The 45969-nt window shown below is 68.6% G+C and carries 46 protein-coding genes and 3 tRNA genes (1 of these 49 only partly in view); 14 read left to right on the top strand and 35 right to left on the bottom strand.

The window, feature by feature from the left end:
* Positions 1-226 precede the first annotated feature (226 nt).
* Entirely contained in the window at positions 227-2590 is a 2364-nt protein-coding gene (locus RWQ91_RS09860) for a glycoside hydrolase family 2 TIM barrel-domain containing protein (RefSeq protein ID WP_314505450.1), read from the top strand.
* A 142-nt stretch (positions 2591-2732) separates the two neighbouring features.
* Here the strand turns inward: RWQ91_RS09860 and RWQ91_RS09855 are convergent, their stop codons facing one another.
* Entirely contained in the window at positions 2733-3416 is a 684-nt protein-coding gene (locus RWQ91_RS09855; RefSeq protein ID WP_314505448.1) for a TetR/AcrR family transcriptional regulator C-terminal domain-containing protein, read from the bottom strand.
* 296 nt (positions 3417-3712) lie between these two features.
* Here RWQ91_RS09855 and RWQ91_RS09850 point away from each other — a divergent pair, with 296 nt between their 5' ends.
* Positions 3713-4624 (top strand): SGNH/GDSL hydrolase family protein, encoded by a 912-nt coding sequence (locus RWQ91_RS09850; RefSeq protein WP_314505445.1) that lies wholly within the window; start codon positions 3713-3715, stop codon positions 4622-4624.
* A gap of 216 nt (positions 4625-4840) precedes the next feature.
* Here RWQ91_RS09850 and RWQ91_RS09845 read toward each other — a convergent pair whose 3' ends face one another.
* The 6 genes from RWQ91_RS09845 to RWQ91_RS09820 form a co-directional block, all read right to left on the bottom strand.
* The gene (locus RWQ91_RS09845) at positions 4841-6028 is read right to left on the bottom strand and encodes a tyrosine-type recombinase/integrase (RefSeq protein WP_314505443.1); all 1188 of its coding nucleotides are present in this window, start codon (positions 6026-6028) and stop codon (positions 4841-4843) included.
* Positions 6028-6264 carry a helix-turn-helix domain-containing protein gene (locus RWQ91_RS09840; protein ID WP_314505441.1) on the bottom strand — a complete coding sequence of 79 codons (237 nt, stop codon included), beginning with the start codon at positions 6262-6264 and terminating at the stop codon, positions 6028-6030. The genes RWQ91_RS09845 and RWQ91_RS09840 overlap by 1 nt, the downstream gene beginning before the upstream one ends.
* Positions 6265-6435: 171 nt before the next feature.
* Positions 6436-6509: transfer RNA gene (locus RWQ91_RS09835), tRNA-Met, on the bottom strand.
* Between the two features lie 34 nt (positions 6510-6543).
* Positions 6544-6615 (bottom strand) — tRNA-Thr (locus tag RWQ91_RS09830).
* 65 nt (positions 6616-6680) lie between these two features.
* Positions 6681-7847: a peptidoglycan DD-metalloendopeptidase family protein gene (locus tag RWQ91_RS09825; RefSeq protein ID WP_314505440.1), complete on the bottom strand. Its 1167-nt coding sequence runs from the start codon at positions 7845-7847 to the stop codon at positions 6681-6683.
* A gap of 342 nt (positions 7848-8189) precedes the next feature.
* Positions 8190-8990: an inositol monophosphatase family protein gene (locus tag RWQ91_RS09820; protein WP_314505437.1), complete on the bottom strand. Its 801-nt coding sequence runs from the start codon at positions 8988-8990 to the stop codon at positions 8190-8192.
* 66 nt (positions 8991-9056) lie between these two features.
* On the opposite strand from RWQ91_RS09820, the gene RWQ91_RS09815 reads away from it, so the two are divergent.
* On the top strand, positions 9057-10643 hold the full coding sequence (locus tag RWQ91_RS09815; RefSeq protein WP_314505434.1) for an NAD(P)/FAD-dependent oxidoreductase: 1587 nt from the start codon (positions 9057-9059) through the stop codon (positions 10641-10643).
* 10 nt (positions 10644-10653) lie between these two features.
* Here the strand turns inward: RWQ91_RS09815 and RWQ91_RS09810 are convergent, their stop codons facing one another.
* The 10 genes from RWQ91_RS09810 to RWQ91_RS09765 form a co-directional block, all read right to left on the bottom strand.
* Positions 10654-11553, bottom strand: a complete 900-nt coding sequence (locus tag RWQ91_RS09810) for a hypothetical protein (protein WP_314505432.1) — start codon at positions 11551-11553, stop codon at positions 10654-10656.
* A 91-nt stretch (positions 11554-11644) separates the two neighbouring features.
* Positions 11645-12202 carry a YbaK/EbsC family protein gene (locus RWQ91_RS09805; protein WP_314505428.1) on the bottom strand — a complete coding sequence of 186 codons (558 nt, stop codon included), beginning with the start codon at positions 12200-12202 and terminating at the stop codon, positions 11645-11647.
* A 74-nt stretch (positions 12203-12276) separates the two neighbouring features.
* The gene (locus RWQ91_RS09800) at positions 12277-12771 is read right to left on the bottom strand and encodes a hypothetical protein (RefSeq protein WP_314505425.1); all 495 of its coding nucleotides are present in this window, start codon (positions 12769-12771) and stop codon (positions 12277-12279) included.
* 186 nt (positions 12772-12957) lie between these two features.
* Positions 12958-13039, bottom strand: a tRNA-Tyr gene (locus tag RWQ91_RS09795).
* A gap of 111 nt (positions 13040-13150) precedes the next feature.
* Positions 13151-14068 (bottom strand): PfkB family carbohydrate kinase, encoded by a 918-nt coding sequence (locus tag RWQ91_RS09790; protein ID WP_314505422.1) that lies wholly within the window; start codon positions 14066-14068, stop codon positions 13151-13153.
* Positions 14065-14565 (bottom strand): FBP domain-containing protein, encoded by a 501-nt coding sequence (locus RWQ91_RS09785; protein ID WP_314505420.1) that lies wholly within the window; start codon positions 14563-14565, stop codon positions 14065-14067. The genes RWQ91_RS09790 and RWQ91_RS09785 overlap by 4 nt, the downstream gene beginning before the upstream one ends.
* A gap of 289 nt (positions 14566-14854) precedes the next feature.
* On the bottom strand, positions 14855-16744 hold the full coding sequence (locus tag RWQ91_RS09780) for a glycoside hydrolase family 13 protein (protein WP_314505417.1): 1890 nt from the start codon (positions 16742-16744) through the stop codon (positions 14855-14857).
* 3 nt (positions 16745-16747) lie between these two features.
* Complete coding sequence (locus RWQ91_RS09775; RefSeq protein ID WP_314505414.1) at positions 16748-17752, bottom strand: sugar ABC transporter permease; 1005 nt, start codon at positions 17750-17752, stop codon at positions 16748-16750.
* Positions 17752-19359 (bottom strand): ABC transporter permease subunit, encoded by a 1608-nt coding sequence (locus RWQ91_RS09770; RefSeq protein ID WP_314505411.1) that lies wholly within the window; start codon positions 19357-19359, stop codon positions 17752-17754. Before RWQ91_RS09770 ends, RWQ91_RS09775 begins: the two co-directional genes overlap by 1 nt.
* 92 nt (positions 19360-19451) lie before the next feature.
* Positions 19452-20708 (bottom strand): maltose ABC transporter substrate-binding protein, encoded by a 1257-nt coding sequence (locus RWQ91_RS09765; protein WP_314505409.1) that lies wholly within the window; start codon positions 20706-20708, stop codon positions 19452-19454.
* A gap of 271 nt (positions 20709-20979) precedes the next feature.
* Between RWQ91_RS09765 and RWQ91_RS09760 the strand changes: the two genes are divergently transcribed.
* The 4 genes from RWQ91_RS09760 to RWQ91_RS09745 all read left to right on the top strand — a co-directional run bounded on the left by RWQ91_RS09760 (position 20980) and on the right by RWQ91_RS09745 (position 22871).
* On the top strand, positions 20980-21468 hold the full coding sequence (locus RWQ91_RS09760) for a YajQ family cyclic di-GMP-binding protein (RefSeq protein ID WP_314505406.1): 489 nt from the start codon (positions 20980-20982) through the stop codon (positions 21466-21468).
* An 81-nt stretch (positions 21469-21549) separates the two neighbouring features.
* Entirely contained in the window at positions 21550-21795 is a 246-nt protein-coding gene (locus RWQ91_RS09755) for a hypothetical protein (protein ID WP_314505403.1), read from the top strand.
* Between the two features lie 65 nt (positions 21796-21860).
* Complete coding sequence (locus tag RWQ91_RS09750; RefSeq protein WP_314505400.1) at positions 21861-22109, top strand: DUF3072 domain-containing protein; 249 nt, start codon at positions 21861-21863, stop codon at positions 22107-22109.
* A gap of 54 nt (positions 22110-22163) precedes the next feature.
* A complete protein-coding gene (locus RWQ91_RS09745; protein ID WP_314505396.1) occupies positions 22164-22871 on the top strand; it encodes a hypothetical protein in 708 nt (235 codons plus the stop codon).
* A gap of 4 nt (positions 22872-22875) precedes the next feature.
* Here the strand turns inward: RWQ91_RS09745 and RWQ91_RS09740 are convergent, their stop codons facing one another.
* Positions 22876-23094 carry a hypothetical protein gene (locus tag RWQ91_RS09740; protein ID WP_314505394.1) on the bottom strand — a complete coding sequence of 73 codons (219 nt, stop codon included), beginning with the start codon at positions 23092-23094 and terminating at the stop codon, positions 22876-22878.
* Between the two features lie 72 nt (positions 23095-23166).
* Here RWQ91_RS09740 and RWQ91_RS09735 point away from each other — a divergent pair, with 72 nt between their 5' ends.
* Positions 23167-24828 carry an alkaline phosphatase D family protein gene (locus RWQ91_RS09735; RefSeq protein ID WP_314505392.1) on the top strand — a complete coding sequence of 554 codons (1662 nt, stop codon included), beginning with the start codon at positions 23167-23169 and terminating at the stop codon, positions 24826-24828.
* Between the two features lie 104 nt (positions 24829-24932).
* On the opposite strand, the gene RWQ91_RS09730 is transcribed toward RWQ91_RS09735, so the two are convergent.
* The 5 genes from RWQ91_RS09730 to RWQ91_RS09710 all read right to left on the bottom strand — a co-directional run bounded on the left by RWQ91_RS09730 (position 24933) and on the right by RWQ91_RS09710 (position 29816).
* Positions 24933-25796, bottom strand: a complete 864-nt coding sequence (locus RWQ91_RS09730; protein WP_314505391.1) for a DUF559 domain-containing protein — start codon at positions 25794-25796, stop codon at positions 24933-24935.
* A gap of 189 nt (positions 25797-25985) precedes the next feature.
* Positions 25986-27359, bottom strand: a complete 1374-nt coding sequence (locus tag RWQ91_RS09725; RefSeq protein WP_314505390.1) for an FAD-dependent oxidoreductase — start codon at positions 27357-27359, stop codon at positions 25986-25988.
* Positions 27360-27418: 59 nt separating this feature from the next.
* Positions 27419-28474: a polyprenyl synthetase family protein gene (locus tag RWQ91_RS09720; protein WP_314505388.1), complete on the bottom strand. Its 1056-nt coding sequence runs from the start codon at positions 28472-28474 to the stop codon at positions 27419-27421.
* Complete coding sequence (locus tag RWQ91_RS09715) at positions 28471-29229, bottom strand: demethylmenaquinone methyltransferase (RefSeq protein ID WP_314505387.1); 759 nt, start codon at positions 29227-29229, stop codon at positions 28471-28473. The genes RWQ91_RS09720 and RWQ91_RS09715 overlap by 4 nt, the downstream gene beginning before the upstream one ends.
* Complete coding sequence (locus tag RWQ91_RS09710) at positions 29226-29816, bottom strand: hypothetical protein (protein WP_314505385.1); 591 nt, start codon at positions 29814-29816, stop codon at positions 29226-29228. The genes RWQ91_RS09715 and RWQ91_RS09710 overlap by 4 nt, the downstream gene beginning before the upstream one ends.
* Positions 29817-29869: 53 nt before the next feature.
* Between RWQ91_RS09710 and RWQ91_RS09705 the strand changes: the two genes are divergently transcribed.
* Genes RWQ91_RS09705 through RWQ91_RS09690 form a run of 4 tightly spaced genes read left to right on the top strand, consistent with a single transcriptional unit; the run spans position 29870 to position 33700 of the window.
* Entirely contained in the window at positions 29870-31138 is a 1269-nt protein-coding gene (locus RWQ91_RS09705) for an isochorismate synthase (protein WP_314505383.1), read from the top strand.
* A complete protein-coding gene (locus RWQ91_RS09700) occupies positions 31135-32385 on the top strand; it encodes an amidohydrolase family protein (RefSeq protein ID WP_314505381.1) in 1251 nt (416 codons plus the stop codon). Before RWQ91_RS09705 ends, RWQ91_RS09700 begins: the two co-directional genes overlap by 4 nt.
* On the top strand, positions 32382-32705 hold the full coding sequence (locus tag RWQ91_RS09695) for a TIGR04076 family protein (RefSeq protein WP_314505378.1): 324 nt from the start codon (positions 32382-32384) through the stop codon (positions 32703-32705). The genes RWQ91_RS09700 and RWQ91_RS09695 overlap by 4 nt, the downstream gene beginning before the upstream one ends.
* On the top strand, positions 32702-33700 hold the full coding sequence (locus tag RWQ91_RS09690) for an LLM class flavin-dependent oxidoreductase (RefSeq protein ID WP_314505375.1): 999 nt from the start codon (positions 32702-32704) through the stop codon (positions 33698-33700). The genes RWQ91_RS09695 and RWQ91_RS09690 overlap by 4 nt, the downstream gene beginning before the upstream one ends.
* Before the next feature lie 3 nt (positions 33701-33703).
* On the opposite strand, the gene RWQ91_RS09685 is transcribed toward RWQ91_RS09690, so the two are convergent.
* The 8 genes from RWQ91_RS09685 to RWQ91_RS09650 all read right to left on the bottom strand — a co-directional run bounded on the left by RWQ91_RS09685 (position 33704) and on the right by RWQ91_RS09650 (position 41807).
* Positions 33704-35374 (bottom strand): DUF885 domain-containing protein, encoded by a 1671-nt coding sequence (locus tag RWQ91_RS09685; protein ID WP_314505373.1) that lies wholly within the window; start codon positions 35372-35374, stop codon positions 33704-33706.
* 21 nt (positions 35375-35395) lie between these two features.
* Entirely contained in the window at positions 35396-36205 is an 810-nt protein-coding gene (locus RWQ91_RS09680) for an ABC transporter permease (RefSeq protein ID WP_314505370.1), read from the bottom strand.
* Positions 36202-37233, bottom strand: coding sequence for an ABC transporter ATP-binding protein (locus RWQ91_RS09675; protein ID WP_314505368.1), 1032 nt, complete (start codon positions 37231-37233; stop codon positions 36202-36204). Before RWQ91_RS09675 ends, RWQ91_RS09680 begins: the two co-directional genes overlap by 4 nt.
* 71 nt (positions 37234-37304) lie before the next feature.
* Positions 37305-38201 (bottom strand): permease prefix domain 1-containing protein, encoded by an 897-nt coding sequence (locus tag RWQ91_RS09670; RefSeq protein ID WP_314505365.1) that lies wholly within the window; start codon positions 38199-38201, stop codon positions 37305-37307.
* Positions 38198-38566: a PadR family transcriptional regulator gene (locus RWQ91_RS09665; RefSeq protein WP_314505364.1), complete on the bottom strand. Its 369-nt coding sequence runs from the start codon at positions 38564-38566 to the stop codon at positions 38198-38200. The genes RWQ91_RS09670 and RWQ91_RS09665 overlap by 4 nt, the downstream gene beginning before the upstream one ends.
* A 61-nt stretch (positions 38567-38627) precedes the next feature.
* Complete coding sequence (locus RWQ91_RS09660) at positions 38628-39491, bottom strand: polyphosphate kinase 2 family protein (protein ID WP_314505362.1); 864 nt, start codon at positions 39489-39491, stop codon at positions 38628-38630.
* A 25-nt stretch (positions 39492-39516) separates the two neighbouring features.
* Positions 39517-41325 carry a 2-succinyl-5-enolpyruvyl-6-hydroxy-3-cyclohexene-1-carboxylic-acid synthase gene (menD, locus tag RWQ91_RS09655; RefSeq protein WP_314505360.1) on the bottom strand — a complete coding sequence of 603 codons (1809 nt, stop codon included), beginning with the start codon at positions 41323-41325 and terminating at the stop codon, positions 39517-39519.
* Positions 41325-41807 (bottom strand): PLD nuclease N-terminal domain-containing protein, encoded by a 483-nt coding sequence (locus RWQ91_RS09650; protein ID WP_314505359.1) that lies wholly within the window; start codon positions 41805-41807, stop codon positions 41325-41327. Before RWQ91_RS09650 ends, menD begins: the two co-directional genes overlap by 1 nt.
* Positions 41808-41885: 78 nt before the next feature.
* Here RWQ91_RS09650 and RWQ91_RS09645 point away from each other — a divergent pair, with 78 nt between their 5' ends.
* Positions 41886-42212, top strand: a complete 327-nt coding sequence (locus RWQ91_RS09645) for a DUF4229 domain-containing protein (RefSeq protein ID WP_314505356.1) — start codon at positions 41886-41888, stop codon at positions 42210-42212.
* Here the strand turns inward: RWQ91_RS09645 and RWQ91_RS09640 are convergent.
* Positions 42168-43148, bottom strand: coding sequence for a 1,4-dihydroxy-2-naphthoate polyprenyltransferase (locus RWQ91_RS09640; protein ID WP_314505354.1), 981 nt, complete (start codon positions 43146-43148; stop codon positions 42168-42170). The two genes, RWQ91_RS09645 and RWQ91_RS09640, sit on opposite strands and share 45 nt — an antisense overlap.
* A 65-nt stretch (positions 43149-43213) precedes the next feature.
* Between RWQ91_RS09640 and RWQ91_RS09635 the strand changes: the two genes are divergently transcribed.
* Complete coding sequence (locus RWQ91_RS09635) at positions 43214-43597, top strand: VOC family protein (RefSeq protein ID WP_314505352.1); 384 nt, start codon at positions 43214-43216, stop codon at positions 43595-43597.
* A gap of 18 nt (positions 43598-43615) precedes the next feature.
* On the opposite strand, the gene RWQ91_RS09630 is transcribed toward RWQ91_RS09635, so the two are convergent.
* The 3 genes from RWQ91_RS09630 to RWQ91_RS09620 all read right to left on the bottom strand — a co-directional run.
* Positions 43616-44770, bottom strand: a complete 1155-nt coding sequence (locus RWQ91_RS09630; protein WP_314505351.1) for an AMP-binding protein — start codon at positions 44768-44770, stop codon at positions 43616-43618.
* Positions 44770-45645, bottom strand: coding sequence for a 1,4-dihydroxy-2-naphthoyl-CoA synthase (locus RWQ91_RS09625; protein WP_399546227.1), 876 nt, complete (start codon positions 45643-45645; stop codon positions 44770-44772). Before RWQ91_RS09625 ends, RWQ91_RS09630 begins: the two co-directional genes overlap by 1 nt.
* 89 nt (positions 45646-45734) lie before the next feature.
* A protein-coding gene (locus RWQ91_RS09620) for an LLM class F420-dependent oxidoreductase (protein WP_314505345.1) crosses the window boundary here: on the bottom strand, positions 45735-45969 show its end. The gene runs 563 nt beyond the window's last position; 235 of the gene's 798 nt are visible here — the last part of the coding sequence; the start codon falls outside the window, past its right edge; its stop codon occupies positions 45735-45737.

The raw sequence follows: 45969 nt of genomic DNA, 5'->3' as shown, positions 1-45969 counted from the left end.
GGGGGGGGGTGTGTTTTTTTGGGGGGGGCGGGTGGGGGGACCCCGGGGGGGGGGGGGGGGCCCGCCCCCCCCCCCCCCCCGGGGGGCCGCGGGGGGGGGGGGGGGGGGGGGGCCCCCCCCCCCCCCCCCCCCCGGCGCACTAGTGAAGGCCAGACCGACCCAGCAGGAGAGACCCTTGTCCACTTCACCGTTCAATGAAGGCTGGATCTGCGGACCGCCAAGCGGCATGTTCGCAGGTCTCGGCGCCAATGGGGACGCGGCGACAGCCGTCCACCTCCCCCACGACGCCCTGCGGGATGCGACGCGCCGGCCGGACGCCCCGGGAAAGGGAGCCGGTGCGTACTACCCGAACGCGGCGTACTCCTATGTCAAGTCCTTCCACGCCCCCGGTACATGGGAAGGACGTCTGGTCCGCCTCGAGATCCAGGGCGCCTACCGGCGCGCCCAAGTGTTCATCAACGACGAGCTCGCCGGCATCCGGGCCGACGGTTACGCCCGCTTCTTCGTGGACCTCACCCCCTTCCTTCGGTTCGACGCGACAAACACTCTGCGCATCGAGGTGCGATCCGGTCAGGACTCCCGGTGGTACTCCGGGGCGGGCCTTCACCGTCCCGTTCTCCTGCACGTCAGCGAGCCTGTGCACATCGAACCAGACGGCGTCACCGTCCGAATCGTGCGAATCGAGCCCGATCAGGCGGTCGTGGAAATCGAAACCGCTGCCGCAAACGCCGGACTTGTCACCCGCAGCGTAACCGTTGAGACCACAGCAACCAGCCCCGACCGGTCGACGGCGGTCAGCGACGCCAGCCCTCTCACTCTGGCGCCTGGCGAGAGTGCCCGGGTCCGTCAACGGCTCTACATCCAGCAACCCCAGCTCTGGGGGCCGGACAACCCCGCCCTCTACACGGCACATGTGCGCCTCACCGGTCACGACGACAACGAGACCGTGACCTTCGGCATCCGTGAGATCACCGTGGATCCCCGAAAGGGCCTCCGCATCAACGGTCAACCCGTCCTGCTGCGGGGCGCATGCATCCACTCCGACAACGGGCCCCTCGGGGCTGCGGCCATCGGACGAGCAGACGAGCGACGAGTAGAACTGCTGAAAGCAGCCGGCTTCAACGCGATCCGCGCCGCCCACAACCCCGCATCACCTGCGCTGCTGGACGCCTGCGACCGCCTCGGCATGCTGGTGATGGACGAAGCATTCGACGTATGGACCCGGTTCAAGACCATCGATGACTACGCCTTCGACTTCCCGCAATGGTGGGCTTCTGACCTCGAGTCGATGGTCATCAAGAACCGCAACCACCCGAGCGTGATCATGCACTCGATCGGCAACGAGATCGCCGAAGTCGGTACGCCACATGGAGCGCGGTGGGCTCGCCGAATGGCCGAACACGTGCGAAACCTCGACCCGTCGCGGCCGGTCACGAACGGCGTCAACCCGTTCCTCGCCGTGATGGACGAATTGCCCGCCATCCTGGAGGCAGCGGGCGGACTGAACGAGGCCATGTCCGCAGAGGGTGGCTTCGACTTCGTGGGCACTGGGGAAGCCGCCACCCGACGAACCGCCGAATCCAGCGCCGCACTCGATGTTCTCGGGCTCAACTACTCCGAAGCGCGGTACGCGCTCGATCGTGACCTGTTCCCGAATCGGGTGATCGTCGGCTCCGAAACCTTCCCCGGACAGATCGGGAAGAACTGGCCGCTCGTGCAGGAGAACCCCAATGTCATTGGCGACTTCGCCTGGACCGGGTGGGACTACCTCGGTGAAGTCGGACTCGGGTCGATCACCTATGAGGGTGACGACTCGAATGGGGCGCTCGAGCGGGAGTACCCCTTCCTCACCGCCTGGTGCGGGGACATCGACATCACTGGTTGGCGACGACCCCTCTCGTACTATCGGGAGATCGTGTTCGGCCTCCGTACCGAGCCTTACATCTCCGTCCGACGCCCGGAGCGGCACGGCGCGACCGTGGTATCGGAGTCCAAATGGGCGTGGAGTGACTCCGTCGCATCATGGACCTGGCCCGGACACGAAAACCACCCGGTCGCGGTGGAGGTCTACGCAGACGCTGACGAAGTGATTCTCCAGCTGGATGGACACGACATCGCTCGCGCCCCCGTCGGCACAGACAAACCAATGCTCGCCGTCCTGGAGACCCCGTACCGACCGGGGCAGCTTGTGGCGATCGCGCTTCGAGACGGACGTGAGTCCGGCCGGACGTCACTTACCACGGCGGGAAGCGACACTCACGTCACGGCCACCGCCGACCAGGTGCAGCTCACCGCCGATGATGACTCGCTGGCATACATCGCGATCGAACTACGAGACGAAAGCGGAGTCCTCGTCACCGCCGACGACCGCGAGATCACAGTGCACGTGGAGGGAGACGCAATCCTGGCCGGGATCTGCAGCGCCAATCCCAAAACCACGGAACGCTTCGACAGCAACACCTGGAAAACCTTCGACGGCCGCGCTCTGGCTGTTGTGCGACCCACTGGAGTCGGAACCGCGGTGGCTTCCGTCACGTCCCCCGGTCTTCACACGGTCAGCATTCACTTCCGCGTCGGTGCCGCCGGCTGACCAACGCCCTAACACGATCCAGCGTTGCGCCCAAAGGCCGCTTCGCTCATACCGATCCCCGCGCCGACCTGATTGTTGCGGGGCGCCTCTATCCGAGTCGCCCTCCCCGGCGGTCGCACCCGAGCCTGCGTAGGAGTCGACGTCAGGACGCGGTTCCAGCGACTTCCAGCAGCTTCTCTACGCCCAGCGTGACGACCTCGAGCTGGAAAGAGAAGTGCTCATCCCCGCCCGGAATCGTCGACCTGTTGCCAAGTAGCCGGCGGGTGAGCGCAAACTGTCCAGCCGGGACTTTCTCCAGAGCGCGCTCGAGAAGTTCCTCCTGAGGCGCCGTGCCGCGAGCAGCGGTGTCGGAGATGGCGCGCGCGGACGCGAATGCGAGCTCTGCCAGCATCGTGATGACTCGGCCGGCATCGGCTTCCGCGAGTCCCGCATTCACCAGTGCCACCGTTGCCGCTTCGGCCGGGCGCACCGCCTCCAGGTCTTCTTCACTGTCGAATTCGACGTAGCTTGCCCAGGCACCTGCAGCCGTCACGGCGTCGCGAGTGATGTGGGCGAAAGAGTGGATCGCTGTACGCCAATCGCTTTCCTCGGTGAAGTCATGGGAAGAAACGGCGTCCCGGAAGGCGTCTGCCGCGACCATACGCATCAGAGACGTGCGGTTCTCGACGTGATAGTGAAGCGTCTTACGGTCCACGCCAATGTCTTCCGCAAGGGCCTGCATGGTGAGCGTGGCGGGGTCGCGGAGCCGGGCAGCCCGAATGATCTTCTCCCGGTCCACAAGCCTGGGACGCCCGCGGCGTGGCTTCACGCCGTCCGTATCTGTCATCGCTGGTGCCCGCCTTTTCGGTCGCTCGGGTGAGTTCGTCATACACCCGCAGTATGCGGAATACTCCCCGTCTGGGAATTATAGAACAGCGCTGTGGCGTTCGTGTGGGCGACTCGGTATTGATCGGATCGGAGATCACCGCTATCTTTTATCCCGGACCGGGGAAAACCTACCCGAGCCCTCTCTTCTCGCCTCAGAGCGGGCCGTCCTCCGACGACCGACACGCTCCCCCGCCACAACTGCGGCGCAGGTCCAAGACAACCCTTCACGAATCGCCGAACTCAAAGGAGAGCTCCATGACCGTCCACCCCCTGCGCTGGCTTGTCGCCGTCGCCGCGATGACAACGACCACGATGATCGCCGGTCCCGCATTCGCCGCCCCCGCGCTAGCGCCCGGCGACACTTACGTTGCTCTTGGAAGCTCCTATGCGGCGGGCGGAGGCCTCGGTCCGGCCGACCCTGCCGGCCTGCAAGGGTGCGGTCGCACGACGATCGCCTATCCCTATCTCGTCGCAGAAGCGCTTGACCTGCAATTGACCAACGCCGCCTGTGGCGGCGCATCGATCGACAACGTCGCGGGCACTCCTCAGCAGATCTGGGGTTGGGATGGCACGAATCGTCTTGGGCCGTTGCAGCTGGACGCAGTACACGCCGACACGGATGTCGTCACCATCACGATCGGTGGAAATGACGTGAACTACGTCGGCAATCTGACGGCTGAAGCCTGCCTCGGAGACCTCGCCGCAAATCCGGCGAGCGTCATCAGCAACCAGCTCAAATCGTACGGTCTGTGCAGCCCACGGCCCGACTCACTGGTGCGCCAGCAGCTCGACACACTCCAGGACAGCCTGGTCCGCATGGTGCAGGACGTCCGCGGGCGAGCACCTCAGGCACGCATCGTTCTCGTTGACTACATCAGTGTGCTCCCGGAGAACGGCAAGCCCTGCGCGGCGCTGCCCATCCCCCAGGATCGACAGAAGTTCCTGCTCGAGGTCGCGCGCAAGGTCTCGCTCGCCACAAAGCTGGCTGCGCATGAGACGGGCGTGGAGCTGGTCGCAGCTTCAAAACTCAGTCGCGGACACGACGCCTGCTCGACCGAGCCGTGGGTCATCGGGTACGACTTCTCCCAAGGCTTCGTGATGATGCACCCCAACGCGACCGGCCATGCCGCTGTGGCCGACGCGGTGGTGCGCCAACTGAACTCCTGACCGCCGCTGCAGCTAACATCACCGAGGCGACCTACTGACAAGTTTCGGCAAGGCCGATCTGGCCGAGCATGAAGTCTGGGCCTGCGGCAGCCACGGACTACTTGGTGGCGGGCCGTGCGCGACTCGGCGGCCCTGGGGAAGCGGCAACGCCCCGGCGCCGAGGCGACGGTCGGTGCGTCCTGGCGACCCATGCCGGCTCCCGCTGATTCGCTTATGTCAGTCGTCGGGGGCGAACCGCTCGAGCACGGCTGCCGGAATGGGATTTACCGTCCGGTCAGGCTCCGCGTAGTGCTCCTTCGTGGTCTTCGTCGAGGTGTGCCCCAGGACGTCGGCCGCGGTCTCGATGCCCAGTTCGTTCGTGAGCAGTGTGGCCCCAGTGCGTCGGAACGCGTGGGGTGTGATCTCGAGCCCTTCCAACCCGGCAATCTTGAGCATCTCCCGGAAGGTCCGTCGCACATTGTGAGGCGCGAGCGGGGTGCCCTTGCGGGTGAAGAAGAGCAAATGCTCGGATCCCTCCCCCGCGATCAACGCGAGCCGCCGCCGGACGACCGCGGCAGCGAATGGCGGAATCGCGACAACACGGTTGGATTCAGCTGTCTTCGGCTGGGGCTGCCGCAGCACACCAACGCCCTTGCGGACGACGATGGTCCCGCAGACATGCACAGTAGGCGGACTAGCGGTCATGTCGACATCGCATTTCCGGAAGGCCAGGGCCTCCCCGATGCGAGTGAGCGAGCCGAGCATCAGCTCAATGATGTCTCGCACCTGGCCGTCTGGGTGGGGGCCGAGCACCCCGGGCTGGGTTCGCCACTCTCGCGCGGCGGTTCGGATCGCGAGGATCTGTTCCGTCGTCAGCGCCTTCGGCACGCGCTTCGGCTTCCTCAGTCGAGAGGTGTCTTTGACAGGGTTTCGATTGATGATCTCGCGGCGGACACCGAACCCGAGCACAAAGTTCAAGATCGTCCGTGAATGCTTGGCACGGGGGTAGGACTTCGCAAGCTGGGTGTTGAGGAAGCGCTCGACACGGCCCACCGTGATCTCACGCAGGGTGAAGTGCTGGAAGGTCGGTAGTACGAGCGAGTAGTACTCGCGCTCGTACACCTCCTTCGAGCCATCCGAAAGGGTCGGGTCGGTCTTCATCGCTTCCAGCCAGGCCGTCCCGAGCTCCACGAATCGCGAGTCCGCAGTAATCGCCGTACTGTCACCACCGATCCGCATCCGGTCCGCAAGCTGGGTCTTCAGCTCCGTTTTCGCCGCACCCGCGGACTTCCCGGTCGCCGTCACCTGACGGGTGTGCCCGTCCCAGTCCCGGAACCGCGCGGACGCACGGAATCTGCCGGACTCGAGCTTGCGCGTGGTGATCTCACCGAACGTTCCGACAGGCAGCCGCGGACGACCAGCCATCAGAAATCGCCGCCCTTCGGTGCAGCGACAGGCTCGGGTTCGTGTCGCTCATGCAGCCACCTGCGAATGTCCGATGGAGCGAACCGCAGCTCTCGACCCACCGGAATGCCGCGCGGGCCGCGCCCCTCGGCGCGCAGGTCATATATGGCCTGCACACGCAGGCCCAGGTAGTCGGCCAATTCGCTGGTGGTCAGCAGTCGCTCGAGGCCGAGCTCTGCGAGCTGTTCGCTGTTCATATCCAGTAGGTGACCGAGGCCTCCCCAGTTCAACCGAACCGGAGCGAGCACCCTACTCCTGACGGACGGCTCAAGACCGCCGTGCATGCGAAAGCGTTGGATAAGTGATGAACTCATCGAGTTCTTGTCCCTTCGTAGGGACAAGAAACCCTGGTCATCCGAGGTTTTCTGTAGCAGGAGCGGGGCTTGAACCCGCGACCTCACGATTATGAGTCGTGCGCTCTCACCAACTGAGCTACCCTGCCGCGTCACGCCGGTGAACGAACACCGGATGCTGCGAGCCCCGAGTCAGGATTGAACTGACGACCCCTTCCTTACCATGGAAGTGCTCTGCCACTGAGCTATCGGGGCGCGCCCAGGCATGCCTGGGCAACTAGAAGAGAATACCAGAGCACCGGCATCCCCTTGAATCGAGGTCAACCGCCGGCGTGCTCCCGCAGCCACGGAATCGGGTCGATCGGGGTGGTGCCGTTCGCGAGGATCTCGAAGTGGGTGTGAGCGCCGTACGAGCGGCCGGTGTTGCCCGTGTGCCCGACGATCGTGCCGACGGTGACCTGATCGCCGACCTCGACCTGGCGCGAGCCGTAGAGCATGTGCGAATAGCTGCTCGAAACCAGCACGCCGTCGATGACGTGGTCGATCACGATGTGCACGCCGAATGCGCCGCCCGAGTCGGTGGACTCGCGCACGACTCCGTCGGCGATCGCCTGGATCGGTGAGCCCTCGCCCGGGGTGAAATCGACACCTTCGTGCATCGTGCCGTCGCGCATGCCGAAGCCGTAGCTGATGGGCACGCCGACGGCGAACGGCCACTGGATGGGCGAGTTCGGGTCGTTGACGAAGAAGTTCGAGAAGTTCGAGATGCCCGAATCGGCCGCGAGCTGGGCCATCGTGAGCGTCGAGTAGTTCTCAGCGCGCTGGATGGGCGCACTCTGCATGTCGGACGGCGTGACGTAGGCCTGGATCTCTTCATCGCGAGGTTCCACGTCGCCGCCGGCCGCCACCGCGAGGGTGGTGCCGATGTCAGAGGTGCGTGGCGCGGCGACCGCGTCGGCGGGAGTGGTCAATCCGACGGTCAGCAGCCCCACGATGCCCATCACGCCCACCGAGAACGATGCCGCACTCACACGCTTGAATGAGGCACCCCGATTTCGGCGGGCCCCGATGTGGGCCGGGGCGCTTGTCGGAGCATCAGCATCCGCGCGTGTCGCCGCGTACTGGATCGGAGTCTCGCCGGTGAACGAGAACAGGCGTGCCGCGGCTTCGAACTCGTCGATCTCCGGAGCGGAGGATGCCGCCGTGCCGGCGTCGCTGGACGCGACCGATTCCGACGCATCGGGCTCATCGCCGAAGATCAGCGCAGGGGCGTCGTCGACGGCGGGTTCGAGCAGTTCGAAGTCCTCGAGCGGAACCACGACGGGCTCGTCGGCCGGCGGGGCGGGCTCGGAGGCGGATTCGGCGGGAGCGACGACGTGCACAGCACCGCCGACCGACGCCGCCGGGCGGCGGCTGCGGCGGGTGGGCAGGACCACCGGCGCGAGAGCCTCGACCGGCGCGGCGGGCTCGACCGGCGAGGCCACCACCGTCGGAGGGAGGGTGAGGACGGGCCCCTGCGAGAGGATCCGGCGCCTCAGTTCTGCGCGCGATGCCCCGGGAGTCTCCACGGTCGCCGCAGTCGGCGTGGCGGATGACCGGCTGGAACGCCGCGTGGGCGCAGACTCAGCCTGAGGGGCGTCGAAAGGCAAAGCGCAGGGGGGCTCTCGGGTCGTGTCGCTCGGGAGGCGAAGTTTCGGGCATCGGGGCAGCAGATCACTTCCGCCGATTCGGGCCGACGAAAGTAACGATCGGGTAAAGACTATCGGGGTTGACCTGAGAATGCGATGTGTGCAGTCCCTCGGCGCGCCGGTTCATCCGCCTTCATGATTTCACGGACTCGCCGTCGCTGCCAAAAGCTCGTCGAACACTCCGGGCCCCGCCGCCACGAACAGGGGACGATCGGGGTTGTCGGCGAGGTCGACGCGCACGAAGCGTCCTCCCGCTTCGATGACCAGCAGCGCGCCGGCGGCATGGTCCCAGGGCTGCAGGCCGCGCTCGAAATAGCCGTCGAACCTGCCCGCAGCGACGAACGCGAGGTCGAGGGATGCTGCTCCGATGCGCCGCAGATCGCGGGCCATCGGCATGACGCGGCCCACGCGCGCGAGGTCGCCGGCGTGGGTCGCCGGGTTGTAGCCGAACCCCGTGGCCAGGAGCGCTCCGGCGGCTGAGGGGTGGGCGTTCACCTCGAGTCGGCGCCCGCTCAGCCACGCACCGGCGCCCTGTGCCGCATGGAACATCTCGCCCGTCGGCGGACTGAAGACGGCGCCGGCCAGCGCTTCCCACTGCTCGGGTGCGGGCTCGCCGCGCACGGCGGCGATGCTGACGGCATAGGCCGGGATGCCGTAGGCGTAGTTGACCGTGCCGTCGATCGGGTCGACCACCCACGTGATGCCGCTCTCGCCGCGGTCGCCGCCCGATTCCTCGCCGAGGAAGCCATCGTCCGGTCGCGCCGCGGCCAGCCGAGACCGGATGAGCGTCTCCACCTCTCGGTCGGCCTCGGTGACGATGTCCGCGATCGAGGACTTGGTGGCGGCGATCGCCACCCCCTCCTCGCGGCGAAGGCGGGCCAGCCCGCCGGCCTCCCGTGCGACCTCGATCGCGAGTTCTGCGAGCTCATCCACCAGTGCCATGCCTCCACGCTATCGCCGCGGCGTCCACCCGCCGCATGGGCCGCGAGCGGGCATTAGCGTGGAGCAATGCCCCAGTACTCTCACGATGTCGTGATCGTCGGAGGCGGACACAACGCCCTGGTCGCCGCCGCGTACCTGGCCCGCGCAGGCCGAAGCGTCGTCGTGCTCGAGCGGCTGTCGCATGTCGGAGGCGCGGCGGTCTCGCAGAGCCCGTGGGCCGGTGTCGAGGCCCGCCTCTCGCGGTATTCGTATCTCGTGAGCCTGCTCCCCCGCACGATCATCGACGATCTCGGGCTGCGCATCGACCTGCGTCGTCGCCGGTACTCGTCGTACACACCGGATCCGGCGGATCCCACGCGCGGAGTGCTCGTGGACACCGGGGATGCCGCCGCCACAGCGGCATCGTTCGTCCAGACCACCGGCGACACCGGTGAGGCGGAGCGGTATGCGCAATTCACCGACCGCTTGGCCCCGCTGGCCCGCCACCTGTTTCCGACGGTGACCTCTCCGCTGCGAACGCGGTCCGCCGTCCGTTCGGGTTTCGAGGACCGCGCACTGTGGGATGCGGTCGTCGAACGCCCGCTGGGCGGCCTGCTGCGCTCATCGCTCGGTAGCGACATCGTCCGCGGCATCGCCCTGACCGACGGACTCATCGGCACCTTCGCCGCCGCCGATGACATCAGCCTGCGGCAGAACCGCTGCTTCCTGTACCACGTCATCGGCGGCGGCACCGGCGACTGGGACGTCCCGGTCGGCGGCATGGGGCAGGTGAGCGCAGAGCTCGAGCGCGCCGCCCGCGCGGCCGGCGCGCAACTGCGTACGGACGCCGAGGTGGTCGCGATCGGCTCGGACGGCGACGTCGAGATCGGCGCAGCTCGGCCGCAGACCCTGCGGGGCCGCCTGGTGCTCAGCGGGGTGGGGCCGGCCGTGCTCGCCCGACTGCTGGCGAACGGAGGCGCACGCTCAGAGCCCGAGCCCTCGGAGCCCCCGGAGGGCGCCCAGGTCAAGGTGAACATGCTGCTGCACCGCCTCCCGAAGCTGCGGGATGATCGGGTCGCTCCCCGGGCCGCGTTCGCCGGCACGTTCCACATCAACGAGACGATGTCGCAGCTCGACGAGGCTCATGACGCGGCTCAGGGTGGCAGCATCCCGAATCCGCTGCCGGCGGAGATCTACTGCCATTCGCTCACCGACCCGTCGATCCTCGGTGCACCGCTGCGCGCGCAGGGGGCGCAGACCCTGACCCTGTTCGGACTGCAGGTGCCGCACCGTCTGGTGGCGAACCTGGAGCGGGATGCCGCGCGCTCGGCGCTGCTGGAGGCAGCCACGCGTTCGCTGGACTCGGTGCTCGCCGAGCCCATCGCCGACTGCATCTACGAAGCACCCGACGGCTCCGCGTGCATCGAGGCCCGCACGACCGCGGACCTGGAGGATTCGCTCGGGATGGTCGGGGGCGACATCTTCCACGGTCCGCTGTCGTGGCCGTGGGCAGAGGATGACGAGCCCCTCGACTCCGCCGCCGCCCGCTGGGGCGTGGCGACCGCGCATCCGCGTGTCCTGCTGTGCGGTTCGGGTGCTCGGCGTGGAGGAGCGGTCAGCGGCATCGGCGGCCACAACGCGGCGATGGCCGCGCTCGAGCTGCTGAGCGCGTGAGCCGCGGCCGTCAGGGGCGCGGCGGCAGAGGCGGCGGCGGCGGAAATCCTTCGTAGCCTCGCGGCGCGGGGGGCTGCGGCACGGCGGAGGGCGGCGCGAACGGTGCGACGGGCGCGATGGCCTGCGAGAGCTGGGACGGATAACCGGTGTAGTAGGCGTTCCAGTCCGGTGAGCCGTCGGGCATCATCGGCAGCGGCGTCACTCCGTCGGCGTAGGTGGGCCACGGCGGCAGCGCTGCGTGCGGGAAGGGGGCGGCTTCCCGCTGATCGGGTCGCGGGCTCTTCGGGGCGAAGAGCGCGTTGATGAGCGGCACGAGGGCTGTGCCGACGGCCGCCAGGATCGTGATCGCCACCACGAATCGCCAGTACAGCTCGGAGAAGTCGACCCACTCCCCCAGCATGAGAGGCAGCACGAGCATGACCGCGAGACCGATCACGAGCGTGATCGTCACGATCGCGACGATCTGCGTGAAGGTCGTGACGTGCCGGAAGAACGCCTTCGTGTAGAGCCGGATGTGCAGAAGGGCCAGCTGCAGGATCAGCACGATCAGCAGGAACTGGATGAAGCGGGTGAAGCCGCTCCACGAGTAGCGCTCCGGCATCCAGATCATCACCGCGCCGATCAGGAGCGTGACCACCCAGGTGACCATGCTGGCCAGGGCGAACCATGCGGGCCGCCGGGGAGCGAGCCGGGCGTCGATGATCGCGACGCCTGCGAAGGCGGCCAGCAGGAGGATGGTGAGAAAGGCGCGTCCGATGATTCCGTTCTGGGTTCCGACGAGCACCCAGATCACGCAGACGATGGCTGCGGCGATCAACGCACCGATCGCGACCCAGATCGCGGTGCGCACGAGCGACGAACCCGGGTTGTCGCTACGGGTGTGATCCGGGTAGGGGTCGCGCGCGCTCATCTCAGTCCTCTCGTCAGCGGGTCGCCCCGCACACGCTCATCCTGACACGCGGCCGGCGCCCACCGGGAGAGCATCTACCGGCGGCGAACCCTCACTCGAGCGGGCGCGCCAGAGCGTCGATGACTTCCGCGTTGGGCAGTGCGGCGAGTACGGAGCCGGGAAGGAACAGCTTGCTCGCGCGGAGGCCGCTGCCGATGACGACCTCGTCGGTCCGCGCGACCGCGGCATCCACGAGGATCGGCCACCCGTGCGGCAGTCCGAGGGGCGTGATGCCGCCGTACTCCATGCCGGTGAGGACGACGGCTTCATCGACGGGCGCGAACGAGGCGCTGCGTGCGTCCAGCCTGCGGCGGACCACGCCGTTCACATCGGCGCGAGTGGTCGCGAGGACCATGCACGCGGCGTAGCGGATCTCACCGCCCCGCTTGCCCTTGATCACCACGCAGTTGGCAGACGCGGCCGGGCTCACGCCGTACCGTTCGCAGAAGGCGGCGGTGTCCGCCAGAGCCGGGTCGATTGCTGCAGCACCGATTCTGGCGGCGAGCTGCGGATCGAGACCGTCGAGCGCCCGGGCGACGGGCGGCGCGAGCAGACCGGACTGCTCCAGAGCGGGTCGGGCTGTCAGCGATCCGGTCTCGTGCCAGGTCATGTCGAGGATCCTAGCGGCGTGCTCGCCGGCGTGCATCGATCCGGCGGGGTGCGGCCCGCCGGATCGATGGGTCGTCAGCGCCGGATGTTCCGCGCGATCGCCGCGGCGAGCACGGCGATGCCGGCACCGGCGGCGATGACGAGACCCGGACGCTCGCGGTAGGCCTGCTTGAGCTTCTCTGTCCACTCGCCGGCCACAGTGCGGGTCTGCGCCACGATCTGGTCGAAGTCGACGTCGTCGGCCACACCCTTGAGCTTCGCGGTGGCGGCCTTCGCCGCGTCGGCGGCGGCGTCGGCGGCCTTGCTGACGGAGACCGCAGCGTCGGATGCCGCGCTCTTGGCACCGTCGACGACATCGGCCACCTTGGTCGTCGCCTTGTCAGCAGCATCGCCCACGGCGTCGCTCTTCGCGCTCGCTCTGGTCGTCGAGTCGGCCTTGAGGTCTTCCGCGATCTGCTCGGCGGTCGCGCCCAGTGCATCGGCACCGTTGGCTGCGGCATCCCGCACGTTGTCCGCGGCGTCCCGCGCCGCCTGTGTCGCGGCGTCGATGTTGCCCTGTGAATCGGTCATCGTCGTGCTCCCTTCGTCCGTACGATCGGCCAATCGTACGCTCGCGGCACGGGAGCGACCGGCGAAGCGCGTGGGCTTGCCACCGCTGCGGGCGAGTGGTAGGCCGGGGCCTCTGGGCATCGACCGCCGCCGCGCTGGCGCAGAACTCAGAAAGCGCCCCGCGAACGGGGCGCTTTCGACGAAGTGTGGCGAGTGAGGGATTCGAACCCCCGAAGGCTACGCCGGCTGATTTACAGTCAGATCCCTTTGGCCGCTTGGGTAACTCGCCAGACGCGCACCCGACCGGCTTTTTCAGTCGAGCGGAGGCGCGATCACCCATCTTACGCGTGGGACGGGCGCCACGAAAATCCATCCGGCCTCGTGCGCGAACGTGCTGCCGTCAGGTGCCGATGCGGTCCATGTCGATGCCCTGGAGCGATTCGGGCAGGCGCAGCAGCGCGCCCTCGAAACGGCAGGTCGCGGCGGCGACGTCCATGGCGCGGGAGAGCGCAGTCCGCCAGCCGTCCTCGTCGGCCGGCCATCCTTCGGCGAGCGCCGCCACCGTCGCGGCGAAGGCGGCGTCACCGGCACCCATCGTGTCGACGATGCGACCGGGCAGGTCGGAGATCGGTCGCGTCACGACGATCTCGCCGGCTTCGATTGTCGCTCCCGCCGATCCCTGCGTCGCGAGCACCGCGTCCACACCGAGATCGACCAGTCGGGCACGCAGCGCGTCCAGCGGCTCGCCGTACAGGAGGACGGCATCATCCTCCCCGACCTTCACCAATTCGGCGTCTGCGGCGAGCGCCTCGAAGCCGCGCACGAATTCGGCGGAGTCGGACATCATCCCCGACCGGGGGTTCGGGTCGATCACGAGCATGCCGGAAGACTCGTGAAGCGCTTCGGCCAGCAACCGCGTCTGCTCGACGTTGTCGAAGGGGTAGCAGCTGACGGCCACGATGTGCGCCGACGCGATCGCCGCGCGGACGTGGTCGTCGTAACGGATGCCGCGCGCCTGAGCTGCGGCGTTGAACTCGTAGACCGGTTCCCCCGACGCGCTGCGAGTGCTCACCGCGCGGGAGCTGCCCAGCTCGGAGGGCGATGCGATCAGGTCGACGCCGTAGTCGGCGAGATACGCGCGGATATGGTCGGCGGCCTCGTCTTCCCCGAGCATCGCGATGAGCGTCGTGGGCACTCCCAGACGCGTGAGGCCGACCGCCACGTTCAGAGCCGCGCCGCCGACGAACTCCCGGACGCCGGTGTCGTCGCGCAACTCGTCGATGAGCGCGTCCCCGATGACCACTACCCGATCGCTCATGCCCCAGTCCTCGCTGCTTCCACTACTCGTTCGATGAAGGCTTCGGCCCGCTGCCGCGTTCCGTCGATCCGCGCGTCCACGCTCGTGCGCACTTCACTGGGCGCGAGCGGAGCCGCAAGACGAACGTTCTCGTGGCAGGACAGATCCGTGCACAGGTAGGTTCCCACAGAGTCGCCCCGAGCGCCCGCCGCTCCCGCCTTGCGCGCTGAGAACAGCGACACCTGGTCGGCGGGCTGCATCGTGCGGCACACGTTGCAGAACGCGGCGCCGGCTCGGGAACTGCCCTCGGCGGCCCGCATGACGACGCCCACCGGGCGCCCGTCGATCTCGCCGACGAGATATCCGCGACCTCTGTTGCGCGGATCGCGCCACGCCAGGAAGTCCAGATGATCCCAGTCCGTCAGCACGAAATCCAAGGGTGATGCGAACACCCGCAGCTCATCATCCGTCGCATTCGCGATCGCGTCGCGCAGCTCTTCTTCGGTCAATTGGCGCATTCGACCTCCTCGCGGCCTCCGATCAGTCTATGAAGAACACCCGGCCGCGGCGCCAGCGCCGAGGGCGTGACGGTCTCACCCATCGTGGTTCCGGCGCCCAGAGGCGTGTCGGGGCGAGGACAGATGCCGAACTCAGGCTGAACCGGCGAGAGTCCGGCTCGAAGGTGCGGAAATCTGCGGTGGCCGTGACCGACGAGAATCGGCCAGCCTGAATTCGGCATCGCGCGGGGGACAGAGGCATGCGTCGGCCGGGCTAGCGCGGGAGCGGCTCAGCCGTCGAAGTGCGCGCTCACGGCACGACTACCCCGGGAAGGGCCCACGCGGCGAACACGGGACCCTCGGCGAAGACCAGCACCGCGCCGTCGGAGGCCGTCGCGAGACTGGCGCTGCCGGACAGCTCGACCGCCGAAGCCGCACCGGGCACCGAGGCCGCGACCAACTCGACGTCGACACGACCCGTCGAAGCGAGCACGAGCACGGACTCCTCCTGCGACTCGCGGACGAAGATCACGGTCTCATCGTCCACGTGCAGCCATCTGAGGCCGCCGGTCGCCAGCGCGGGATGCGCGCGGCGGAGCGCGATGAGGTCTCGGTAGAGGGCGAGCCGCGCGGCGACGTCCGGCTCGCTCTCGGTCCCCCACGGCATCGGCGTGCGGCTCGACTCGCCGTCGACCCCGACTGCTCCGTACTCGTCGCCCGCGAACACGACAGGCAGTCCGGGCAGCGTCATCGACAGGCCCAGCGCCAGCGGGATGACCCCCGGAGCGGCGTGGGTGGCGAATCGCGCGGTGTCGTGGGTGTCGAGCGGCTGCATGTTGCCCAGACGCACGCGCCACGGGATGCCGGCGGTGAAGCGGGTCACCGCGGCGACGAACTGGCCCGCGGTGTAGCGCGGGATGCCGCCGATCGGCTGACCGAAGAACCACGGCTCCGTCACGTGACGGCCCTCTGCGTCGATGTACCGCTGGCGCGTCGGCTCGCTGAGCCATCCCCACACCGGACGGGTGAAGGAGGGGTAGGTCATGGCGCCGTGCCAGCCGTCGCCCTGCAGGTCGCTGGTCGCGTCGTTCGTGGATTCGCCCAGCAGCACCGTTTCGGGATTGATGTCGATCATGGTCCGTCGCAGCAGCTGCCGCACCTCGGCGTTCAGATCGACTTCGCCCAGCCGCCCGGTCATGTTCGCGACGTCGATGCGCCACCCGTCGGCATTGAACGGCGGCTTGAGCCACTTCGCCACCACGGAGTCCGGCCCGTCGATGAAGCGCTCGCGCAGCTTCTCGGAGGCCCAATTGAACTTCGGAAGCGTCGGGTATCCCAGCCAGGAGACGTACTGCGTGTTGCCCTCGTCGGTGAAGTAGTAGAACTCCTCCGCGGGAGCGGCGGGCGTCCCCAGCGCGGATAGGAACCACTCGTGGCGGTCACCGGAGTGATTGCTCGTCAGGTCGCCGATCACCCGGATGCCGCGCTCGTGCGCCGCCTCGATCAGGCGGATGTACGCCTCATCGCCGCCGAGCAGCGGGTCGACGGAGAGAAAGCTGGATGCGTCGTAGCGGTGATTGGATGCCGCCGGGAAGACCGGCGTGAGGTACAGCAGATTGACGCCGAGCTCGACCAGGTGATCCAGCTTGGACGTCACCCCGTCCAGGTCGCCGCCGTAGAACTGCTGCGAGCGCCCGGGAGCGAGGGCATCCACCGGCTCGTCCCACGTGGCAGGGATGGCCCAGTCGGGCGTCGGGTGGGTGTCGGCCTGGGCTGAGCGCGCGAATCGATCGGGGAACACCTGGTACAGCACCGCGTCGTACATCCACGCGGGCGGTGCCGGGTAGGCGACGAGCGCGAAGTCCTCGGCATCCAGCGTCTCGATCTCGTGCAGACCGGACTGATTCAGCCATTGCACGCGGCCGTTGTCGTGCTGCAGTATCCAGCGGTACCCGTGGCGCGGATTCGCGACGACGACCTCCGCTTCCCACCAGTCCCATCCATCGGCGGTGCCGATGAGTGCGGCATCCGTCCACGCCGGCTCGTGGTCCGGATTGGAGCGCGTCCGCACCGCCGCCAGCGGCCCGAAGCCGCCGGGAACCCTCAGGCGCACCCGGACGGACTCACCCAGCGTCGGCTCCGCGTTGGAGACATGCAGTGGTGAGCCGTCGTGGTGCGGCAGCAGCGAGTCGAAGGCCATCCGCTACTTGACGCTGCCCGACACCAGGCCGCCGGCGATGTACCGCTGCGAGACCAGGAAGAAGACCATTACGGGAAGCGCGGCCAGCACTGCACCGGCGCAGAAGATGCCCCAGTTCTGCGACTGGAAGCCCGACACGAGCTGGAACAGGCCGATGGCGACCGTCTGCTGGTTCGGGTCGGTCAGGACGACGCTCGCGATCGCGAACTCACCGATCACGCCGATGAAGGTCAGCAGACCGATGACGACGAGGATCGGCACCACCAGCGGCAGCATGATCGTGAAGAACACGCGCGCGTGGCCGGCGCCGTCGATCTTCGCGGCCTCGTCGATCGCCGTCGGCACGGTGTTGAAGAACCCGTACATCAGGAACGTGTTCACTCCCAGTGCGCCGCCGAGGTAGATCATGATCAGGCCCGCATGCGTGCCGAGACCGATGGCGGGGAACACGTCGCTGATCTGGATCATGAGCAGGAAGATGGCGGTGATCGCCAAGAGCTGCGGGAACATCTGCAGGACGAGCAGGGTCATCAGCCCGAATCGGCGGCCCGTGAAGCGCATGCGCGAGAACGCATAGGCGCCCATCGCGCACAGCAGCACCGTGAACACACTCGTGACGATCGCGATGAGCAGCGAGTTCGCGTACCAGCGCGGGTACGGGATGTCGGGGTCGGTCAGGAGACGCTGGTAGTTGCCGAGATCGAACGCTCGGAACAGCTGGTTGGATCCGGTCAGCGTGCCGACCGGGTTGAGCGAGACCGAGAGGATGTACAGCAGCGGGAACACCGCGAACACGATCGCCACCCAGGCGATGATGTGACGCCATCCGGTGTCCATGAACCAGCGCTTGAAGGACTGCCGACGATGAGGGACGGCGTCGGGCGTCACCCCATCCTTCGCCTGACCGAAGATGACGCCCTCTCTGATGCCGACGGCGCCGACCTCGGCGACCGGCGCACCGCCGGGATTGCGGCGAGTCGATGGCGTGGAGTTCTCGTTCTCGCTCATCAGTTCAAGTCCTCCAGTGCCTTGGTCTGCCGGAAGCTGACCACCGCGACCACCGTCACGATGATGAAGATCAGGATCGACAGTGCCGATGCGAGACCGAGGTCGCGCCCCCCACCGCCGCCGAACGCCACTTTGTAGACCATCGTGATCATGATGTCGGTGGCGCCGATGTCCAGCGTCGTGTCTGTGAAGCGCGGATTGCCTCGGGTGAGCATGTAGATCACGCCGAAGTTGTTGAAGTTGTAGGCGAACGTCGCGATCAGCAGTGGGGCGACGGCCACGAACAGCAGCGGCAGCTTGACGGAGCGGAAGATGCGCCAGGCGCCCGCGCCGTCCATCTTGCCGGCCTCGATGATGTCCTCGGGCAGCGACTGCAGCGCTCCGGTGCAGACGAGGAACATGTACCCGTAGCCGAGCCACATGTTGACGAAGATCACGCTGAATCGAGCGAGCCAGGGGTCTGCGAGCCAGGGGATCTGCGCGCCGCCGAGCAGCACCTGGTTGACGAAGCCGAACTCCTGATTGAGCATGCCGGCCCACACCAGCCCGGTCAGATATGCCGGGAACGCGTAGGGCAGGATCACCAGGATGCGGTAGATCCGCTTGCCGCGCAGGGTCGGGTGGTTGAGCACGATCGCCAGGAACAGACCGAGCGCGAAGCAGACCAGGGTGGAGAGCGCGGCGAACGCGAAAGTCCAGATCGTCACGCGGATGAGGGGATCGCGGATCTGGTCGTTCGTGAAGGCATACGCGAAGTTGTCCCAGCCGATCACGACGCGCCAGCCGGGTGTGAGGGTCGTCCCGTCTTCCGCCGCGAAGTCACCGGTTCCGTCGTCGACGAACACCTGACCCGTGTCTGTGTTCGTGAAGGTGTCCGCCGCTTCGTCGTAGACGAGGCTCGACACGTAGACATAGGCCTTCTGGCCGTCCGAGGTGCGCAGTGTGCCGTCGTTGATGTCGTCCGAGATCGGCACGTTGACCGCAAGGACTTCGTCCTGGAAGCGGATGACCTGGCTGAGGTTCAGCTCGTCCCACCCGTCGGGCGCTGCGTTGACCGATTCCAACGGCTGCTCGCTCGTACCGAAACTGAGATCTCCCCCAGGCTCGGCGACGAGCAGGCCGAACTGGTCGGCCTGCTTGAAGACCTGCACGGTGTACTCGGGCGAGTCCGGCACGCGGGTCTGCGACGTGCTGATGATCTGCTCGATCGCGTCGTCTTTGGTGCTGTTGTGCGCGTCGCCGGCATTCGTGAATGCGATGAAGCCGGTGTAGATGATCACGAAGACCTGGAAGATCGCGAGGAAGGCAAGTCCCGGGGTGAGGTACTTCCCGGGCAGGAGACCCGGTCGGAGGTACACGTAGTTCACGCCGATGACCACCAGCGCGAGGATCGCCGCGGTGATGAAATCGCCCTTGGCGATCAGGACCCAGACGCCGAAGACGGTCAGGGCATCGATGATGCCCAGCAGCACGATCTTGACGACGAGAGCGAGAAGGCCGCCCGAGGTCAGCCGGCGAGCCGGCTTGTGGAAGGGATCGTCACCCCACGAGGAGGGCTTCGAAGCTGCGGCGCCTTTCGGCTTCACGGTGCCTTGGTCGGTCGCCATCGAGGGACGCTCCTTCATCGCAGTGTCTGACTACAGATTAGACAGGTGGGTGAGGCCGCAACAGCCTCACCCACCCGTGGTCCTACAGCGTGCTAGATCTTGCCCTGGATGTTGGTCGCGGCCGTCTCCCAGACGGTCGCCGGGTCGCCACCCTCACCCTTGATGATCTGCAGCTCGGCGTTGCCCCAGTCGGACCATACGGCGCCCATCTCGGGGATGGAGGGCATCGGAGCGCCCTTCTGGCCGATCGCGCCGAAGGCGAGCACGTCGGGGTTGTCCGCCGCCGCCGTCTCGTATGCCGCGATCAGTGCCGGCGGACGCCCACCCACTTCGTACAGCGCGAGCTGCGCGTCCTCGGTGCTGAGGTAGTTGACGATGAAGTTCGTCGCCGCCAGCGCGTTGGTCGACTTGCTCGAGAGGAAGAAGCCGTTCACACCGACGAACGGACGGGCCTCCTGGCCACCGGCGCTCGGAAGCGGGTCGACAGCGTAGTTGATGCCGGCCTCGGCGATCGCGGGGATGTTCCACGGTCCGGTCAGGTAGTACGGGGACTGCCCGGCCACGAAGAACTCGCGCGCCTTGTCGCCGTCGATGTTCGCGTTGAACACGCCGGTGCCCGTCGCGCCCTGCGTCGCGAGCCAGCCGGCGAAGGCCTCACCGGCTGCGTCGCCGAGCACGAGCTGCGAGGCGTCGTAGCTGCCGTCGGCGTTCTGAGCGAACACCTGCGAGCCGAACGAGGTCTGCAGCGGGTACAGGTGGTACGGGTCGCCCTGCTCGGGGCTCAGGCCCACCAGGAACGGGTACTGCGTGCCGGCAGCCTTGCCGTTGGCGATGACCTCGTCGAAGGTCGTCGCGGGCTGGGCCACCAGGTCGGTGTTGCGCACGAGGGCCACGTTCTCGATCGAGTACGGCACGCCGTAGACCTTGCCGTCGTACGTCATCGCCTGGATGGACGCCTCGGCGAAACCGTCGGCGACGTCGCCCAGCTCGAGCGGCGCGACGACACCGGCGGCGACGTACGCGCCGAGCTTGTCGTGCGGGCTCACGATGATGTCGGGGCCCTTGCCGGTCGGAACCTGGCTGATGAAGTCCTGGTCGACCGTAGCGAAGTCCTTCGTCACGAGCTTGACATCGATGCCGGTCTCTTCCGTGAAGCTCGCGGCCACATCTTCGAGGGCGGGCTTGCGCTCGATGTCGACCCAGACCGTGATGGGGGCCGAATCCGCGCTGTCGCCGCTGTCGCCGCTGTCGCCGTTGTCGCTTCCGCCGCTGGCGCATCCGCCCAGCAGGATCATGCTGCCGGCGATGAGCGCCCCGACGCCGATCGCGCTCTTCCTGTTCACCTTCATCGGTGTGCCTCTCTTACGTGCAAATAGGGGGTGTGACCGGCCGACGCCGGTGCACTGCACCGTTGGAGGCCGTTCTCTGTCGCTCGCGAAACTGCAAGCGCTTACATTTTTACCATGATCCCCCCGTAGCGCAAGACTCCGCGGGCCCGATCGATACGGGTTTGTGACTTCCCGGCTCATGATGTCGCCTCATCGGGCGCCGATGTGTGCAAGCGCTTACATGCCGACGGTCACGCGGGCGCCGGTGGGAGGCGGGATTAGACTTCCGGGCATGGCTGATTCTTCCTTCGACATCGTGAGCAAAGTCGACCACCAGGAGGCGGACAACGCCCTGCAGCAGGCCCGCAAGGAGGTCGAGCAGCGCTACGACTTCAAGGGCACGGGCGCGTCGATCGAGTGGAGCGGCGAGGCGGTGCTGATCAAGGCGAGCACCGAAGAGCGCGCCAAGGCAGTGCTCGACGTCTTCCAGTCCAAGCTCGTCAAGAGGGGCATCTCGCTCAAGAGCCTGGAGTCGGGTGATCCCGTCGCGGGCAGCAAGGAGTATCGCATCACCTCCACGATCAAGGACGGCATCTCTCAGGAGAACGCCAAGAAGATCGGCAAGATCATCCGCGACGAAGGGCCGAAGGGCGTGAAGTCGCAGATCCAGGGGGACGAGCTCCGCGTGCAGTCCAAGAGCCGCGATGACCTCCAGGAAGTGCAGCGACTGCTCAAGGCCGCCGACCTCGAGGTGGACCTGCAGTTCATCAACTACCGGTAGCGCAGGGCCTGCACCTCACCACATCGTCCCTCCGGGATCAACCCCGTGCTCGCGGTCGATCTCCGCGGCTATGGTCGCGGCATGGACGCTGCTGAGATCCGCTGGAACGAACAGGCCCGCGCGAAGATCCTCGACGATTCGGACCGAGTCCTGCGAGAAGCGGTGCTCGCCGTCGCGGGAGCCCACGGCGGAGGGTCGTCGGATGACGCGTTCGCCGAGCTCAACGCCCGACTCAAAGACCGCTTCATCGACTACGAGCCCGGTCCGGATCTGCGCAAGTACGCCGATGCGATCGCAGCGGGTGAGATCGCGGGGCCGAGCGAATAAGGCTCTGTCAGGCGGGGTTGTCAACCCCCGGCAAGAGGTCGCCGGCCGGTCGTAGCCTCGAACACATGTCCGATACAGATCACACCGACAACGTCCTGGGCGCCACCGCCTCGACCGACAATCCCGCCGCCAAGGATCCTTCCGACTGGGTCACCGGCGATGAGCCGATGACCGCCCCGCAGCGCAGCTATCTCGACACACTCGCCCGCGAGGCCGGCGAGGAGATCTCCGCGGATCTGACGAAAGCCGAAGCGTCCGAGCACATCGAGCGGCTCCAGGCGAAGACCGGTCGGGACTCTTCGACCGACGCCTAGAGTCCGCGTCACCCGGCCTGTCGCCACCGGCCGGCCGGGTGCACAATGTCAGGCATGACCGAGCCAGGCGCGAGCGAGCCCGACCCAGTGACACAACCGGATGCCGCGCTCGGCCGTCGCGCGCAGATGCTCGCCACCGAGCACTGGGGCCTGCTCGCCGCTCGCAGCACAGCGCAGAGCGAAGTGCTCACACGCATCACGATCTTCCTGACGCTCGTCTCGGCCGGCCTGATCACGATCGGGCTGCTGGGTCAGGCATCCGGATTCGACGGGTGGTTCACGCCGGCGATGCTGGCGATCCTCGCTTTCCTCTGCCTGATCGGCCTGCTGACCGTCATCCGTGTGATGAACGTGTCGGAGGAGGACATGATGTATGTCGTCGCGATGAACAGGCTGCGGGGTGCCTACGTCGACCTCGATCCCGGCATCCAGGAGTACTTCCTCGCCTCGACCTACGATGACGAGCCCGGGATGCAGCGGACGTATTCGTTTCTGCGCACCCGCAACGCCAGCCACCTGCTGGGCAGTTCGTCGCTGCTGCTGTTCGTCGTGGACGCGTGCGTGTTCGGCCTCTTCGCCGGTGCGATCACGGTTGCCGCCGGCGGCTCCATCGGCTGGGCGATCACGCTCGGCGTCGTGGTCGGGCTCGCGGTCCTGGTCGCGCTGGGGTTCTACTCGGGAACGGGTTATCGCGGCACCTGGCGCCGGTACATCCCCCGCAGAACGACACCCCCCGGGCCGGCGCCGTTCCGGCGGTCGTGAGTCCTCACACGTAGGTGCCCGGTGCGAGGGGCAGGCGCTTCGTGCCGAGCGAACCCATCACCCAGCGGTCGAGTCGCTCGTAGGCGATGTCGCGGGCGTCCGCGCGCGACAGGAAGATGTCGTGCAGAGCGCCCGCGATCCGCTCGACGGTCACAGCGTCGCCGAGCCGCAGCGCGGCGCGCGCGATGTCGTCCACCACCAGGACGGTGTCGGCCCACGGCATCCCGGGGCGTTTCGATCGACACTGCGGCTGAGGTGATGGCGTGCGTCGGTTGCGCGCGCTAGACATGAAGTCATGGCGTCCCCACCCCTCCTCCTCGGACCGATGCTGCGTCATACCGACGAGACCAGCGCATCGGTGTGGGTCGAAACCGCGGAGGAAGCAGTGGTCGCGGTGCGCGCCGACGATCGGGAATGGACCTCTCGCACTTTCATCGTTCACGGGCATCACTACGCCCTCGTCGAGGTCGACGGCCTCGCTCCCGGTTCGGTGCTGCCCTACCGGGTCTTCGTCAACGGCGAGGGCGTGTGGCCGGAGGTCGATTCGCCGCTGCCGCACCCGGTCATCGCCACCCTGTCCCCGCAGCGCCGTCTGCGCATGGCGTGGGGGTCCTGCCGCACGAGCGTCGATCACGACGCGGCCGGCAACCGCAGCCACGGCGTCGACGCGATGCGCACCTTCGCCCTCGCGCTGAGCGAGGACGAATCACTGCGGCCAGACCTCATCCTCCTGTTGGGCGATCAGGTCTATGCCGACATGACGACGGAGGCCATGCAGGAATTCATCCGCAGCCGGCGCGACATCCACGAACCGCCCGGCAAGGAGCTGAAGGACTACGAGGAGTACGCGCATCTGTACAGCCTCGCCTGGTCGGACGACGCCAACCGCTGGCTGCTCTCGACCCTGCCGAGCACCATGATCTTCGACGATCACGACGTCCGCGACGACTGGAACGCGTCTCTGGACTGGAAGAAGCAGATGGAGGCGACCTCGTGGTGGCATGGCCGCATCGTGGCCGGTCTGGCCTCGTACTGGGTGTATCAGCACCTCGGCAACCTCTCGCCGTCGGCGCGCGCTCAGGACGAGATCTGGCAGCTCGTCGCCGGGCATTCCGGCCCCGAAGAACTGGATCTCACCGAAACCCTGGATGCCTTCGCCGCGCGGGTCGACCAGGAACCGCGGACCTACAGTTTCAGCTACCGCCGGGACTTCGGCGACATCCGCCTGGTCGTGGTGGATTCCCGCGCGGCGCGCGACCTCACTCCCACCGCGCGAGCGCTCGTCGACTCGACGGAGTGGGAGTGGCTGGATGGACAGCTGGAGGGCGGCATCCGTCACCTGCTCATCGCCACTTCGCTCCCCTTTCTGCTGCCGATCGGGCTGCATCACGTCGAGGCGTGGGATGAGGCGATCTCGCAGGGAGCCTGGGGCCGGGCGGCGGCGCAAATCGGCGAGCGCCTGCGCCAGATGGTCGATCTCGAGCACTGGGCAGCGTGGCAGAACAGCTTCCAGTCCCTCGCCCGGATCGTGACCGACATCGCCGACGGCAAGCGCGGCTCCTCACCCGAGACGGTCATGTTCCTCTCCGGCGACGTGCACTTCTCCTACATCGCTGAGGTCGATCGCGAGGGGGGCGGTCGGATCGTGCAGGCGGTGTGCTCCCCGGTGCGCAATCCGCTCCCCATCCTGATGCGGTGGTTCTCGGTGGTGATGTCCTATGGACTGGCCCGACCCGTAGGTGCCATCGTCGCCCGCTCGGCGAAGGTGCCGGACCCGCCCTTCGGCTGGTCGACGCTGAAGGGGCCATGGTTCGACAACAACCTGTCGGTGCTCCAGGACTCGCCGCAAGGCCTCGAGCTCACGTGGCACAAGGGCGTCGTCGAGCACGATGAACGGCATCCGCGGATGGAGGAGGTCTCGCGGATCGTGGTGGCGCCGCGCGGCTCAGCCGCCTGATTGCTCGTTCGAGGCGCCGCACGATACGGAGGAGATGCGCAAACCGGAGGGCCGGTACGCCGGATTTCATCCTCCGCTCCGCGCATCTCCTCCGGTGCGCGCACTCAAGCTCCCGCCCGGTGCATCCCCTGCGCGACGGCGCGCATGATGGTGTCCTGAACCTCGTGCCACCGATCGATCATCTGGCCGTATCCGACGCGTATCACGTGGTACCCGAGGAGCATCAGCGCCGCATCGTGGGCGATGTCCGTTTCGCGCTGGCGACCGACGTGGTGTCCACCGTCGATCTGCAGCACGAGGCGTTCGCCGATCAGCAGGTCTACGCGCCGCCGGGCGATCCAGACCTGTCGGCGAAGCGGCAGCTTCAGCCACCTCAGCCGGCGCACCGCGAAGGATTCCAACCCTGAGTCGGCGAACGGTGTGACCTGCTGGGCGAGCTGGCGGGCAGCGGGCGGAAGGTTCATCCGGCGAAGCGCCTGCAGGTCGACGAGGCCCTTGTTGAGCGCGGACTCCCAGATGGCCAGCGCGACCTCGAACGGCCGGCACGTTGCCACCAGCCCGACCACGTTCTCGACGGGGTCGACGAGGATGTTCGGATGCCGCGGCACGAGCGGGCGCGACCAGTGCACGACCGCGGCGACGGGTCCGACCCGACTGGCATGGGCGGGCGCCGCGACGTGCAGGGATTCGTCCTCGAGGACCCATAATCCCCTTCGGCGTGCCTGCGTGATGCAGGAGAGAACGACACCGTGACGCGCTGCGGCGACCAGGTTCGGATCTGCGCCGGGCGTGCGCACCCAGCCGTTGCGGACACGCAGGATCGCTTCAGCGTGGAGAGCCTGACCGATCGCCCCTCTGCTCCATCCCGCATCGACGAGGACACGCACCCGCACCACTCCACCAGCCAGAGCGACCGCATCCCGAATCGCTTCCGTCCGCGCTGCCGCAGCATCCCGTTCCACAGGCATGTCATCGACCTTGGCGACTCGACAACACCGCCATCCGCTGCGACGGTGCTGCCGTGCCGAACGCGGGTGGCAGCAGGGCTGGGGAGGAGGCGACGCCGTGCGAAACGGAGGAGATGCGCAAACGGGAGGGCCGATACGCCGGATCTCATCCTCCGTCTTGCGCATCCCCTCCGGTTCAGAACGACAGCGCTACTCCGCGCGCGAGACGTCCACCATCTCGTCGCGCGGTACGACCTTGATGCGGGCCCGTCCGTGCGGCGCGCCGAGCGCGACCTCGTGCTCGTCCAGACGGTGCCAGCCCTCCAGGTCGGTCCAGCGCACGCCGCGCTCGGCGAGCAGTCCAGGGATCGCCCCCTCGGACGGATCCACCGGCTGCCACCACGAGCCCTGGTCGTTGATGATGTGGCGCACCGTCTCCATGGCGTCCGATTTGGTGTGACCGATCAGGCCGACCGGTCCGCGCTTGATCCAGCCCGTCGCGTAGACGCCGGGAACCCGGTCGTTCGAGTCCTTCCGCAGCGCCTGGCCCTCGTGGTTCGGGATCACGCCGTGGCGCTTGTCGAACGGGACGCCGGGAAGGGGCGAGCCGAAGTATCCGACGGCGCGATAGATCGCCTGGATGGGAACCTCGCGGATCTCGCCCGTGCCGATCACTCCGCCCTCGCCGTCCGGTCGCGTGCGCTCCCACCGGAACGCCGCGACGCGGCCGTCGTCGTCGGCGACGACCTCGAGCGGCTTGGCGTAGAAGTGCAGGTGAAGGCGACGGGATGCCTCTCCCCCGGCGTTGTTGACCGACGGGCGCTTGCGCCAGGCCTGCAGCACTCGGTCGATCACCATGACCTGCTTGTTGCTGGCGATCGCCGCCCGCGAGGCATCGTCGTAGTCGAAGTCCTCGTCGTAGACGACCATGTCGACGTCCCGCAGCTCGCCGAGCTCGCGCAGCTCGAGCGGCGTGAACTTCACCTGAGCGGGACCACGGCGTCCGAAGACGTGCACATCAGTGACGGCGCTCGACGCGAGACCGCGGTAGACGTTCTCGGGGACCTCGGTCGGCAGCAGGTCCTCCGCATGCTTGGCCAGCATGCGCGACACGTCGAGCGCGACGTTGCCGTTTCCGATGACGGCGACGGATGCGGCATCCAAGGGCCACTCGCGCGGGACGTCGGGGTGGCCGTCGAACCAGCTGACGAAATCCGCCGCGCCGTACGAGCCGATCGCGTCGATGCCCGGGATGTCCAGGCCGGCGTCGCGGATCGCGCCGGTCGCGAAGATCACCGCGTTGTAATGGCGCTTGAGGTCTTCCAGCGTGATGTCCTCGCCGAAGCGGACGTTGCCGAACAGGCGGATGTCGCCGCGGTCGAGCACCTCCCGCAGGGCAGTGACGATGCCCTTGATGCGCGGGTGGTCGGGCGCGACCCCGTAGCGGACCAGGCCGTACGGCGCGGGCAGCTGCTCGAACAGGTCGATCGAGACGTCGAACTTGCGCTCGGCCTTCAACAGGATGTCGGCGGCGTAGATGCCGGCCGGTCCTGCACCGACGATGGCCAGCCTGAGCTTGGTCATGAGGGTCCTTTCGGGTCACGGTAGCGCGCGGCGCTGCGACACGCTCGGCGACCGATGGGTCAGCTGGAACGGTCCGCGACGGCCTCGGCGAAACGGGTGAGCGCCTCGCGCACCGCTCCGTCCGGCAGCGGGGCGAGCGCCTCGACGGCTTCGCTCGACCACGCATGCGCGAGGTCCAGGGTGGCCTGGGTGGCGTCGTGCTGTCGCAGCTCGGCCAGTTCGTCATCGAGGATCGCGGGGTCGGCGCCGGCGGCGATCTGCTCGACGCCTGCGTCGATGCGCACGCGGAGGGCGACCGATGCCGCATCCGTGCGCTGTCCGAGCACGAGGTACGGCATCGTGGGCACACCCGCGCGCAGGTCGGTGCCCGGAACCTTTCCGGTCTCGGTCGGATCGTCGGAGAGATCGATGACGTCATCCAGCAGCTGGAACGCGACGCCGACCTTCTCGCCGTAGGCCACGACCGGCTGCTCGAACTCCGCAGGTCCGTTGGAGAAGATGATGCCAGCCTGGGCGGCGGCTGCGATGAGGGAACCGGTCTTGTCGGAGAGCACCTTCAGGTAGAACGCCACTCGGTCCTCACCGTCCTGCGGACCGACGGTCTCGTGCATCTGACCGAGGACGAGTCGCTCGAACGTGTCGGCCTGCAGCCGGATGGCCCGGTCGCCCTGCCGGGCCATGATCTGGCTCGCACGCGAGAAGAGCAGATCACCGGTGAGGATCGCGACGCTGTTGCCCCATACGGCGTGCGCACTGGGCACACCGCGGCGCTTGTCGGCGGCATCCATCACGTCGTCGTGGTACAGCGTTCCCAGGTGGGTCATCTCCAGGGCTGTCGCACCGAGGATGACGTTCTCGTCTGCACCGTCGCCCAGCTGCGCGGTGATCAGGGCGAGCATGGGCCGGACGCGCTTGCCGCCTGCCTCGTACAGATAGCGGCTGGCGGCGTCGGCGATCTGATCGGTCATGCGCAGCTCATCGGCCAGGACGCGGTCGACTTCGGCGAGGCCCGCGTTGACGGCGGAGCGCAGCTTGCGGGATCGATTCCCGGCGAAAGTGCGGTCGGTGAGGCCCAGCTTGCCCGCGACCCGCGAGCCCGACGCTGAGGGAGTCACCCGCTCAGCCTACCGGCCGCGGGCTTGGTCGCCCGGTGCAGGGCGACGATGCCCATCGACAGGTTGCGGTGGGCGACATTCACCCAGCCGGCCTCGCGGATCCAGTTCGCCAGCGTGCGCTGATCGGGCCAGTCGCGGATCGACTCGTTGAGGTAGTCGTACGCGTCTGCGTTCGAGCTCACCGCCTTGGCGACCACGGGCAGCACGCGGTCGTTGTAGAAGCGGTACAGGCCGTTGAACGAGCGCGACGGCGGCCGGGAGAACTCGCAGATCACCAGGCGCCCGCCGGGCTTGGCGACCCGCAGGAGTTCGCGCAGCGCCTTCTTGGGCTCGTTGACGTTGCGCAGCCCGAACGACATCGTCACCGTGTCGAATTCGTCGTCGGCGAATGGCAGCGCCGTGGCGTCCGCCTCGATGAAAGTGAGATTCGGGATGCCGCCGCCCGGCGCGTGCGCACCGTGACGGCGCTGCCCTTCGGCGATCATGCCGGGCGAGAAGTCCGCGGCGACGACCTCGGCCCCGCTCTTGGCCAGCGCGACCGAGCTCGCACCCGTGCCCGCGGCGAGGTCGAGGATCCTCTGGCCGCGGCGGGGAGCCACCGCGCGCGTGGTCGCGACCCGCCACATGCGGTCGTTGCCCATGCTCAGCACCGTGTTGGTGCGGTCGTAGTTCTTGGCGACCTGGTCGAACATGCCGCTCACGCGGGCGGGGTCCTTGTGCAGGTCGGCCCGGTTGTTCCCGTGATCGGCATTCACGCCTGCACCCCCGGTTCGGCGAGGTCCAGGGCGGCGAGGCGTTCCAGCCACGCGTCCGCGGTGGCGTCGTCGAACGGGGCGACGCCGTCTCGGACACGCTTCTCGAGGTCGACCGCGAGCGCTTCCAGCTTGCCGACGACCTCGAGCGGGTATCCATACGAGACGCGGTGCTCGTCCCATTCGTCCCGGTCGTCGATCCAGATGCCGCGGCCGTCGACGGCGTTGACGACGTCCAGATCCATGTCGATGCCGGTCGGCTCCAGGGCGCCGTCGCGCTCCGCCCACCGCAGGTCCCAGCCGAGGTCGATGTAGACCCGGTAGGTGGCCGGCGGCGCGACGTTCACCGTGAGTGCGTAGTCCCCGCTCGGCGGCATGAGGGTGACGTTGTCGGCACCGACCAGATAGTCGCGCTCGGGCCGGGTGCTGCGCCAGCCGGCGCGCTGGCCGAACCAGTCGCCCCAGCGGTCGGAGCCGAGGTACACGCAGTCGTGCACCCAATGCGGTCCGCCGTCCCACTTTCGCCACCGGAACTGCACGCGCGTGCCCGGCTCGGGCCGAGCCGGCGGTGTCGGGGGCGGGGTGCTCATCACGCCCCAGTTTATGTCGGCCCGCGCATGGTGCAGCGCTCTACGCTGGAGGGGTGACCGATCCGCGCGAGCCGCTGCCGCCTCGCCTGCGGGTGGTGACGCGGGAGGTGGACCCGCAGGAGGAAGTCCTCACGTTCGCGTCGCCGTCGAATCCCACGTACTGGAGCCGGCGCACTGATGCGATCGCCGCGTACGGCGAGACTGTCGGTTTCGTGCGCGTCGCCGGTGGGGGCATCGACTTCGGCGCGCAGTGGCGTGCTTTAGCCGCGAACGCCGAGATCAACGACCCTCTGAGGCTCCCGGGCACCGGGCTGGTCGCGTTCGGATCCTTCGCTTTCGACTCGCTGTCCTCCGGCAGCACGCTGTGCGTTCCGTCGCTCATCGTGGGGCGCCGGGCCGGACGCTCCTGGGTCACGCGCATCACGCGCGCCGACGATGACTCCGCCGCGGCATCGGAGGACGACCTTCCGCAGCGCACGGAGTTCGGGCCGTACTGGTCCGCCACCCTCGGTCCCGGCGCGCTCGATCACGCCGGCTACCAGGCAGCGGTGCGGGGTGCGCTGTCGGCGATCGCGGCCGGCGAGGTGAGCAAGGTCGTGCTCGCGCGCGAGCTGGCCGGATCGCTCCCGAGCGGATCCGACCTGCGCCGCTTGGCGCGTGCGCTCGCCTCGGGCTACCCCGACTGCTGGACGTATGCCGTGGACGGCATCATCGGCGCGAGCCCCGAGACGCTCGTCACGGTCTCGGGAGGAACGGTGACGGCGCGCGTCCTGGCCGGCACAGCCGCACGCGGCGCCGATGCGGACGCCGATACCGCGGCATCCCTCGCCCTCGCCACGAGCGCGAAAGACCAGGACGAGCATCTCTACGCGGTGCAGAGCGTTCTGGCATCCCTTCGCCCGCACACGAGCGCCCTCGCCGCGAGCGAGCAGCCGTTCACGCTCAAACTGCCCAACGTCTTCCACCTCGCGACCGATGTGGAGGGCGAGCTGAGCGACGGCGCTTCCGCGCTCGATCTCATCGCCGCCCTGCACCCGACCGCGGCCGTCGCGGGAACGCCCACGGATGCCGCGCTGCGAGTCATCCGGCGCCTCGAGCCGCTGGACCGCGGGCGCTACGCCGGTCCCGTCGGGTGGGTCGACGCGAACGGAGACGGCGAGTGGGCGATCGCGCTTCGGTGCGCGCAGTTCGATCTCGATGCGAGTGACGGCATTCCGCTGCGCGCCCACGCCGGCGCGGGCATCGTCGCCGGAAGCGATCCCGAGGCCGAGCTGCTCGAGACCCGGGTCAAGTTCCGCCCGATCGTGGATGCGCTCGCATGAGCGGGGCTGTCGCGTCTCTGCCCACTCGGGGCGACGCCGTCCTGACGAACCTGCGACTCGTCGACGGGATCGACCCGGCACCGCAGGAGGGCCGGGCGATCGTCATCCGCGAGGGCGTGATCTCCGCCATCGTTCCGGAGGCGGATGCCGGTGCGGAGGCGATCGGCCTCGGCGGAGCGTTCGTCATGCCGGGCTTGATCAACATGCACACGCACTTCTCGCTCTCGCTGCCCGGCCCGGGCGGCGACGCCGTGAGCGCGCTGGATGACCACGAGCTCACGCTCTACATGGCCGATGGCGCGAGGCGCACGCTGCTGTCGGGCGTGACGACGGTGCGCTGCGTCGCCGAGAAGGGTGGCGCGGACTTCGCCCTGCGGCGCGCCATCGAGGCGGGACACGTGCCCGGTCCGCGCATCTTCACCGCCGGACGCGGCCTCTGCTGCACCGGCGGGCACGGCCACGACACTGACGACACCCTCGAATGCGACGGCGCGGATGCCTTCGCCCACGGTGTGCGCAGCCAGATCAAGGCGGGGGCCGACCTGATCAAGCTCATGATCTCGGGCGGGATCGCCGGCGAGCACGAGCAGATCACCACTCCCCAGCTGACCCGCGCCGAGATGGGCGCCGCCATCTCGACCGCGCACGCGTGGGGACGCAAAGTCACCGCGCACGCCGGCCCCGCGGCGATCATCGCCGAAGCCGTCGAGCTGGGTCTGGATTGCGTCGAGCACGGATACGAACTCACGCCCGACGTCGCCGCGCTCATGGCCGAGCGAGGCGTGGCGCTGGTGCCGACCCTCGTCGTGACCAGGGCCGGCGCGTTCTTCGACGACCTCGGGGTCCCGTCGTGGATGCAGGAGCGCTCGCTCGACGCGGGCCCCCGGCATCTGCAGTCCTACCGCTACGCGCTCGATGCCGGCGTGGAGGTGCTGCTGGGCAGCGACATGCCGCCGTTCTGGGACTTCGAAGGGACCAGCGCGGTCGTGCGCGAGCTCGAGCACATGCAGGCCGGCGGGCTGGCGGCATCCGAGGTTCTCGCCGCGGCGACCGCAGCGCCCGCGCGCTGGCTCGACGCGGGCGACCGGGTGGGCACGCTGCAGCCGGGGCGCTTCGCGGACCTCATCGTGATGCCGGGCGACCCGACCGCCGATACGTCGGCGCTGCGCGGCATCGAGTTCGTGATGAAGGGCGGCGTCGTGGTGCGCGACGACGCCGCCGTTCAGGAGCGGGGGCGGGCGCGATGACCGGCGACGAACGCACGGAACTGTACGACCTCAGTGTCGTCGTCGAGAGGATCGAGGGCCGCTCGGTCTGCGGCATGAAGGTCGGGGACCACATCGACCTTGTTCAGAGCAGCCGACTGTGCCTCCCCGACGGCGGACACTTCTGCCTGTACGCGCTGCAGGCGGTGATGCCGCTGCTTCCGGCCAAGCAGCGGCAGCTGCCTCCGGGCGACTGGCTGGAGCGCGACGACCTCGTCGCCTGCCCCGACCCCGACGAGCGCCTCATCATGCGGATCGTGAGGACCGGCATCCACTCGATCCCGACCGACGAGCTGACGTGAGCCCGCTCCAGGTCTCGCTCGGGCTGCAGACCGACAAGGCGCCCGGCCAGTACGCCCGGCTGGCCGAGCTCGCGGAAGAGCTCGGCTTCGACGGTGTGAGCGTGTTCTCCGACATGCTCTACCAGCCTCCGATCGCCGCACTGCTCGAGATGGCCGGCGCTACGTCGCGCATTCGCCTGGGCTGCGCGTGCTGGAATCCGTACACGCTGCACCCGTATGAGATCGCCGGGCAGTTCGCCGCGGTGGATGCCGCCTCCTCCGGTCGCGCCTACCTCGGGCTGGCGAGAGGGTCCTGGCTCGAGGCGATCGGACTCGAGGCTCCGCGGCCGCTGTCGCATCTGCGCGATGCCGTCGGTGTCATCCAGGCCCTGCTGGGCGGCGGGGGCGAGGGCTACGAAGGCTCGGCGTTCCGGCTCGAAACGGGGGTTCGACTGCGCTACCCGGTCGTGCGCGAGCGCGCACCGATCCTGATCGGCTCGTGGGGCCCGCACGGCATGGCACTGGCGGGTGAGCTCGCCGACGAGATCAAGGTGGGGGGCAGCGCGAACCCCGCGATGGTCGCCGTCGTGCGCGAACGACTGCGGCCGGGGCTCGATCGCGCCCACCGCGGCGCCGAGTCCGTCGGTGTGGTGCTGGGTGCGGTGACCGTGGTCGATCGGGACGGCGAGCACGCCCGCGCGCACGCGCGGCGTCAGGTGGCGATGTACCTCGACGTGATCGCCGCGCTGGATCCCACGGTCCGGCTTCCCGACGATCTGCTGCCGGCGATCCGCGCGCGCCTCGCCGACGGGGACGAGGAGGGCGCCGGCCGTCTCGTCCCGCGGGATGTGCTGGACCTGTTCGCGTTCGCAGGTACCCCCGACGACATCGCTGCGCAGGCGCAGCTGCTCGCCGACGCCGGCGTGGATCGCATCGAGTTCGGAACCCCGCACGGCATCGACGCGGCCGAGGGCATCCGGCTCCTCGGGGTCGAGGTGCTGCCGCAACTGCGGTAGCGCTCAGCTGAGCAGTCGTGCGCGCAGGGGCTCCAGGCCCATCGGACCCAGACCCAGTGCGTCGCGGTGGAAGTCCCGGAGCGAGAACGCGTCGCCGTCGACGGCCTGCCGCGCGGACCGCGCCTCGTTCCACAGCCGCGCGCCGACCTTGAAGGCGAGCGCCTGCCCCGGCCAGCCGAGGTAGCGGTCCACTTCGAACCCGGCCAGGTGCGGCTCGACGAGCGCGAAGTCGACGAGCATGCGCCGGGCGAGCTCCGGCGACCACCCGGATTCGGCGACCAGGGTGTTCTGCGGGATGGGCCAGCCGGTGTGCAGGCCGATGTCGGCGACGATGCGCACCGAGCGCCAGATCTGTCCCAGCAGCAGCCCGAGCCGCTCGGCGGGGTCGCGGATGAGTCCGAGCTCGTCGGCGAGCTGCTCGGCATAGTGCGCCCAGCCCTCCGCATACCCGTGGATGTGGCACAGGTGCCGCTGCCACGGATGCAGACCCGGGTCCGAGGCGGTCACGACGAACTGCAGGTGGTGCCCGGGCAGGCCCTCGTGGTGCACACTCGTGACCTCCTGCCAGGTCGCGGCGACCGGGATTCCGCTGGGGATCGTCCACACGATCCGGCTCGGCACCGACCCGTCGGGCGGGGCGGGCGTGTAGTAGACCACGCCGCTCGAGGCCTCGGCGACCACGCAGTCGACCCTGTGGATGCCGGGCGGCAGCTCGAACGCATCCGCGAGCGCGTCGGTGGTCTCGGCGACCCGCTGCTCGAGCCACGCGCGGATCGCAGGGACTCCGTCGAGGCGGTAGCGCGGGTCCTCGTCGAGCATCGCGGCTGTGGAGCGGACCGGGTCGGCGCCGATTCCACCGAGCTCCCGCGCGAGGTGCCGAGCTTCGTCGACGAGGCGCTCCAGCTCCGCCCACCCGTAGGTGTAGGTGTCGGCCAGGTCGATTCGGGCGCCGAGCATCGCGGCGGCGAGGTCTGCGTAGACCTGCGCACCGACCCCGTCGGTCGTGGGGGCGACCGGGCGCAGCTCGTCACGCAGCACGGCGACGAGTTCGCCGAGTGTGGCGTTGGCCTCGTCGGCGGCGGCGCGCACGCGAGCTCGGGTCTCGGCATCCACCCCGTCGTCGATCGGCAGCGACCCGAACCAGTCGGCGTCGACCCAGAGCGCGACCTGATCGGCGAGGGTGTCGAGCTGCCGCACCGGCGCGATGCCCGTGCCGGTGAACCGGTCGGCGTGATCGCGCGCCCAGCGGAGGGCGTCGATGTACTGCCCTACGCCGTGGGGCACCGCTTCGAGCCGGGCGACGAGCTCGTCTCCGGCCGCGTCCGCGGTCACCGTGAGTCCCTCGACCGCGTAGCGGATCAGGTGCACGGGCGTCGCAAGGCCGGCGACGAGCCGCGGCGTGAAGCCGGTGTCGAACAGAAGGCGCTCTCGCTCGAGGCGCTCGGCGAGCGCGGCCCGGAGGGTGGGGTCTCCGGCATCCGGCGCCAGTGCGTCCAGCTGCGCCAGCATCTCACCCTGCAGCACGTACTTGCGCTGCAGCCACTCCGGCCCGATGTCGGCCAACGGCCCTGGGCTCGGCAGCCCCGCGGCCTGGGCCGCGTCGGGTTCGTGCGCGGCGAGCTCCGCCACATAGGCGTCGGCGATCCGGTGGACGGGGTCGGTGGAGTGGTTCACCGACCCAGCCTAAGCACACGCTCAGACCGAACGCTGATACGCCCTGATCGATCCCACCGCCCAGGCGAAGGCGAGCAGTGCGATCACGGTGAGGCCGGCCACCTGCCACCAGGCGTTCGCGGGATACTCGCCGCTCAGCCCGCCGCGCCCGAGTTCCACCGCCCATGTCATCGGGTTCCAGCGCGACACGCTCTGAACCCATTCGGGCATCAGTTCGGCGGGCATCATCGCTGTCGACAGAAAGGTCGCCGGCAGGACGATGAGTTGCGAAAGGCTGATCAGCGCGATCTGACTGCGGGTGATCAGCGCGACAGCGCTGGAGGCGCAGCAGAAGATCGACGCGAGCAGAGTGGCGACACCCAGCGCCGCGAGGATTCCGCCCGCTCCTCCCGGGTAGCGCGCTCCTCCCAGCCAGCCGATGCCGAGCACGACGAGTGATTGGGCAAGGCTGACGATCAGCTGCTGCGCCAGCTGGCCGGAGATGATCGCCGACCGCGCGATCGGCGAGGTGAGGTATTGATCCATCACCCCCGATGAGATGTCGTCGATGTACCCCGTGCCGGCCCACGCGCCTGAGTAGAGCACGGTCATCATGAGGATGCCGGGCACGAGGTAGTCGATGTAGCCCGCGCCGCCGAAGGCCGGCAGAACGCCGAGTGAGGCGAAGACCTGACCGAAGAGCAGGATCCAGATGATCGGCTGGATCAGCGACATCACCGGTCCCCACGCCTGCCGGAGGCTGGAGATGAGCCAGCGTCGCAGCACCTGGCCCGCTTGCGTGAACCAGCCTGCTCGGGCGGGGGCTGACAGGGAAAGGGCGAACGTGCTCATGCGGCGACTCCTGTCGTGTCAGCGGCTTCGGACGTGTTCGCGGAATCGCCGAAGGTGTGGCCGACGAAGTGCAGGTACACATCGTCGAGGGTGGGATGCGAGGCGGAGACCTGACCGAAACGGATGCCCGCAGCATCCAGAGCGCCGATCACCGCGCCGACGGACGCTGACGCGTCGTCGGTACGTGCAGCCAGGACCCCGTCGACTCCGGACGCCTCGATGATCACGTCGGTAAGGCCCGGGACTGCTGCCACGGCGGCGCGCACCGCGGTCGGATCCGGCTCGATCAGACTCACCCGCACCGAGTCGCCGTGCAGGGCGGCCTTCAGCTGTTCCGGCGTGCCCTGCACGACAGCGCGGCCTCGGTTGACCAGGAGCAGGTCGTCGGCAAGCCGGTCGGCTTCCTCCATGTAGTGCGTCGTGAGAACGACGGTGAGAGCCTCCTCGGCCGAGAGCCGACGGATCTCCGCCCACATCGCCGCTCGGGCTTCGGGATCAAGTCCGGTCGTCGGCTCGTCGAGAAAGAGCACCTGCGGACGATGCACGAGGGCCGCTGCAACATCGAGCCGGCGCCGCATGCCTCCCGAGAAGGTGCTCACCCGTCGACGGGAGGCGTCGGCCAACCCGAACTCATCCAGCAGCCGGCGCGCACGCACGCGGGAATCGGGGGCGTTCATGCCGCGCATCCGTCCGGCGATCTCGAGATTCTCACCGGCGGTGAGCACCGGGTCGGTGCTCGAGCCCTGCGAGACATACCCGATGACGGCGCGGACGGCGTCAGCGGCGCGATGGACGTCGAGTCCGGCCACCTGCGCCGCGCCGGAGGTGGGCGTGGAGAGAGTGGTGAGAATCCGGGTGGTCGTGGACTTGCCGGCGCCGTTCGGTCCGAGCAGGCCGAACACCCGGCCGGGAGAAACGGCGAAACTGAGGCCGTCCAGAGCACGCACGTCGCTCTTGCGCCCCCGCCCCGGGTACACCTTGGTGAGCGAGTCGGCGATGATGGCGTTGCTGTTGTTGTTCGCAGGCATGGCGAACGTCCCTTCTGTCGATTCGTGCGGAAATGCGCGCTTCGTGCGGCGCCGGTGGAGCGCTGGAGCGCCTACGGCGTTCTTCGGGGTCCGAACATCATGCGGGCGAGCACGAGCATCATCACGGCGAATCCGCCGATCAACGCCAGCGGAGACCACCACCAGCCGACCGTGAAGATGAGCACCACGACGACCGCGAAGGTCAGCGCCCAGATGACCGCGGTGTAGATGCCGAAGCGCGCAGCGGTCTCGGGCTCCTCTTCGAAGCGATTCGGAACTTCGCCGGCCCCGCCGTTCGCGCGCACCCAGGCTTTGGTGCGGTTCGTCTGGCTTGCGGCGAGGAAAGCGAACAGGACGATCGCCGCGATCACGCCGAGGGCGGAAAAGACGATGCACCACATCGGCAAGGCGGTGAGCGCGACCAGACCGGCCACGCCCAGCCCGGCGGCGGCGAGGACCGTGGCGAGCGCGTACCCGCCTGCGCGGCGGGACGGCATCGGATGATGGGTAGTCGTCTCCTGCGACAACGAATCGCCGACGATGAGGCCGAGTCCAGCAGATGCCAACGCGACCAGTCCGATCAGGGCAGCGGCCGATGATCTCAGCACGCCGGTGGCGCCGAGTGTCGCCAGGACGATCCCCAGAGTGGCCATCAATGACCAGATGACCACGCGAACCACGAAGCCGGTCTTGGGCCGCACATGATGGCGCAGGAACGCCGCGTGCTGGCTTTCGGCGGGTGCGCCGCTCGGCCCGGAACTCGTGACGCCGTCCAGCAGCACGCGCACGTCGCCGAGCTCCGCGATCGCCTGCGCAGCGGCATCCCTGGACGTTCGGCCGGACGCCTCCAATTCGCAGGTCCGCGCGATCAGGTTGGCTCTGATCTCCTCTTTCAGGTCCTGAACGTCGGGAGTCATCTCGACGCCGACGAAGGCGTCGTCCAGAAGGCGGTGGATATCGGTGCTCATGATCGTGGTTCCTTCGCGTCCGTGGCCTTGATGTCCAAGAGAGAGTCGATGATGCGGCGCGTGGCGACCCACGCGGAGACATTGCCCCGGTACACCGCTCTGCCGGCATCCGTGATGCGGTAGTACTTGCGACGGCCGCCCTGGGTCTCGTCGCCCCAGTAGGACTCGACGAGGCCGTCTTTCTCGAGGCGCCGGTAAGTGGCATACAGCGTTGCCTCTTTGATCTCATGGCGTCCGCCGGTCGCATCGCGAATCGCCTTGTAGATCTCGAAGCCGTAGCGGTCGCCGCGACGAAGCACGCTGAGCACGATCGTGTCGGTGTGCCCACGCAGCAGATCTGCCGCGAACGCGTCGTCCTGTGTCATAACAGGTACTATATCAGATCAAGTACTGGACCACACAGCGTCCCGAGCGGGACGATGTTCTCTACGTCGCCGCGAGCCGCTTCTTCTCCGCCGCGACGTCGAACGTCGCAGAAGGCCATTGCGGATCGATCTCGCGCAGGGCTCCGAGCAGGAGCTGCTGCACCGCCAGCCGCGAGTACCACTTGCGGTTCGCCGGCACGACGAACCACGGAGCATGATCGGTCGAGGTTCGCTCGAACACGGTCTGGTACGCGTCCATGTAATGCGGCCAGCGGGCGCGCTCGTCGATGTCGCCCGGGTTGTACTTCCAGTGCTTGTCGGGCCGGTCGAGGCGCTCCATCAAGCGTTCGCCCTGCTCGGCGTAGGAGATGTGCAGCATGACCTTCACGATGCGGGTGCCCGCGTCGGTCAGCTGCTTCTCGAAAACGTTGATCGCGTCGTAGCGGCGTTCGATCTCCTCGGCAGGCGCGAGGGAACGCACTTTGCCGATGAGCACGTCCTCGTACTGCGAACGGTCGAACACTCCGATGTACCCCGGCTGCGGCGCGTGCTTCTGGACCCGCCACAGGAAGTCGTGCTCGAGCTCCTCCGGCGTCGGCTTCTTGAAAGCCGTGAGCATCACGCCCTGCGGGTCGACCGACCCCACGACGTGGCGGATGACGCCACCCTTGCCCGCCGAGTCCATCGCTTGCAGCAGCAGCAGCACTGAGGCATCCGACGCATCGGTCCGGCTCTGAGCGAACAGGCGCTCCTGCAGCTCGTCGAGGTCGTCCACGCCGATAGCCAAGTCCTCGGCCGCAGCATCCTTGCCCTCGGAATACCCGGGGGTCTCGTCGGGATCGACGCCCGACAGGACGAAGCCTTCCCCCGCGCGCAGCAGTTCGGCGGGATCGCCGCTCCAGTTCTTCTCGCTCTTGTGGGTCATCCTGCCATCATGCCGGGAGCACGGCTCAGCGCGGCAGGGGAACTTCGACGAGCTGCCGGCCGCTGACCGGCGCTGTCAGCGCCTGGTCCAGGCCGGCGCGGGTGGTCACGCGTATGTACTCCCACCCGTACGCCTGCGCGAGATGCTCGAGCCGGGCGGTCTGCGGCGTGTACAGCACCCGGTCCATGGCCTCGGGCGACGCGACACCGCGCACCTCGAGGCTGTCGAAGATCGTACCGCCGCCGTCGTTGCCGACGATCACCTGGATGCGCGGTTCATCCTCGCCCGGCGGCAGCAGCATCGCTCCCGCGTCGTGCAGCAGCGCGAGATCGCCCAGCACGAGACGGGTGACTCCCGGCCGCTCGCCGAGCTGCGAGGCGAGCGCGATGCCGGTTGCGGTCGCCACCGTGCCGTCGATTCCCGCGAGACCGCGGTTGGAGTGCACCGGCACCTTCTTGCCGCCGAGCACGCTGTCGGCGACCCGCACCAGCCGCGACGAGCCGAACATCAGGCGGTCGTGCGGCCAGGTCGCACGCCAGACGGCATCCACCAGCACCTCACGATCCAGCGGCGCGCGGATCACGGCCATCTCGGTCTGGATCGCGCCGAGTCGCTCGGCCGGCACGGCGGACGCGAGTCCGTCCACGTCGGGCGCCGGCGGACTGAGATCGAAGGATGCCGTGCGCGAGGCCTGCAGCCAGGCGCCGAGCCACTCCCGGTCCGCCTCCCCCGCGTCGACCGCAATCGCATCCACCGCTGTCGTCGCGCCATTGAGGTTCAGCGGCTCGCCGGGGCCTCGGACGGCCAGCACCTCGATGTCGGCGTCGGAGAGCAGGGCGGTGGCCTCGCGGCTGAGCGTCGGGTGTCCGAGCACGATCGCCCGCTCGACGCGCCCGCCGAGTTGCGGGTCCGCGAGCAGACGTCGGTACCCGTGCACGAGGTTCCGCCCGAAGCGCGCCCCGCTCACGATCTCCGCGATCAGCGGCCATCCACCCAGATGCGCGAGGGTTTCGGCATCGGGCCCGGCATCCGCGCCGGCGATCACCACGGTGCGGGGTCCTCGCGTCAGGACGAACGGGAGATCGTCGGGTTCGGTGGGCAGGTCGGCCTCACCGATCCCTCCACCCCCCTGGTAGAGCGCACCGGAGGCCTCGTCCTCGGCCACGTCCTCGACCGGCGCGGCGTCGGGATCGACGTCCGCCGCGACGCTCAGCTCCGCGGTCGGCATGCTCAGCCACGCGGGAAGATCCCCGCCGAGCGGCTCGCGGAACGGAAGGTTCAGGTGCACGGGGCCGGGCGCGCGCGTCCCCGCGCCCAGCGCAGCCTGCACCGCATCGATCGCGATCTGCCGCAGCATGACGCTCTGCTCTGCGTCGCCCTCGTCGTCGATCGTCTCGGGAACGGGCAGGTCCGCCTCGAGCCGCGTGCTGGGCGTGAACATCCCCAGCTGTCGCGTGGTCTGGTTCGCGCCGACACCGCGCAATTCGGGCGGGCGGTCGGCGGTCAGCAGCAGCAGCGGCACGCCGGAGTGGTGAGCTTCGAGCGACGCCGGGAGCAGGTTCGCCGCCGCGGTGCCCGACGTGCACACCACGACAGCCGGCATCCGGGTCTCGCGTCCGATGCCCAGCGCGGTGAAGCCGGCCACCCGCTCGTCGATGCGCACGTGCAGGTGCACCGCCCCGCGGGCCTCGAGCTCCGCTGCGACGAGGGCGAGCGCCTGCGATCGCGACCCGGGACTCAGCACGATGTGCCGGACGCCGAGATCGACGAGCGCACCGAGCAGAGCGGCCGCCGCATCGGTCGCGGGTGCAGCGCGGTGTCGTTCGGGAACCACTAGCCGGCGACGCCGCGCTGACCGCGCGTGTCGTCGTCACCGTCGGTCGGGCGATCGGTTCCGCGAGGCGAGTCGGGCGCGGGCTTGCCCGTGGTGGGCGTTCCGGCGGCGGGAGTGCCGGCCGTCGTGCCGGGGATGCCGCCACCGGGCGTCCAGCGCGGGTCGTCGTCCTCGGCATCCAGCAGCGCGAGCTCTTCTTCGAGGCGGCGGATGCGCTCGTCCTGGTCGCTCAGCGTGCCGATCTTCTCGAGGAACTCGGGATCGTCATCCGGTGCGCGACGGGCGATGATCGTGGAGCGGCGCACGCGGCCGACGAAGAGCCAGAGCAGTCCGCCGAGCACGGGCAGGAAGATCACGATCAGGATCCAGATGGGCTTGCTCACACCGCGATGGCGGTTCGCGGGCTGCACACTGCAATCGACGATGGTGTAGACCCAGAAAGCGGTCAGGACCAGCGCCAGAATCAGCAGCACTCGAGTCACGGTTCCATCCTAGGCGCGCAGCGGGCGCGCGGCCCCGCCCGTGACCGGACCGACACGGCGGCGATCTACGATGAAGGGGTGAAAGCCCGCTCCGCCCTTCTCTACACGGTGCTGAGGCTGCTCGCATTCCTCGTGCCGTTCGGCATCCTGATGCTGTTTCCGATCTTCCGCGACCTCTACTGGCTCGCGGCGATCTTCGCGGCCCTCATCGGGCTCAGCCTTTCGCTGCTGTTCCTGCGCCGGCCTCTGACCGAGGTGACGACGGGCCTGGCGGAGCGGCGCGCGAGCCTCAAAGCGACCACGAGCGACGAGGACGTCGAGGATGCGGTGGCCGATGCGACCGCGGCAGCACAACCGAGCTCAGCCGATGAACGCCCAGAGCAGGAACGCCCCGTACGCGACTGAGGTCAGGGACGTGAGGCTCAGCGCGACGACGAGTTCCCGCGGCAGGCGGTAGGTCCACACGATCAGGATCGCCGGCAGGGCGGCCAGCAGCGCCAGCAGGGCGAGCCACGCGATCGGGTAGAACAGCGCCAGGTACGACGAGATCAGGAACGGCGCCAGCACGAAAACGGTGAACAGCACCCGTGTCCAACGGCGGCCGATCAGCACGGTGAGCGTGCGCTTGTGCGCCGTGCGGTCCTGGTCGATGTCGCGCAGGTTGTTGGCCAGCAGCACGGCGCAGGCGAGCAGGCCGGCGCCGACGGCGCCGAACCACGCCTCCTGCGGCACGGCGAGCACCTGCACGAACGTCGTTCCGACCGTGGCGACCAGGCCGAAGAAGACGAAGACGAACAGCTCGCCGAGCCCGTAGTAGCCGTAGGGCTTCCTGCCGCCGGTGTAGAACCACGCGGCGACGATGCACGCGGCGCCCACGAGCAGCAGCCACCACTGTCCGCTGCGGACCACGAGCGCGAGCCCTGCCGCGGCGGCGATCGCGAAGAAGACGAGGGCTGCGGTGAGCACCGCGCGCGGCGAGGCCTTCTTCGATGCGGTCAGGCGAGCGGGACCGACGCGGTGGTTGTCCGTGCCGCGGATGCCGTCGCTGTAGTCGTTCGCGAAGTTCACCGCGATCTGCAGGCTCACCGACACCACGAGGCACAGCAGTGCGAGCACCCAGTGGAACAGGCCGTCGACGATCATCGCGGCGCCCGTGCCGATGAGGACCGGCGTGACGGCGAGCGGGAGCGTCCGCAGGCGTGCGGCGCCGACCCAGTCGCCGAACGTGGCCTTCTCGACGTGCCGCGGGCCGCGCGATTCGCTGACCTTCTGCGGATTTCCGCGCGGGGGCTGCTTCTTCGGTCCGGGACGCTTGCGCTTCTTGCTGGGGGTGCCTGCCACGAGCAGTCATCCTATGTCCTCGCAACCCCCTGGCTCGGCGAGGAGCGGACGCGGAGACTGGCCGGATGCTGAGCATCGGTTCGGTCGTGCTGACCGTGGAAGACATCACGCGTGCGGGGGCGTTCTGGCGTGCGGCCCTCGCTTACGTCGAGAGGCGCCCTGCTACGGAGGACTGGGTGATCCTCGACCCGCCCGGGAAGGAGTCGTGGGATGCTCCCGGTGCGAGCATCGCGCTGTCGGTCACCGGCTATCCCCAGAGCTACCCGCCCCGCATCCACCTCGACCTGTACGCCGACGATCAGAAAGCCGAGATCGCCCGGCTGCTCGGCCTCGGCGCACGCGAGGTCGACTGGGACGGTTACCCCGAGGACGCGGACTGGGTCGTCCTCGAAGACACCGAGGGCAACCGATTCTGCGTCGTGGACACGGGCCCGCAATCGGCGGCGTGAGCCGAGCGGTGCTGCGGATCAGTGCAGCGCGGCGACGGCGGCCTTGATCGTCTCGCGGTCGGGCTTGCCGCTGGGGAGGGTCGCGAGATCGTCCACCAGCACCAGGCGCGTCGGGCGAGCATGTGCGCCGACCTCGTCGGCCACCGCGATGCGAGCCTCGGCGAGCTGGGTCGATTCGCTGCGGCGCAGCGCCTCGCCACGGGCGACCACCACGACGGATGCCTCACCCCAGCGCTCATCGGGGACGCCGACCACGACCGCTGATTCCAGCCCGGGGATCGTGCGCACGATCCGCTCGACGCGGTCCAGCGACACGTTGATGCCGCCTGAGACGATCACGTTGTCGATCCGGCCCCGCACCCGCAGCACGTCACCCTCGATGATTCCGGCGTCGCCGGTGCGGTACCACCGCACCCCCGCATCGTCGTGCACGAATGCCGCCTGGGTCGCGGCGCTGTCCCCGAGGTAGCCGTCCGCGAGCGTGGGACCCGCGACCCGGACCTCGCCGTCGGCGATGCGCACGGCGACGCCGCGCAGCGGCACCCCGTCGTACACGCATCCTCCGCTCGTCTCCGTCGAGCCGTAGGTTCGCACGATGCGCACCCCGGCATGCTGGGCGCGTTCGAGCGTGGCCGCCGGGATCGCCTGCCCCCCGACGAGGATCGTCTCGAATGAGCGCAGCGCCGTCAGCACCGTCGAGTCCTGGGCGGCGGCATCCAGCAGCTTCGACAGCTGCGCCGGGACGAGCGAGGTGTAGGTCGGCACCCGCTCACCCCGGTCGGTGGAGACCATCATGAGCGCCGCCGCGGAGAACGCCTGAGGGGTGAAGGCACCGCTCAGCCAGGCGGGTTCGCGGTCGGCGACGATCGAGCGCACGAGCACCTGCATACCGGCGACGTAGGTCGCCGGGAGGGCCAGCAGCCACGCACCGTCGCCGATGCGGTCGGCCGTGGCAAGGGCTCCGGCCGTCAGGGCGTCGCGACTGAGGATCACGCTCTTGGGGATCCCGGTCGAACCCGATGTCGTGACGACCACCGCCGCCCCGGCCCGCACCTCCGCGGGCAGGTCGTGCACCAGGCCGAGTCCCAGAGCCGGACCGGCGCCGTGCAGCGCGCCGCGAAGTCCCCGCAGGATCTCGCGCGGATCGTCGCCGATGACGGGCTCGAGGCGCATCAGTAGTGCCAGGGGTACGGGGACCAGTCCGGATCGCGCTTCTCGAGGAACGAGTCGCGGCCCTCGACGGCCTCGTCGGTTCCGTACGCCAGTCGCGTCGCCTCGCCGGCGAACACCTGCTGGCCGACCATGCCGTCGTCCACAGCGTTGAAGGCGAACTTGAGCATGCGGATCGCAGTCGGCGACTTGGTGAGGATCGTCCGGGCCATCGCCAGCGCTTCGCGCTCGAGGTCGACATGCGCAACGACGCGGTTCACGGCGCCCATCTCGTACGCGCGCTGAGCCGAGTACTCCTCCGCGAGGAAGAAGACCTCGCGTGCGAACTTCTGCCCGATCTGGCGCGCGAAGTACGCCGAGCCGTAGCCGGCGTCGAACGAGCCCACATCGGCGTCGGTCTGCTTGAAACGGCCGTGCTCGGCACTGGCGATCGTCAGGTCGCACACGACGTGCAGCGAGTGTCCCCCGCCCGCCGCCCACCCCGGAACGACGGCGATGACGACCTTCGGCATGAAGCGGATCAGCCGCTGCACCTCGAGAATGTGCAGGCGTCCCATCGCGGCAAGGCTGGGGTCGCGCTTGTCGGGCGCAGATCCTTCGGCGTACTGGTAGCCGGACCGGCCCCGGATGCGCTGGTCGCCACCCGAGCAGAACGCCCAGCCGCCGTCCTTGGGGCTCGGACCGTTGCCGGTGAGCAGCACGACGCCGATCCGCGGGTCCTGCCGCGCGTCATCGAGTGCGCGGTAGAGCTCGTCCACCGTGTGCGGGCGGAACGCGTTGCGCACCTCGGGCCGGTCGAAGGCGACGCGCGCGATCCGGCCGTCCACCGACACGTGCGCGGTGATGTCGGTGTAGTCCTCGGAGCCGGGTGCCGGCATCCATTGGTTCTCGTCGAACAACTCGGAAACGCTCACTCGCACAGCCTAGGGCCGCCGATGACGTCGATCGCGGCGAGTCCGCCGACCGGTCAGCCGTTCTTGGCGTCCCGCCAGGCGAGCCAGGAGCGCACCTTGTCGTAGTCGTAGTCCGGACCCGGGAAGCCCAGGGTGAACAGGCGCACGCCGCCGTCGAACAGGGCGTCGGCCGCATCGGTGCCGCGGCGCTGCAACTCGTTGGACAGCACCAGATTCGACGTGTCGCGGCCCTCGCGCTCGGCCCACTTCTGGATGACCGACAGCTTGTGCGGCAGCTCTTCCGGCGTC

Source organism: uncultured Microbacterium sp., from assembly GCF_963524805.1.
Classification (GTDB): domain Bacteria; phylum Actinomycetota; class Actinomycetes; order Actinomycetales; family Microbacteriaceae; genus Microbacterium.
The sequence above is the reverse complement of the archived record's forward strand: the minus strand, read 5'-3'. Positions and strand labels throughout refer to the sequence as shown.

Bases quoted from the DNA above. Each gene is read 5' to 3' on its own strand.
- RWQ91_RS09860 (WP_314505450.1), top strand. From the start codon at position 227: ATGTTCGCAGGTCTCGGCGCCAATGGGGACGCGGCGACAGCCGTCCAC.
- RWQ91_RS09855 (WP_314505448.1), bottom strand. From the start codon at position 3,416: ATGACAGATACGGACGGCGTGAAGCCACGCCGCGGGCGTCCCAGGCTT.
- RWQ91_RS09850 (WP_314505445.1), top strand. From the start codon at position 3,713: ATGACCGTCCACCCCCTGCGCTGGCTTGTCGCCGTCGCCGCGATGACA.
- RWQ91_RS09845 (WP_314505443.1), bottom strand. From the start codon at position 6,028: ATGGCTGGTCGTCCGCGGCTGCCTGTCGGAACGTTCGGTGAGATCACC.
- RWQ91_RS09840 (WP_314505441.1), bottom strand. From the start codon at position 6,264: ATGAACAGCGAACAGCTCGCAGAGCTCGGCCTCGAGCGACTGCTGACC.
- RWQ91_RS09820 (WP_314505437.1), bottom strand. From the start codon at position 8,990: ATGGCACTGGTGGATGAGCTCGCAGAACTCGCGATCGAGGTCGCACGG.
- RWQ91_RS09815 (WP_314505434.1), top strand. From the start codon at position 9,057: ATGCCCCAGTACTCTCACGATGTCGTGATCGTCGGAGGCGGACACAAC.
- RWQ91_RS09810 (WP_314505432.1), bottom strand. From the start codon at position 11,553: ATGAGCGCGCGCGACCCCTACCCGGATCACACCCGTAGCGACAACCCG.
- RWQ91_RS09805 (WP_314505428.1), bottom strand. From the start codon at position 12,202: ATGACCTGGCACGAGACCGGATCGCTGACAGCCCGACCCGCTCTGGAG.
- RWQ91_RS09800 (WP_314505425.1), bottom strand. From the start codon at position 12,771: ATGACCGATTCACAGGGCAACATCGACGCCGCGACACAGGCGGCGCGG.
- RWQ91_RS09790 (WP_314505422.1), bottom strand. From the start codon at position 14,068: ATGAGCGATCGGGTAGTGGTCATCGGGGACGCGCTCATCGACGAGTTG.
- RWQ91_RS09785 (WP_314505420.1), bottom strand. From the start codon at position 14,565: ATGCGCCAATTGACCGAAGAAGAGCTGCGCGACGCGATCGCGAATGCG.
- RWQ91_RS09780 (WP_314505417.1), bottom strand. From the start codon at position 16,744: ATGGCCTTCGACTCGCTGCTGCCGCACCACGACGGCTCACCACTGCAT.
- RWQ91_RS09775 (WP_314505414.1), bottom strand. From the start codon at position 17,752: ATGAGCGAGAACGAGAACTCCACGCCATCGACTCGCCGCAATCCCGGC.
- RWQ91_RS09770 (WP_314505411.1), bottom strand. From the start codon at position 19,359: ATGGCGACCGACCAAGGCACCGTGAAGCCGAAAGGCGCCGCAGCTTCG.
- RWQ91_RS09765 (WP_314505409.1), bottom strand. From the start codon at position 20,708: ATGAAGGTGAACAGGAAGAGCGCGATCGGCGTCGGGGCGCTCATCGCC.
- RWQ91_RS09760 (WP_314505406.1), top strand. From the start codon at position 20,980: ATGGCTGATTCTTCCTTCGACATCGTGAGCAAAGTCGACCACCAGGAG.
- RWQ91_RS09755 (WP_314505403.1), top strand. From the start codon at position 21,550: ATGGACGCTGCTGAGATCCGCTGGAACGAACAGGCCCGCGCGAAGATC.
- RWQ91_RS09750 (WP_314505400.1), top strand. From the start codon at position 21,861: ATGTCCGATACAGATCACACCGACAACGTCCTGGGCGCCACCGCCTCG.
- RWQ91_RS09745 (WP_314505396.1), top strand. From the start codon at position 22,164: ATGACCGAGCCAGGCGCGAGCGAGCCCGACCCAGTGACACAACCGGAT.
- RWQ91_RS09740 (WP_314505394.1), bottom strand. From the start codon at position 23,094: ATGCCGTGGGCCGACACCGTCCTGGTGGTGGACGACATCGCGCGCGCC.
- RWQ91_RS09735 (WP_314505392.1), top strand. From the start codon at position 23,167: ATGGCGTCCCCACCCCTCCTCCTCGGACCGATGCTGCGTCATACCGAC.
- RWQ91_RS09730 (WP_314505391.1), bottom strand. From the start codon at position 25,796: ATGCCTGTGGAACGGGATGCTGCGGCAGCGCGGACGGAAGCGATTCGG.
- RWQ91_RS09725 (WP_314505390.1), bottom strand. From the start codon at position 27,359: ATGACCAAGCTCAGGCTGGCCATCGTCGGTGCAGGACCGGCCGGCATC.
- RWQ91_RS09710 (WP_314505385.1), bottom strand. From the start codon at position 29,816: ATGAGCACCCCGCCCCCGACACCGCCGGCTCGGCCCGAGCCGGGCACG.
- RWQ91_RS09700 (WP_314505381.1), top strand. From the start codon at position 31,135: ATGAGCGGGGCTGTCGCGTCTCTGCCCACTCGGGGCGACGCCGTCCTG.
- RWQ91_RS09695 (WP_314505378.1), top strand. From the start codon at position 32,382: ATGACCGGCGACGAACGCACGGAACTGTACGACCTCAGTGTCGTCGTC.
- RWQ91_RS09680 (WP_314505370.1), bottom strand. From the start codon at position 36,205: ATGAGCACGTTCGCCCTTTCCCTGTCAGCCCCCGCCCGAGCAGGCTGG.
- RWQ91_RS09675 (WP_314505368.1), bottom strand. From the start codon at position 37,233: ATGCCTGCGAACAACAACAGCAACGCCATCATCGCCGACTCGCTCACC.
- RWQ91_RS09670 (WP_314505365.1), bottom strand. From the start codon at position 38,201: ATGAGCACCGATATCCACCGCCTTCTGGACGACGCCTTCGTCGGCGTC.
- RWQ91_RS09665 (WP_314505364.1), bottom strand. From the start codon at position 38,566: ATGACACAGGACGACGCGTTCGCGGCAGATCTGCTGCGTGGGCACACC.
- RWQ91_RS09660 (WP_314505362.1), bottom strand. From the start codon at position 39,491: ATGACCCACAAGAGCGAGAAGAACTGGAGCGGCGATCCCGCCGAACTG.
- RWQ91_RS09635 (WP_314505352.1), top strand. From the start codon at position 43,214: ATGCTGAGCATCGGTTCGGTCGTGCTGACCGTGGAAGACATCACGCGT.
- RWQ91_RS09630 (WP_314505351.1), bottom strand. From the start codon at position 44,770: ATGCGCCTCGAGCCCGTCATCGGCGACGATCCGCGCGAGATCCTGCGG.
- RWQ91_RS09625 (WP_399546227.1), bottom strand. From the start codon at position 45,645: ATGCCGGCACCCGGCTCCGAGGACTACACCGACATCACCGCGCACGTG.